The 51,524-nt window shown below is 70.7% G+C and carries 42 protein-coding genes, 1 tRNA gene, 1 pseudogene and 1 riboswitch; of the genes and pseudogenes, 27 read left to right on the top strand and 17 right to left on the bottom strand.

Going from position 1 to position 51,524, the window contains the following annotated elements:
- From HYE82_RS05685 to HYE82_RS05675, 3 genes and pseudogenes are all read left to right on the top strand, one after another.
- A partial coding sequence (locus HYE82_RS05685; protein ID WP_306439545.1) for a sugar transferase occupies nt 1–568 on the top strand: 568 nt, incomplete at its 5' end.
- Nucleotides 569–678: 110 nt separating this feature from the next.
- Nucleotides 679–2,880: pseudogene (locus HYE82_RS05680) on the top strand (heterodisulfide reductase-related iron-sulfur binding cluster); the annotation flags it as partial.
- Between the two features lie 807 nt (nt 2,881–3,687).
- Nucleotides 3,688–4,623 (top strand): Yip1 family protein, encoded by a 936-nt coding sequence (locus HYE82_RS05675; protein ID WP_309144210.1) that lies wholly within the window; start codon nt 3,688–3,690, stop codon nt 4,621–4,623.
- A gap of 257 nt (nt 4,624–4,880) precedes the next feature.
- Here the strand turns inward: HYE82_RS05675 and HYE82_RS05670 are convergent, their stop codons facing one another.
- A complete protein-coding gene (locus tag HYE82_RS05670; protein ID WP_179172805.1) occupies nt 4,881–5,378 on the bottom strand; it encodes a phosphoribosyltransferase in 498 nt (165 codons plus the stop codon).
- Entirely contained in the window at nt 5,375–5,962 is a 588-nt protein-coding gene (dcd, locus tag HYE82_RS05665) for a dCTP deaminase (protein ID WP_179172804.1), read from the bottom strand. Before dcd ends, HYE82_RS05670 begins: the two co-directional genes overlap by 4 nt.
- 469 nt (nt 5,963–6,431) lie before the next feature.
- On the opposite strand from dcd, the gene HYE82_RS05660 reads away from it, so the two are divergent.
- The 7 genes from HYE82_RS05660 to HYE82_RS05630 all read left to right on the top strand — a co-directional run bounded on the left by HYE82_RS05660 (nt 6,432) and on the right by HYE82_RS05630 (nt 13,255).
- Nucleotides 6,432–6,502: transfer RNA gene (locus tag HYE82_RS05660), tRNA-Gly, on the top strand.
- A 575-nt stretch (nt 6,503–7,077) separates the two neighbouring features.
- Nucleotides 7,078–8,136, top strand: a complete 1,059-nt coding sequence (locus HYE82_RS05655) for a helix-turn-helix domain-containing protein (RefSeq protein WP_309144209.1) — start codon at nt 7,078–7,080, stop codon at nt 8,134–8,136.
- Between the two features lie 320 nt (nt 8,137–8,456).
- The gene (locus HYE82_RS05650; protein WP_256986948.1) at nt 8,457–9,458 is read left to right on the top strand and encodes a GNAT family N-acetyltransferase; all 1,002 of its coding nucleotides are present in this window, start codon (nt 8,457–8,459) and stop codon (nt 9,456–9,458) included.
- A 38-nt stretch (nt 9,459–9,496) separates the two neighbouring features.
- Nucleotides 9,497–10,279 (top strand): VOC family protein, encoded by a 783-nt coding sequence (locus HYE82_RS05645; RefSeq protein ID WP_179172802.1) that lies wholly within the window; start codon nt 9,497–9,499, stop codon nt 10,277–10,279.
- Nucleotides 10,280–10,389: 110 nt separating this feature from the next.
- Nucleotides 10,390–11,616: a glycosyltransferase gene (locus HYE82_RS05640; protein WP_179172815.1), complete on the top strand. Its 1,227-nt coding sequence runs from the start codon at nt 10,390–10,392 to the stop codon at nt 11,614–11,616.
- Nucleotides 11,613–12,356: a cyclopropane-fatty-acyl-phospholipid synthase family protein gene (locus HYE82_RS05635; RefSeq protein WP_179172801.1), complete on the top strand. Its 744-nt coding sequence runs from the start codon at nt 11,613–11,615 to the stop codon at nt 12,354–12,356. Before HYE82_RS05640 ends, HYE82_RS05635 begins: the two co-directional genes overlap by 4 nt.
- 29 nt (nt 12,357–12,385) lie before the next feature.
- Nucleotides 12,386–13,255 carry an alpha/beta fold hydrolase gene (locus HYE82_RS05630; protein ID WP_179172814.1) on the top strand — a complete coding sequence of 290 codons (870 nt, stop codon included), beginning with the start codon at nt 12,386–12,388 and terminating at the stop codon, nt 13,253–13,255.
- A 667-nt stretch (nt 13,256–13,922) separates the two neighbouring features.
- On the opposite strand, the gene HYE82_RS05625 is transcribed toward HYE82_RS05630, so the two are convergent.
- Nucleotides 13,923–14,399: a cupin domain-containing protein gene (locus HYE82_RS05625; RefSeq protein ID WP_179172800.1), complete on the bottom strand. Its 477-nt coding sequence runs from the start codon at nt 14,397–14,399 to the stop codon at nt 13,923–13,925.
- Nucleotides 14,400–14,854: 455 nt separating this feature from the next.
- Nucleotides 14,855–15,049, top strand: a riboswitch (cobalamin riboswitch).
- A gap of 228 nt (nt 15,050–15,277) precedes the next feature.
- On the opposite strand from HYE82_RS05625, the gene HYE82_RS05620 reads away from it, so the two are divergent.
- From HYE82_RS05620 to HYE82_RS05585, 8 genes are all read left to right on the top strand, one after another.
- Nucleotides 15,278–16,513 carry an ABC transporter substrate-binding protein gene (locus HYE82_RS05620; protein ID WP_256986947.1) on the top strand — a complete coding sequence of 412 codons (1,236 nt, stop codon included), beginning with the start codon at nt 15,278–15,280 and terminating at the stop codon, nt 16,511–16,513.
- The gene (locus tag HYE82_RS05615; RefSeq protein WP_309144208.1) at nt 16,510–17,613 is read left to right on the top strand and encodes an iron ABC transporter permease; all 1,104 of its coding nucleotides are present in this window, start codon (nt 16,510–16,512) and stop codon (nt 17,611–17,613) included. The genes HYE82_RS05620 and HYE82_RS05615 overlap by 4 nt, the downstream gene beginning before the upstream one ends.
- Nucleotides 17,610–18,680, top strand: coding sequence for an ABC transporter ATP-binding protein (locus HYE82_RS05610; RefSeq protein ID WP_179172799.1), 1,071 nt, complete (start codon nt 17,610–17,612; stop codon nt 18,678–18,680). The genes HYE82_RS05615 and HYE82_RS05610 overlap by 4 nt, the downstream gene beginning before the upstream one ends.
- The gene (locus HYE82_RS05605) at nt 18,674–19,393 is read left to right on the top strand and encodes a (2Fe-2S)-binding protein (RefSeq protein WP_179172798.1); all 720 of its coding nucleotides are present in this window, start codon (nt 18,674–18,676) and stop codon (nt 19,391–19,393) included. The genes HYE82_RS05610 and HYE82_RS05605 overlap by 7 nt, the downstream gene beginning before the upstream one ends.
- Nucleotides 19,390–19,950: a hypothetical protein gene (locus HYE82_RS05600; protein ID WP_179172797.1), complete on the top strand. Its 561-nt coding sequence runs from the start codon at nt 19,390–19,392 to the stop codon at nt 19,948–19,950. Before HYE82_RS05605 ends, HYE82_RS05600 begins: the two co-directional genes overlap by 4 nt.
- A 571-nt stretch (nt 19,951–20,521) precedes the next feature.
- Complete coding sequence (locus HYE82_RS05595; RefSeq protein WP_179172796.1) at nt 20,522–22,063, top strand: sigma-70 family RNA polymerase sigma factor; 1,542 nt, start codon at nt 20,522–20,524, stop codon at nt 22,061–22,063.
- A 601-nt stretch (nt 22,064–22,664) separates the two neighbouring features.
- Nucleotides 22,665–25,040, top strand: a complete 2,376-nt coding sequence (locus HYE82_RS05590) for a non-reducing end alpha-L-arabinofuranosidase family hydrolase (RefSeq protein WP_179172795.1) — start codon at nt 22,665–22,667, stop codon at nt 25,038–25,040.
- A gap of 41 nt (nt 25,041–25,081) precedes the next feature.
- Complete coding sequence (locus tag HYE82_RS05585; protein ID WP_179172794.1) at nt 25,082–27,706, top strand: RICIN domain-containing protein; 2,625 nt, start codon at nt 25,082–25,084, stop codon at nt 27,704–27,706.
- A 493-nt stretch (nt 27,707–28,199) separates the two neighbouring features.
- On the opposite strand, the gene HYE82_RS05580 is transcribed toward HYE82_RS05585, so the two are convergent.
- Nucleotides 28,200–28,697 carry a DUF5994 family protein gene (locus HYE82_RS05580; protein ID WP_179172793.1) on the bottom strand — a complete coding sequence of 166 codons (498 nt, stop codon included), beginning with the start codon at nt 28,695–28,697 and terminating at the stop codon, nt 28,200–28,202.
- A 307-nt stretch (nt 28,698–29,004) separates the two neighbouring features.
- On the opposite strand from HYE82_RS05580, the gene HYE82_RS05575 reads away from it, so the two are divergent.
- The 6 genes from HYE82_RS05575 to HYE82_RS05550 all read left to right on the top strand — a co-directional run bounded on the left by HYE82_RS05575 (nt 29,005) and on the right by HYE82_RS05550 (nt 34,261).
- Nucleotides 29,005–29,640, top strand: a complete 636-nt coding sequence (locus HYE82_RS05575; RefSeq protein WP_179172792.1) for a DUF5994 family protein — start codon at nt 29,005–29,007, stop codon at nt 29,638–29,640.
- A gap of 661 nt (nt 29,641–30,301) precedes the next feature.
- Nucleotides 30,302–30,505 carry a cold-shock protein gene (locus HYE82_RS05570; protein ID WP_055611897.1) on the top strand — a complete coding sequence of 68 codons (204 nt, stop codon included), beginning with the start codon at nt 30,302–30,304 and terminating at the stop codon, nt 30,503–30,505.
- A 301-nt stretch (nt 30,506–30,806) separates the two neighbouring features.
- Nucleotides 30,807–32,276 (top strand): DEAD/DEAH box helicase, encoded by a 1,470-nt coding sequence (locus tag HYE82_RS05565; protein ID WP_179172791.1) that lies wholly within the window; start codon nt 30,807–30,809, stop codon nt 32,274–32,276.
- Nucleotides 32,277–32,322: 46 nt separating this feature from the next.
- Nucleotides 32,323–32,742 carry a CBS domain-containing protein gene (locus HYE82_RS05560; protein ID WP_179172790.1) on the top strand — a complete coding sequence of 140 codons (420 nt, stop codon included), beginning with the start codon at nt 32,323–32,325 and terminating at the stop codon, nt 32,740–32,742.
- 49 nt (nt 32,743–32,791) lie between these two features.
- Complete coding sequence (locus HYE82_RS05555) at nt 32,792–33,106, top strand: SCO5918 family protein (protein WP_179172789.1); 315 nt, start codon at nt 32,792–32,794, stop codon at nt 33,104–33,106.
- Between the two features lie 813 nt (nt 33,107–33,919).
- Entirely contained in the window at nt 33,920–34,261 is a 342-nt protein-coding gene (locus HYE82_RS05550; protein ID WP_179172788.1) for a MerR family transcriptional regulator, read from the top strand.
- An 82-nt stretch (nt 34,262–34,343) separates the two neighbouring features.
- Here HYE82_RS05550 and HYE82_RS38870 read toward each other — a convergent pair whose 3' ends face one another.
- Complete coding sequence (locus tag HYE82_RS38870) at nt 34,344–34,853, bottom strand: hypothetical protein (protein ID WP_306439544.1); 510 nt, start codon at nt 34,851–34,853, stop codon at nt 34,344–34,346.
- Nucleotides 34,854–34,903: 50 nt separating this feature from the next.
- Here HYE82_RS38870 and HYE82_RS05540 point away from each other — a divergent pair, with 50 nt between their 5' ends.
- Complete coding sequence (locus HYE82_RS05540; protein ID WP_179172787.1) at nt 34,904–35,206, top strand: hypothetical protein; 303 nt, start codon at nt 34,904–34,906, stop codon at nt 35,204–35,206.
- Entirely contained in the window at nt 35,203–35,907 is a 705-nt protein-coding gene (locus HYE82_RS05535) for a restriction endonuclease (RefSeq protein ID WP_309144207.1), read from the top strand. Before HYE82_RS05540 ends, HYE82_RS05535 begins: the two co-directional genes overlap by 4 nt.
- A gap of 189 nt (nt 35,908–36,096) precedes the next feature.
- Here HYE82_RS05535 and HYE82_RS05530 read toward each other — a convergent pair whose 3' ends face one another.
- Together HYE82_RS05530 and HYE82_RS05525 are read right to left on the bottom strand one after the other, a co-directional pair.
- The gene (locus tag HYE82_RS05530) at nt 36,097–36,564 is read right to left on the bottom strand and encodes an RNHCP domain-containing protein (RefSeq protein ID WP_179172786.1); all 468 of its coding nucleotides are present in this window, start codon (nt 36,562–36,564) and stop codon (nt 36,097–36,099) included.
- A gap of 26 nt (nt 36,565–36,590) precedes the next feature.
- Nucleotides 36,591–36,980 carry an RNHCP domain-containing protein gene (locus HYE82_RS05525; protein ID WP_179172785.1) on the bottom strand — a complete coding sequence of 130 codons (390 nt, stop codon included), beginning with the start codon at nt 36,978–36,980 and terminating at the stop codon, nt 36,591–36,593.
- A gap of 430 nt (nt 36,981–37,410) precedes the next feature.
- Here HYE82_RS05525 and HYE82_RS05520 point away from each other — a divergent pair, with 430 nt between their 5' ends.
- Nucleotides 37,411–37,821, top strand: a complete 411-nt coding sequence (locus tag HYE82_RS05520; protein WP_179172784.1) for a hypothetical protein — start codon at nt 37,411–37,413, stop codon at nt 37,819–37,821.
- 100 nt (nt 37,822–37,921) lie between these two features.
- Here HYE82_RS05520 and HYE82_RS05515 read toward each other — a convergent pair whose 3' ends face one another.
- The 10 genes from HYE82_RS05515 to HYE82_RS05470 form a co-directional block, all read right to left on the bottom strand.
- On the bottom strand, nt 37,922–38,440 hold the full coding sequence (locus tag HYE82_RS05515; RefSeq protein ID WP_179172783.1) for a hypothetical protein: 519 nt from the start codon (nt 38,438–38,440) through the stop codon (nt 37,922–37,924).
- Between the two features lie 252 nt (nt 38,441–38,692).
- Nucleotides 38,693–39,547, bottom strand: a complete 855-nt coding sequence (locus HYE82_RS05510; protein ID WP_179172782.1) for an immunity 49 family protein — start codon at nt 39,545–39,547, stop codon at nt 38,693–38,695.
- Nucleotides 39,548–39,945: 398 nt separating this feature from the next.
- Nucleotides 39,946–40,806: an immunity 49 family protein gene (locus tag HYE82_RS05505; protein ID WP_309144206.1), complete on the bottom strand. Its 861-nt coding sequence runs from the start codon at nt 40,804–40,806 to the stop codon at nt 39,946–39,948.
- Entirely contained in the window at nt 40,803–43,820 is a 3,018-nt protein-coding gene (locus tag HYE82_RS05500) for a hypothetical protein (RefSeq protein WP_179172781.1), read from the bottom strand. The genes HYE82_RS05505 and HYE82_RS05500 overlap by 4 nt, the downstream gene beginning before the upstream one ends.
- Nucleotides 43,817–44,242, bottom strand: a complete 426-nt coding sequence (locus tag HYE82_RS05495; RefSeq protein ID WP_179172780.1) for a DUF6507 family protein — start codon at nt 44,240–44,242, stop codon at nt 43,817–43,819. The genes HYE82_RS05500 and HYE82_RS05495 overlap by 4 nt, the downstream gene beginning before the upstream one ends.
- Before the next feature lie 34 nt (nt 44,243–44,276).
- Complete coding sequence (locus tag HYE82_RS05490) at nt 44,277–44,588, bottom strand: pore-forming ESAT-6 family protein (protein ID WP_179172779.1); 312 nt, start codon at nt 44,586–44,588, stop codon at nt 44,277–44,279.
- A 59-nt stretch (nt 44,589–44,647) separates the two neighbouring features.
- Nucleotides 44,648–44,980 carry a hypothetical protein gene (locus tag HYE82_RS05485; RefSeq protein ID WP_179172778.1) on the bottom strand — a complete coding sequence of 111 codons (333 nt, stop codon included), beginning with the start codon at nt 44,978–44,980 and terminating at the stop codon, nt 44,648–44,650.
- A 135-nt stretch (nt 44,981–45,115) separates the two neighbouring features.
- Complete coding sequence (locus tag HYE82_RS05480) at nt 45,116–46,534, bottom strand: DUF6177 family protein (protein ID WP_179172777.1); 1,419 nt, start codon at nt 46,532–46,534, stop codon at nt 45,116–45,118.
- A 47-nt stretch (nt 46,535–46,581) separates the two neighbouring features.
- A complete protein-coding gene (gene eccCa, locus HYE82_RS05475) occupies nt 46,582–50,556 on the bottom strand; it encodes a type VII secretion protein EccCa (protein ID WP_179172776.1) in 3,975 nt (1,324 codons plus the stop codon).
- Between the two features lie 3 nt (nt 50,557–50,559).
- A partial coding sequence (locus tag HYE82_RS05470) for a MinD/ParA family protein (RefSeq protein WP_256986946.1) occupies nt 50,560–51,524 on the bottom strand: 965 nt, incomplete at its 5' end.

Genomic DNA, 51,524 nt, shown 5'->3' with positions numbered 1-51,524 from the left:
GCTCCGGCTTCCCCGCCCGCCCCGGCTCCGGCTCCCGCTTCCGCGCCCGCCCCGGCTCCGGCTTCCGCGGCGACCCGCCTACCCGGCAAAGCGGGCGGTAGACCTCCTCGGGGCGGCCGTGCTCCTGTGCGTCTTCCTGCTGCCACTGCTGATCGCCGCCGCCCTGCTGTACGCGGCCCGTCGCGGCGGCCGGGTCCTCGCCCGCCGGCCGGCGGCCGGGCTGGGCGGCCGCCCGTTCCGCACCTGGCGGCTGTGCACGGACGGGGCCGGCCGGACCGGCCGGGCGGTGCGCCGCTGCACCCTGGACGCGATGCCGCAGCTGCTGAACGTGCTGCGGGGGCAGATGTCACTGGTCGGACCGCGCCCCGAAGCGCGCACCGACCGGCCGGACCGCCTGCTGGTTCGCCCCGGAATGACCGGTCTGTGGCAGGTGAGTGCGCGCTCCGACCTCCCCTGGGAGGAAATGGCCCTGCTGGACCGGCACTATGTGGAGAGCCATTGGCTGGGGATGGATCTCGCAATCCTGGCGCAGACCCCTCGGGCGGCCCGTAAACACAGGCATGCCTGAGCGACACAGATCACCGCACGCTCGTCTACATTGCGGGGCGGAGAATGGGTAACCTCAAGCCTTGACTCAATAAGTTACCGCTTAGTAAGTCCCGCCCGAGGAGCCCTCCCATGCAACTCGCCGCGATCATCGTGTCGCTGGTCCTGACCGTGGTCGGCGTCGCGCTGCTCGCCCGAGCCGTGGCGCAGATCTACCGGTTCGTGAAACTCGGACAGCCCGTGCCGGCCGGCAGCCGCACGGACGACCCGAAGGCCCGAACGATCACCCTCGTCCGGGAGTTCCTCGGGCACAGCCGGATGAACCGCTGGGGCATCGTCGGCTTCGCGCACTGGTTCGTCGCGATCGGCTTCCTGACGCTGCCCCCGACGCTGGCGCAGGCCTACGGCCAGCTCTTCCAGGCCGACTGGACCCTGCCGATCATCGGCGGGTTCCTGCCGTTCGAGCTGTACATCGAGTTCATCGGCCTGATGACCGTCCTCGGCATCGTCGTGCTGATGGCGATCCGCCTGATGTCGCTGCCGTCGCGGGCCGGCCGCAAGTCGCGCTTCGCGGGCTCCAAGGCCTGGCAGGCGTACTTCGTCGAGTACGTCATCCTCACCATCGGCCTGGCGATCCTGGCCCTGCGCGGCCTCGAGGGCGCGATCCACCACGTCGACTCGTACGAGCCGGCGTACTTCGTGTCGTACCCGCTGGTGCTGGCTTTCAAGGGCCTGTCGCTGCCGGCCCTGCAGAACGCCATCTACTTCACCGCGATGATCAAGATCGGCACCTCGCTGATCTGGATGATCACCGTCTCGCTGAACACCAACATGGGTGTCGCCTGGCACCGCTTCCTCGGCTTCCCGAACATCTGGTTCAAGCGCAACGCCGACGGCGCCAGCGCCCTGGGCGCGCTCCAGCCGATGACCTCGGGCGGCAAGGAGATCGACTTCGAGGACCCGGGCGAGGACGACGTCTTCGGCGTCTCCCAGGTCGAGCAGTTCTCCTGGAAGGGCATCCTCGACTTCTCGACCTGCACCGAGTGCGGCCGCTGCCAGTCGCAGTGCCCCGCCTGGAACACGGGCAAGCCGCTCTCCCCGAAGCTCCTGATCATGTCGCTGCGCGACCACGCGCACGCCAAGGCCCCGTACCTGCTGGCCGGCGGCGGCAAGACCATGGAGGGCGAGGAGAAGGCGTCCGCGGAGCAGCTCGCCGGTGTCCCGGCGGCCGCCCTGGCCGAGGCGGAGCGCCCGCTGATCGGCACGGTCGAGGAGAACGGCGTCATCGACCCGGACGTGCTGTGGTCCTGCACCACCTGCGGTGCGTGCGTGGAGCAGTGCCCGGTCGACATCGAGCACATCGACCACATCGTCGACATGCGCCGCTACCAGGTGATGATCGAGTCCGCGTTCCCGTCCGAGGCGGGCACGATGCTCAAGAACCTGGAGAAGAAGGGCAACCCCTGGGGTCTGGCCAAGAAGCAGCGCGTCGAGTGGACCAAGGAGGTCGACTTCGAGGTCCCGATCGTCGGCAAGGACGTCGAGGACCTCACCGAGGTCGACTACCTGTACTGGGTCGGCTGCGCCGGCGCCCTGGAGGACCGGGCCAAGAAGACCACCAAGGCCTTCGCCGAGCTGCTGCACATGGCGGGCGTCAAGTTCGCGATCATGGGCGGCGAGGAGAAGTGCACCGGTGACTCGCCGCGCCGCCTGGGCAACGAGCCGCTGTTCCAGCAGCTGGGCCAGGAGAACGTCGCGATGCTGAACATGGCGTTCGGCGAGGACGACGAGGACGAGACGACGAAGAAGCCGAAGTCGGCGAAGAAGATCGTCTCGACCTGCCCGCACTGCTTCAACACCATCGCCAACGAGTACCCGCAGCTCGGCGGCGACTACGAGGTCATCCACCACACCCAGCTGCTCCAGCACCTCATCGACGAGGGCAAGCTGGTCCCGGTGACCCCGGTCGACGGCCTGATCACGTACCACGACCCGTGCTACCTGGGCCGCCACAACAAGGTCTACACGCCGCCGCGCGAGATCATGTCCGCCGTCCCGGGCCTGCGCCAGCAGGAAATGCACCGCCACAAGGAGCGCGGCTTCTGCTGCGGCGCCGGCGGCGCGCGGATGTGGATGGAAGAGCGGATCGGCAAGCGCATCAACAACGAGCGCGTCGACGAGGCCCTGTCCCTCAACCCGGACATCGTCTCCACCGCCTGCCCGTTCTGCCTGGTCATGCTGACCGACTCGGTGAACGGCAAGAAGAACGAGGGCCAGGCCAAGGAGTCCGTCCAGGTCGTGGACGTGGCTCAGCTGCTGCTGGAGTCCGTGAAGGCGCCCGCCCCGACGGAGGAGGAGCTGGCCGCCGAGGCCGCCGCCGCTGCCGCGGAGGCCGAGGCCGAGGCGAAGGCCGCCGCCGCTGCCGCGGAGGCGAAGGCCAAGGCGGAGGCCGAGGCGAAGGCCAAGGCCGAGGCGGAAGCCAAGGCCGAGGCGGAAGCCAAGGCCGAGGCGGAAGCCAAGGCCGAGGCGGAAGCCAAGGCCGAGGCGGAAGCCAAGGCCGAGGCGGAAGCCAAGGCGAAGGCGGAGGCGGAAGCCGCGGTCAAGGCCAAGGCCGAGGCGGAAGCCGCCGCGGAGAAGGCCGGAGCCGAAGCGGATGCCGCAGCGGCCACGGCCAAGTCCGACGCCGAACAGGCCAAGGCCGAGGCCACCGAGGCGGAGGCGGAAGCGGCTGAGGCGAAGACCGAGGCTGCCGAAGCCAAGACGGAGGCTGCCGAGGCCAAGGCCGCTGGAGCCGAGGTCGAAGCCGCTGGAGTCGAGGTCGAAGCCAAGGCCGAGGCTGCCGAGGCCAAGGCCGAGGCGGAGCCCAAGGTCGAGACCGAGGACGAGCCCGCGGCCGACGACAAGGCGGCGGTCGAGGCCGAGGCCGAGAACGCCAAGTAGCGAGAAAGCGCAGCAGTCCGCTGCGCTCCACACCGGAACGGCCGGTCCCCGCCCAGGGGTCCGGCCGTTCCGCGTTTCCCGGGCGCCGGGGTGGGGGCAACCCCCCGGGGTCCCCTAAGGGATGTCACAGCTCAGCCGCAAAGGATGGCTATTCCGGCACCGCGCCCACCGGCGCCCGCCGGACCAGGTACGTTCGATCACGTGGCTGGATTCAGGATCGGACGCGGCCGGGACGACAACCGCGCGCCTCAACAACCCCCGCGGCAGCAGCCGTACGGTCAGCAGCAACCGCAGCAGGCGCCGTACGGCCAGCAGCCCTACCCTCCCCAGCAGCAGTGGCCGCAGCAGGCGGCCGGCGCGGGAGGCCATGGCGAGCCGGAGTACTTCGACCCGTACGGGCATCCGCAGCCGCCTCACCCGGCGCAGCCGCAGCAGCCCCCGTACGGCCACGGAGGCCACGGCGGCTCGTACGCGAACGACAACCCCGGGCACACGCAGGTGTTCGCCTTGGGGGAGGACCCGTACGGCCCGCCCGGGACCTACCAGGCGGGCGACGCCGGCGCCGGCAGCGGCGCGGGCCTGACCGCGCCGACCGGTCCGCGGCTGCCGTGGAAGGACCTGCTCAAGGGCATCGTGCTGCGGCCGGGGCCGACGTTCCTGCAGATGCGCGACTACCCCGTCTGGGGCCCGGCGCTGATCGTGACGTTCCTCTACGGCCTCCTGGCCGTCTTCGGCTTCGACGAGGCCCGCAAGGACGTCATGGACGCCACCCTCGCCAACGCCGTCCCCATCGTCCTGAGCGCCGGTGTGGCCTTCTTGATCTGCGGCCTGCTCCTCGGTGCCGTCACGCACACGCTGGCCCGCCAGATGGGCGGCGAGGGCTCCTGGCAGCCGACCGTGGGCCTGTCCATGCTCGTCATGTCCATCACGGACGCGCCGCGCCTGGTCTTCGCGGTGTTCCTGGGCGGCGACAACATGTTCGTGCAGGTGCTGGGCTGGGCCACGTGGGTGGCGGCCGGCGCCCTGTTCACCTCGCTGATCAGCAAGTCGCACGACCTGCCCTGGCCCAAGGCGCTGGGCGCGTCCGCGATCCAGCTGATCGCCCTCCTGTCGATCATCAAGCTGGGCACGCTGTAGCCCGCCGGAACACGACGCGGCACAGCACAGCAGACGAAGGGGCCCGGCGCGGTCTGCGCGCCGGGCCCCTTCGCCCTTCCCTGAACCGCTCCACAAGCCCGACGAAGCGGAGCCCGTCGGACCCGGGCGCCAGCTCCGGATCGGCTCCCCCGTTCCGGAGGCGGGCGGACATGCCGCCGCCGCGGGCCCGGTGGCGTACTGCCGGGCCCGCGGCGGCGGGAGCGGGTGGCGGGACCGGGAACCGGGCCCGCGGCGGATCAGGCGTCGAGGATCTGACCCTCGCGCTTGACGACGGGCGGCTCGACCGACCACGGGAACTCGATCCAGTCGTCCGTCCGCTTCCACACGTACTCGCACTTCACGAGGGAGTGCGACTTCTCGTAGATGACCGCGGAGCGGACGTCGGCGACGGTGCCGACGCAGAAGTCGTGGACGAGCTTCAGGGTCTTGCCGGTGTCGGCGACGTCGTCGGCGATCAGGACCTTCTTGTCGGAGAAGTCGATCGCGTCCGGGACCGGCGCCAGCATGACCGGCATCTCCAGCGTGGTGCCGACGCCGGTGTAGAACTCCACGTTCACGAGGTGGATGTTCTTGCAGTCCAGGGCGTACGCCAGCCCGCCCGCGACGAAGACGCCGCCGCGGGCGATGCTCAGGATGATGTCGGGCTCGTAGCCGTCCTCGGCGATGGTGGTCGCCAGCTCGCGGACGGCGCGGCCGAAGCCCTCGTAGTTCAGGGATTCGCGTACGTTGCTCATGCCTCGTGCCTCACCTGGGTGCGGTGAAAGTTCTGGAAGGAGCGCGACGCCGTCGGGCCGCGCTGGCCCTGGTACCGCGACCCGTACCGCTCGCTCCCGTACGGGAACTCGGCGGGCGAGCTGAGACGGAACATGCACAGCTGCCCGATCTTCATGCCGGGCCACAGCTTGATCGGGAGGGTGGCGAGGTTCGACAGCTCGAGGGTGACGTGGCCGGAGAAACCGGGGTCGATGAACCCGGCGGTCGAGTGCGTCACCAGGCCGAGGCGGCCCAGGCTGGACTTCCCCTCCAGCCGGGAGGCGATGTCGTCGGGCAGCGAGATGACCTCGTACGTCGATGCGAGCACGAACTCGCCCGGGTGCAGGATGAACGCCTCGTCGCCCTCCGGCTCGACCATCCGGGTCAGGTCCGGCTGCTCGATCGCGGGGTCGATGTGGGCGTAGCGGTGGTTCTCGAACACCCGGAAGTAGCGGTCGAGACGCACGTCGATGCTGGAGGGCTGCACCATCGACTCGTCGAACGGGTCGATGCGCACCCGTCCGCTGTCGATCTCGGCCCGGATGTCTTTGTCAGAGAGAAGCACGTCCCGAGGATACGCAGAGCGCGCGAGCCACCCCCAATCGAGAGCGGGCGCCCGCGCGCCCGGCCGCCTACCGCTTGGCCGCATCCCCCACGGGGACGGCGTGCCTCAGGCGCGCGCACCGCGGGCACCGCACCAGCCGACCCGGGCCGATCCGGCCGGGACCGAGGTGCTGCAGCGGAAACGAAGCGGTACTGAACACATGCCCTTCGGCACAACGGACGACGGTGTTCTCCATCGAGGCCCTTTCCCCAACCTGCCGTACTGCGACGAATCGCCACATTAGGGGATGTTCGGAACCTGCTCCAGCCGCCACTCCCGCGGCCCGCCGCACCGGTACGTTACGCCCCAACTCCCGCACGCACGACCGTCGATGCACCCCACAAACAACGATGACCCCGCGGACGATTCACCGGGGGTCGATCATGGGGTAGAGTGTGCAACGGTACCGCTCCAGCCACTGGAGCGGCCTGCGGATGTAGTTTAATGGTAGAACATGAGCTTCCCAAGCTTATAGCGCGGGTTCGATTCCCGTCATCCGCTCTTGAGAGAAGGCCCAGGTCAGCGACCTGGGCCTTCGTTGTTGTCCAGACCTCCCAAGCGTCTTGCACCGCCTTCGCGCCACCTGCCGCCTCACTCTGCTCACACGTCTCCTCGCGGGCCGTCTGCACTGGGCATGGTCGGGCTGGTGTCCACGGTGCCCACAGGGCCCGACCTCAGGGGGGCAGAGCCCGCCAGGCGCCACTCCTCTGTGCGGCAGCTCGGTGCGTGTCGAAGCCGGCAGGCATCGGGGCGTTCAGCGTTGATCTCCACAGCTTCCCCTGTCGCCCCGTCCAGCCATCCCCCTGGGGGCCGGTCGCCCTGGTGCTGTCGCTTCTGCACGGGGCAGAATCATCGACCCGAACGCCAATCTGCACCGACTGCCGGTGGGCAGCCGGGCCGAGGAGGCAGTGCTGTTGGCCGGAGCGACAGACGCCGCACCTCCCCATTCCGCCGACGACATCACCGGCTCCGCCAAGCGATCCCGCGACCGGAGGTCCGTACTCCTGCCCGGGCGCCCCGCGAACCCTCGCCGATAATCGATGCCACGCAGAAGGTGTGCAGCGTGGGGGGGCTGAGTGGGATCGTTGGATGTATCAGGTACGACTGCGCCCTGCAGAGACAGGTTCGAGTGGTTCCGCGAGACGGTCTCCAGTGACCTAATGCCGGTCAGTCTCAGCACCCAGCACCCGACGGACTTCCGTGCAAAGATCACGGAGCTGGACCTCGGCGCCGTGCGATTGTCGACCTTCGCTTTCTCACCGGTGCTGTCGCGCCGTACCTCGGCTCACGTCCGCAGGGGCGATCCCGAGCAATTCCAACTAGCGCTGGTCACCCGCGGCGCCTTCAGGGTTTCTCAGCTTGGCGGCGAGTCGGTGATCGACGGAGATCTGGTGTTGACTGACACGTCGCGTCCGATGGAGAACGAAGGAGTCGGCGCGGACGGGCTGGTTGAGGCGATCCTGCTGCAGATACCCCGGACCGTCCTGCCTCTACGGTCGGACAGAGTGGACCGCCTCCTCGGGCAGCGCATCCCCGTGAGGTCGGGAACAACGGCGGTCCTCGCCGAGTTTCTCGGCACGCTGCTCAGACACGGTCCACACTGCGGCAGCGAGGAGATCAACCACCTGGGCTCCATGACGCTCGACCTGGCCACCGCCTGCCTGGCCCAGCAATTGGGAGCGCTGGACGAGGCACCGGCAGAGGCCCGCGCCCAAATGATGCGGCAGCGCATCACCGCATTCATCGAGCACAACCTCGGCGATCCGGACCTGACGCCCCAGGCGATCGCCGACCGGCACAACATCTCCCTGCGCACTCTCTACAACCTGTTCCGCGAGGAGCCCTTCAGCGTGGCGGCAACCATCCGCAGAGCGCGGATCGAACGCTGTCGCGTCGACCTGACGTGCCGAGACCTGAGTCAGCCCGTTCAGGCCATTGCGGCACGGTGGGGGTTTTCCAGCGCGACAGCCTTTGGTCGCGCCTTCCGCGAAGCGCACGGCATGAGCCCCACCGAATACCGCACGAATGCCCTGCACACGCAGGTGCACGGAATGTCGAGCGTGCCTGCACGTCATGTAGACCGCCGCGCCTCGCGTGGCCCTACGTTGAAGATCGCTGGAGGCAACCACTCGTAGTGAGTGGCGCTGCTCCAGAGATCTCAGCCCGGGGGTTCAGCACACGCAGGGCGACGTCGTTCAAGCCGGATCAATCATGGGGGGGGCGATGCACCGTGTGCGTGGTGGCTTAGGACCTCGACGCTGTGCAGTCTCGTTCTGCAGAGGGCGCCGAGCGCTGCTGGCCGTCACCTTCACGGAGAAGATGCCGGAAACCGCCGCCCCTCGACGTGCTCACTGACGCAGGCGGCACCTGCTCGCCCGGGTCGACCGGTGTGCCAGCCATCGGCCCCCCATGTCTTCAGAGCAGTTCGATCACCTCGACTTCGGGAGTCGTCACCTTGTCCGAGCACATCCACCTCACTCCGCTCCACAACATCTCGGCCACCGACGCCGCCGCCTGGCACCGGGTCGTCGCCGCCTCGATGGCCCGCGACCTGCCCGGAGTACCGTCTCCCGGCCCGCAGCAGATCCACGCCGAACTCACCAAGCCCACCTTGGACAGCCACCGGCTGACCTGGCTGGCCACCCGAACGGACGGCGTCGCGGTCGGGGTCGCGGGCCTGCGGCTGTTCACCTCCCCGGGGAGGGATCACCTGGCCGAACTGGAACTCCACGTCGACCCGGCACACCGGCGCCTGGGCACCGGCTCCCTCCTGCTGTCGGCGGTCGTGGCGGCCTGCCGCGCCGAGGACCGGCGCAGCCTGATCGTCGAAGCGGCGGCCGACAGCCCGGGCGAAGCCTTCTGCGAAGAGCGGAACTTCCGCCGGGCACTGGCCCTGGACCATCTGATCCTGCACCTGGACCAGTTGGACGAGGCCGCCGTTCTCCAGGCCGCCGACGCCGAGCACCCGGGCTACCGGCTGACGGGCTGGACCGGCACGGTGCCCGACGACCTCGCCGCCGTCTTCGCCGCCGCCAAGAACGCGATGAACGACATGCCCGTCGGAGACCTGGACTTCGGCACCGTGGACTGGGACGCCGACCGTGTACGGGCCATGGCCCGGGTGATCGCCGACCGCGGCGACACCCTGCTCACCCTCGCCGCCGTCCACGACGGCGGCACCATGGCCGGCTACACCGAGATCCTGCTCCCCCAGGGCGCGCCGCCCCGGGCGCAGCAGTACGACACCGCCGTCGTGCCCGCGCACCGCGGCCATGGCCTCGGGCTGTGGCTCAAGGCCGCCATGGTGGGCCGACTGCGCGCCGAGCACCCCGGGGTCGTCGAGATCGAGACCGACAACGCTGAGGACAACGTCCACATGCTGGCCGTCAACCACCGGCTGGGGTTCCGCTCCTACCGGCGCACGCGCGAGTTCCAGCTCGACCTTCCCGCTGCCTGAGACCTTTCGATCCCTTCGATCCCTTCCGAGGAGCCACCGTGAACGTCTCAGCCTCCGCCCTCTCCCTGACTGTCGCCGATGTCGACGCCTCCCGTGACTTCCTCTGTACGCATCTTGGCTACCAGGTGGCCGTGGCCCAGGACGGCTTCGCCTCCCTGACCCGCGAGGGCGCCGCCGTCGACATCGTCCTGCTCCGCAAGGGGACCGACGTCCTACCTCCCGAGCAGCGGGACCGCGAGGCGGGCGGGCTGATCGTCGCGCTCACCGTCACCGACCTCGCGGCCGAGGAGGCCCGGCTGCGCGCGGCGGGCGCCCCCATCACCATGCCGCTGCGCGAAGAGCCCTGGGGCGAGCGCCTGTTCCAGATGACCGACCCCAACGGGGTCGTCGTCCAGCTCGTCGAATGGGCCGTCCCCGACCTCGGCACGGACGGGACCGAAAGCGCCGCCGTGCAGGTGGTCACTCCCTCGGCCGACGACGTCACCGTCTCCCCGAACGCCACCATGACGGGCCTCGCGGCCCCCAGTCGCGGCAGTGCCGAACTCAGCACCTGGACAGTCGAGATGGAAGCCGGCGCGACCGGTCCCGAGCACTCCGTCAGCCGTGAACAGGTCTGGACGGTCACCGCGGGCGCCCTGGAGGTGGCCTGCGACGGCCGCACCGAAAAGGTCTCGGCCGGCCAGACCCTGATCCTGCCGCCGGACCTCGTCCGCCGGATCCACGCCCCGGAACGGGCCGAGGCCCACGTCTCGATGCGCTCCGACGGGGTCGCCTCCGTTCCCGGCACCGAGGGCACCCGCGAACTGCCCTGGGCACGGTAACCGCGGCTGCCGCCCGCACGAGCTTGTCCTGAGGGGCTTCCGGCAACGCCCGGACTCTCCCGCACCATCGCCGGCCGCGGCCGGAATCCACAGAAACGAGAATGACGAAAATGCGTGTGCTGATCATGGCTTACGGGTCACGCGGCGACATCATGCCGCCGGCCGCACTCGCGGCACAGCTGCGGAAGCTCGGCGCGGAAGTGCGGGTGTGCGCGCCTCCGGACGAGGAGTTCGCGCAACTGCTGGCCGGTGTCGGCGTGGAGCACGTGCCGTTCGGCCGATCGGTGCGGCCGCTGGTGACCGGGGCGCCGCCGTCCCCCGGATTCGCGACCGAGTTCGCGGCCGAGCTGGTCGCGGAGCACTTCGGCACCGTCGCCGCGGCTGCCGAGGGCTGTGACGTACTGGTGGCTACCGGTCTGATGCCGGCCGGTGCCCGGTCGGTGGCTGAGAAGCTGGGCATCCGCTACGTGTACGGCTGCTTCCACCCGTTTGAGTTGCCTTCGACGAACTACCTTCCGTCGCCGCGACCGGGCCCGCCGGTCCCGGCCGACGTGACCGACAACCGTGCCCTGTGGGACGTGGACGTCCAGAAGGTGAACGCGCTGTACCTGGCACCGCTCAACACCCACCGGGAGGCGATCGGCCTGCCGCCGCTGGACAACGTCCGCGACCACGTCTTCGGCGACCGCCCCTGGCTGGCGGCGGACCCGGTCCTGGGGCCGTGGCAGGAACTGACGGATCTCGACCTCCTGCAGACCGGGGCGTGGATCCTGCCCGACGAGCGCCCGCTGCCAGCCGACCTGGAAGCATTCCTGGACGCCGGTACACCCCCGGTGTACGTCGGCTTCGGCAGCATGCCGATGCGCACGGCGACGGACGTCGCCCGTACGACGGTCGAGGCGGTCCGCGCGCAGGGCCGGCGCGTACTCGTCTCCCGCGGCTGGGCAGACCTTGGCCTGGTGGACGATGCGGACGACTGCTTCGCCGTCGGTGACGTCAACCACCAGGCGCTGTTCCGCAGGGTGGCCACCGTCGTGCACCACGGCGGCGCGGGCACGACGACGACCGCCGCCCGGGCCGGTGCGCCCCAGGTCGTGGTGCCCCAGTTCGTGGACCAGCCGCACTGGGCCGCCCGCGTGGCGGAACTGGGCATCGGAGCGTCCCACAACGGGCCAAACCCGACCTTCGCGTCCCTGTCGGCCGCCCTCGGGACGGCGCTGACCCCCGAGACGGAAGCACGGGCGAAGGCCGTCGCCGAAACGATCCGCACCGATGGCGCAGAGGTGGCTGCGAAGCTGCTCCTCGACACGGCGCACGCTGAGCCGGTGGGCCGGTGAACCGCGAACGGATCTCCGGCATTGCGCATGCCGACCACCCGATAAAGTCCCCGCTCGGCGACGACTCGGTCAGTCGGCTGCTCGAACGCGGCCTCCCGCGAGGCGACGAGCGCGTGCTCGACCTCGGCTGCGGCACGGCGGAATGGCTCCTGCGCGCCTTGGCGTCCCGCCCCCACCTGCGCGCCGAGGGTGTCGACGTCTCCGAAGTCGCCCTGACGCAGGCCCGCCAGGCAGCGAGCAAGCTCGGTGTCGACGACCGCCTGGTCCTCCACCACCAGGAGGCCGCCGGCTTCGTCTCCGCGCAGCCGTTCGACCTGGTGATCAGCGTCGGTGCCACGCACGCCTTCGACGGCCTTCTCCCCACCCTCGCGGCGGCCCGCAGGCACCTGGCCCCCGGCGGCCGCGTCCTGATCGGCGAGTCGTTCTGGGACCGTACTCCTTCGCCGGAGGCGGTCGAGATGTTCGGTGACCTCCACGACCTGGCGACCACGGTGGACCACGTCGTCGCCGACGGATGGGCCCCGGTCCACGGCCATGTCAGCACCCGCGATGAGCTGGACGCCTACGAGTGGGCCTGCTGGGGCTCGCTGGCCTCATGGGCTCTTGACCACCCTGCCGATCCTGCCGCCGTACAGGTGCTGGAGACGGCCACCGCCCAGCGTTCGCAATGGCTGCACGGGTACCGGGACAGCTTCGGATTCCTCTGCCTGGTCCTGCGCCGGTCCCCCGCGACGACCTGAAAGTGAGTACCCGGAAAGTGAGCACACAGATGCACCCGACGTTCGTACTGGTCCACGGAGCCTTCGCGAACTCCTTCTCCTTCGCGCCCCTCCAGGCGGAACTCGGCCTCCTCGGACACCGGTCGGTCGCCGTCGACCTGCCCGGCCACGGCTTCCAGGCGACCTTCACCCGGGCCTACCAGTCGCCTCAGGACCCGGAGGGGCTCGCCACGGTGCCCGGCTCGATCAAGGGAGTCACGCTCGCCGACAACGCCGCGCACCTGATAGAGATCCTCGAACGGGCCAAGCAGAACGGCCCCGTGATCGTCGTCGCCCACAGCCGCGGCGGCATCACGGTCACGGCCGCAGCCAACGCCCGCCCGGATCTGATCGACCACCTCGTCTACGTCTCGGCCTGGGCCCCGGTCAACCTCGACGTCAACGACTACTACGCCGAGCCGGAGATGGCCACGGTCGACCCCGCAGCCTTCGCCTCAGCACTGGCCGGAGACCCTGCCGACCTCGGTCTGCTCCGGGTCAACTTCCGCACCGCGAACCCGGACGCGCTCACGGCGTTCAAGACGGCCTTCCTCGCCGACGGCACCGAGGAGGAGTTCCTCACCTTCCTGAACACCTTCCAGCCCGACGAGAACCTGGACGCCGGCAGCTCCGCCGACCGGGCCCAGGCCGCGACCTGGGGCCGCATCCCCAGGACCTACATCCGCCTGGCCGACGACACGAGCCTGCCCCTCGCCCTACAGGACCGCCTGATCCGCGAGGGCAACGAGCTGACGCCGGACAACCCGTACGACGTCCGCACCCTGGAGGGCAGCCACCTGAAGTGGCTGGTCGACCCGGCTCCGGCGGCCCGCGTCCTGGGCGACCTCGCCCCGCTCCCGGTCTCGTCCGCTCAGGCGTGACGGGACAGGCGTGAGGTAGTGGGGCACGGCGGACGTAGCGTCCGTGCGGGAGCGCCCACGATCGCCCCGATTCTGCAATCGCACGCCACTGACGGGTGACGGCCTTCGCCAAGGCCGTCACCCGGTCTTCTTGCCGGGCGTTGCCCACTCAGCCGACGCTTGCGCCCGCAACGCCCGGTTGTGGGCGCTGCGGTCGAACCTTGAGAACACCCGGTGACGCCGGGCCGAGGAGCCCCTCTCCTCGGTTTATGCCGCGCACGTGCCCCAGCCGTGCCCTTCAAGGCTCTCGGCCACCGGACGCCGATCCGCCTCGAATCCCGAGACGGATTCCGAATGACCTGCACCACGCGCCACAGGCGTGCGGCCCGGCCGGCTGCCGGACCGCACCCCTGAGCATCACCTCCGCCGTACCGCTCCGGCGGGAGCCGCGAGCGGGGGAACGATCCTGTGGACGATGGCGGTCGCGCTGGTGCCCGACCCGCAGTCCGCCGACCGCGAGCCGACCGCGGACAGTGGCGTCGATGTCACCGGCGAGCTTGCGCTGGTGCTCCTTGGTGGAGTGCCGGTAGATCGGCTGCGCACGCTCGGACGACCACCGGGAGGGAAGATCGTGATCGTCTCGGCTCGCCGGGGGACCGGAACCACTGTCGCGATGAGCCCTCGCCGGTCAGGCGTGCTCGTCCGATGGCTGCCGGGCAGGCTGGACCGACCAGCTCGGCGGCTCGTCGCCGCCTGAGTCCTCGTCGCGCTCCGCGTCGGCGCCTGTCGCATGGATCTTGCCCGACGCGTGGTGGACCGGCGCGTACACGGCGTAGAGCTGCAGGGTCTCGTCACCGATGTTGGTGACGTTGTGCCAAGTGCCGGCGGGTACGAAGACGGCCCAACCGTCCTCGACCTCCCGGTCGAAATCGAGTCGATCCTTCGCGCGGCCCATCTGGACGCGGCCCCGGCCTGCGTCGAGTCGTAGGAATTGGTCAGTCTCCGGGTGCGCCTCCAAGCCGATGTCCTCACCCACCGGGATCGACATGAGGGTCAGCTGAAGGTACTTCCCGGACCAGGCGACCGCGCGATAGTCCGTGTTCTCGAGCGTCGCCTTCTCGAGGTCGAAGCTTTGGGGGTCCGGCCCGATGTCCTTGATGGTCATGCTTCTCTCCCGGTCAACGAAGGCGGTACGCGGTACACGGCCGCGGCCCCCGCCACGTTCCGCCGTGCGTCCGGTCGTGCAGTCGACCGGGTTCGTACAGTCGACGACAACAGTCGTGCCGGCCACGGCGCCGACGCGACATCTCCGTGATCGAGTGCCCAGCGGCGCACTCCGGCACGATCCGCGACCGCTGAGCATGACCCTGGGCCGTTGTCACGACGACGCACGCAGCCCTCCAGCGCAGCCCGCTGGGCATCGGCTACCGACAACCGCGGAATCTTCGGACCAGCACGACTCATGCCGACCTAACGCCAGAGCTCGGACTCAGGTCACTCGTCGGGCTTGGTCGGATTCCGCAGCAGTCGACGCGCTCGGGGCGGGCCGGCGAGCGTGCCGACCGCACATCGCTCAGGGCGCCAACTGCTGTGGCTGGTCGCACAGGTGTGGGTCTGGCGTTGCCGTGGCCGGTTCTGCGATGCTTCCGTCCGACAAGCGACGGCGGAACGAGGAAGCCGGTGAGATTCCGGCACGGTACCGCCACTGTGTAGGGGGAGCGACTCCGCCCATGGCCACCGCCCCATCCGGGGGCGGGAAGGCCGGAGAAGCTGTGATCCCGAGTCAGGAGACTCACGCCGTCGCACCTCGATGTACGGGGCGGATTTCCCCAGGAGAGGCGGTGGCACCCGTGTGCCTGCGTATGCGTGGCGGCAGCTCTGCACTGCCCTTGGCCCGTCGGGGCCGACCTGCCCGGGCTGACGCACGGGCCCGTTCCCCCAGGTTCTGACGGCCTCCCCCCTCAGCGGCTTCCTTCCCGTACGCCGCATCACGCGCACCGGCATGCCGGTGCGCACTACCCACGCACGTCACCAGGAGTCACCTTGTCCGTACGATCCGCCATGCCCGGCCGCCGTCAGGCCGCCGCGGCGGCCTTTCTCACCGTCGCCTTGGCTCTCACCGCGTGCGGCGGCGGCTCCGGCTCGCCCGCCGACGCCAAGCCCGGGGCCGCCGGGGAAGGCTGCATCAAAGACTTCGACCCGGCCACGGACTACTTCCCGGTCAAGTCGACGGTGAAGCACGCCAAGAACTTCACGCTCCGGTACGAGAAGAGCTATCAGGTCCTCACCGTCAACGAGCCGTTCCCCAACGGGAAGCCCGAGTCGTACGTGCTGGTCAAGTGCGGTGCGCCGAAGCCGGAGCTGACCGGTGAACTGGCGTCCGCGCAGCAGGTCACCGTTCCCGTCAAGAGCCTGTACTCCGCCTCCACCACCCATCTTCCACTGCTGACCGAGACCGGCACCCTGGACGTCCTGACGGGTGTCGCGAGCACCACCAACATCTCCTCCGCCCAGGTGATCGAGCGTGTGAAGGCAGGAAAGGTCACCGAGTACGCCAAGGACCGGACCCTCAACGCCGAGACGGTCATCGGCGCCAGGCCGGACGTGCTGATGACCCAGGGCACCGACGATCCGCAGTACCCGAAGCTGCGCCAGGCCGGCATCGCCGTGGTCGCCAACGCCGAATGGCTGGAGCCGAGCCCGCTCGGCCGCGCCGAGTGGGTCAAGGCAATGGCCGCGCTCACCGGAGCGGAGAAGCGCGCCGGCGAGGTCTTCGACACCATCGAGGGCGATTACCGGAAGGTCGCCGAGAAGGGCGCGCAGGCGGTCAAGGCGGGCAAGCCCGTCGAGGTGCTGCCCGGCACGATGTACCAGGGCACCTGGTACATGCCCGCCGGCGGCAGCTACGCCGCCCAGCTGATCAAGGACGCGGGCGGCACCTACCCCTGGGCCGGTGAGGCGGGCACCGGCAACCTCCAGCTGAACTTCGAGGCCGTGTACGCCAAGGGTGGCGAAGCCCCGGTCTGGATCGCCGACCAGAAGTGGAAGTCCACCGCCGACGCGGTGAAGGCCGACAGCCGGTACGGGCAGCTGAAGGCCCTCACCGGCGGTGCGGTGTGGACGAACACCAAGGCGCTCGGCCCCGGCGGCGGCAACGACTACTTCGAGCGCGGTGTGCTGCGCCCGGACCTGGTCCTCGCCGACCTCTTCGCGCTGATCCACCCGGACCAGGCGAAGGACCACACCTTCACCTTCTACACGCAGGTTCCCAAGGCGTGACGACGGACCTGGCCACCGCGCCGTCCCCCGTCCCGGACGCCCCGCGGGCGGTACGGCCCCGGCGGCGGCGCCTCGCCGTCGTCCTCGCCCTGGCGGCCGGTACCGCCGCGCTGTTCGTCCTCACCGTCGCGACCGGCTCCCACCGGGTGCCGGTCGCGGAGGTGGCGCGGATCCTGCTCGGCGGCACCGCCGACGACCCGAGATGGACCGTGATCGTCGAGCAGGTCCGGCTGCCGCGCGCGCTGACCGCCGCAGCCGTCGGCGCCGCCCTCGCCGTGGCCGGCGTACAGATGCAGACCCTGTTCCGCAACGCGCTGGCCGACCCGTTCTCCCTCGGGGTGAGCTCGGGCGCCAGCATGGGCGTCGCCGCCGTGGTGGTCGGCACCGGCGGGGTGGCCGGCAGCTTCACCGGAAACCTGGCCGGGCTGGGGCGCGTGGGCGTCGTCCTGGCCGCCTCGCTCGGCGCCGCCGCCGTGCTGGCCCTCGTCCTCCTCCTCTCGCGGTGGGTGCAGTCGGCCGTCACCCTGCTCGTCATCGGCGTCATGATCGGCTCCGCGGCCACCGCGGTGGTCGGCGTGATGCTCGTCTACGCCCGCCCCGAGCGCGCCCAGCAGTTCGTCATGTGGGGCTTGGGCAGCTTCAGCGCCACGACCTGGCCCGACCTCCACGTCATGCTGCCCGTCATCGGCGCGGGCCTGCTGACCGCGCTGCTGACCGCCAAACGCCTCAACGCCCTGCTGCTCGGCGAGGACTACGCCCGCACCATGGGCCTGAACGTGCGGCGCAGCCGCGATCTGGCGCTGCTGGGCACCTCGCTGCTGGCGGGCGCGGCAACCGCGTTCTGCGGCCCGGTCGCCTTCCTGGGCCTGGCCGTCCCGCACCTGACGCGGGTGGCGCTGGGGACCTCGGACCACCGGGCGCTCATCCCCGCGTCGATGCTCGCCGGCGCCTTCCTCGCGCTGGCGTGCGCGCTGCTGAGCCAGCCGCCCGGCACGGACTCGGTGCTGCCGCTCAACGCCATCACCTCGCTCTTCGGCGCCCCCGTCGTCATCGCGTTCCTGATCCGCAGCCGCCGCGGCGTACAAGGAGTGGCCTCATGACCGACACGCTGACCGAACCCGTCACGGACACGTCCGGCGGGCCGGACCGTCCCGGCGGCCTGGCCACCGAGGGGCTCTCCGTCGGCTACCGCGCCCGCCCGCTGCGCGGACGCGGGGCAGGCCGGGCCGTGCTGTCGGGGCTCGATCTCCGGGCGCGGGCCGGAGAACTGACCGTACTGCTCGGCCCCAACGGCGCGGGCAAGTCCACGCTGCTGCGCACCCTGTGCGGGCTCCTGCCGCCGCTCGACGGCCGGATACGCATCGGCGGGGCCGACCTGGCGCACCAGCCGCCCGCCGCTCTCGCCCGGCGGCTGGCGGTCGTCCTGACCGACCGGGTGGACCCCGGGCTGCTGTCCGTACGGGAACTGGCCGGGCTCGGCCGCCACCCGCACACCGGGTTCACCGGCCGTCTCACGGCCGCGGACCACGCGGCAGTCGAGTGGTCACTGAAGGCCGTGGGCGCGGAGCATCTGGCGGGCCGGCCTGCCGCCGAGCTCTCCGACGGCGAACGCCAGCGCGTCCTGACCGCACGCGCCCTCGCCCAGGAACCCGAGGTCGTCCTCCTCGACGAGCCGACCGCCTTCCTCGACGTCCCCTCACGCGTGGCCCTCACCGTGCTGCTGCGCGACCTCGCCCGGGACAAGGGCCTGACCGTCGTGGTCAGCACCCACGACCTGGAGCTGGCCCTGCGCGTGGCCGACGCCGTCTGGCTCGTCGACCGCGGCTCACGCGTCCACGCGGGAGCACCCGAAGACCTGATCCGCAGCGGAGCCGTCGCCTCCGCCTTCGACGCCGACCACCTCGCCTTCGACCCGGCCTCCGGCACCTTCGGACTGCGCCGCACCGCCCGCGCCGGCGTGGCAGTGGAGGCACCGCCGGACGTGCTCCCGCTCCTCGAGCGCGCCCTCGCCCGGGAAGGACTGGCCGTCGCGGACCCGGGCGACCCGGCCGCCACCACACGGGTGGGCTGTGACGGAGCGGACCGGTTCACCCTCACCGGACCGGACGGGCGGGTCGTCCACACGCACGGCTTCCACGAGCTGACACGGACGGTACGGACATGGTGAGCGCGGTCATCACGCCCGACACCCTGGCCCGGATCTCCGCGATCGGCCCCTACTTCGCGGTGGCCACCGGCCCCCGCCCCGAGGCCGACGGCTTCCGGCCGCTGACCGACCTGTACGCCGACCCGGGCGTGCTGGAGGAATGCGTACGGACCGTCTCCGGGCGGCTGGGCACCGGCCAGCCGAGGGTGGCCGCGTCCACCCTGCACCTGGGCACTGCCTCCCGGCTCTGGTCGATCGCCCTGGCCTGCGCCGCGCTCACGGGCCGCGTGCCCGATCTGGGCCCGGCCCGGCTGTGGTGGCGCCTGCCCGCCGCCGGGCCGCTCGACCTGTGGCTGCCCGACCTGCGGGAGGTGGGCCGGGAACCGCTCCCGGCCCTGCACCACACCGTGGGCGTACAGAACCTGGGCCCTTGGGCCGACGCCGTACGGCGCGTGTCCGGCGTCTCCCCGCACACCCTGCGCGGCAACGCGGCCTCGGCACTCATCGGCGCCCACCGCGTCCTGCTCGCCGGGGAGCCGCACACCCCGTACCCCGTGGTGCCCCTCGTCCGCGGACTGCTGGACCGGCCGCCGCTGGCGGGTGCCGGCACGTACCGCGTCGCCCCCGCCTCACCGCTCGCCTTCCGGCGCCGCAGCTGCTGCCTGTACTACCGCGTGCCGGGCGCGGGCACCTGCGGCGACTGCGTCCTCAACCCCAAGGAGAAGACCTCATGACCACCACCGAGCCGACCGTGATCGAAACCCCCGGCGGCGGCACCCAGCACGTCTGGCCGCTCCCGGCCGACGAGGCCACCCTCCTCGACCTCGTCACCACCGTCTTCACCGACCACTGGCAGCACATCCACTTCGGGCCCATCATCGAAGGCGCCGCCTGGGAGGTCGGCGCCCCGGGCGCCCCCACCGCCATCACCATGAACGACGGATACGCCACCGTCGACTTCGGCGCCTGGCACTTCCACCTGTGCATCGGCGAGCACACCGCCTCCGGCCCCGAACTCGGCCGGATCCGCCGCTGCTCCCGTGCCGAGCTCTACCGCAGCCTCGGCGCCGACGGGGCCCCCGTCAGCTGGGGAGCCCGCCTGTTCAACGGCCGCGACGAGCAGATGATGACCATTCTGCTGCCCAACCCGTTCCTCACCGACCGCCAGGAGATCCTCGACGCCCCCGACTTCACCCGCCTCACCGCCTGGGACACCCTCCGCGACCGCTTCCTCGGCCTCTCGCCCGACCCCCTCGACCGCACCGGCAAGGGGTTCCACCACAGCGGCTGACGTACGGACGGCTCCCGCTTGCGACCGCAACAGCACTGACTCGCGCGCCGGACCGGGCGGCAGGACGGCGCCGCTGCGCAGCTCCGGACGGACCTGTCCGGCCGAAACCGTCGCCCGCGCCCCCACCGTGCCCTTACGGGCGGGGAACAGCGGTCAACACGGGTACGGGCAGACCCTCTCGACAGGTCGCCCGGTGGGACGTTTTCGCAGGTCACGGGTCATGAGAATGCGCTCCGCACCGTAGATTCCCAAGCCTATGGCGCGGGTTCGATTCCCGTCATCGGCGCTTCTGCGAAGCCCCAGGTCAGCGGCCTGGGGCTTCTGGTTGTCCAGACCTATTGACCCGCGTGCCATTCGCATGCGCTCACTGCGCTCGCCCGCGCGATCAGGCGTACCGGCGCCGGAAGCGGGACACGCGCACGCCGCTCGGCGACGGGGCGGCGGTGCGGGGCCCCCGGGTTCGGCAGGGCCGTCGGCCAAGGCACTGGCTTTGGCCGCATACCTCCGCGGACGCTAGGGTCTGTCGCCGTACTCGGCGGATGACTCCACTGAGGCAGGTGGGAGGGGGCTCATGGATGCGGACCACGCGCGGCTCGTTGTCGCGGCGCAGGCCGGTGACGACCGGGCGCGCGAAGAGCTGATCGCCGCCTACCTGCCGTTGATCTACAACATCGTCCGGCGAGCGCTGAGCGGACATGCCGACGTCGACGACGTCGTCCAGGAAACCCTGCTGCGCGTGGTGCGCGACCTGCCGGCCTTGCGCGCCCCGGAGAGCTTCCGCTCCTGGCTGGTGTCGATCACGCTGCGCCAGATCAATACCCACTGGCACCGGCAACGCGCGTTCGCCGACCGGACCACGGTCATCGACGAGGCACTCCAGATACCGGACGTCGGCGCCGAACCCGAGGACGCGACGATCGTGCGTCTGCACGTGTCGGACGAGCGCCGTCAGATTGCCGAAGCCGGCCGGTGGCTCGACCCGGACCATCGGGTGCTGCTGTCACTGTGGTGGCAGGAACGCGCCGGATTGCTAAGCCGTGACGACATCGCCGCTGCGACGGGGCTCACCGGCCCCCACGTCCGAGTACGCCTGCAACGCATGCGCGAGCAGCTGGAGCTGAGCCGGACGATCGTCGCCGCGCTGGAGGCACACCCGCGTTGTCCGCAGTTGGACGAGACCGTCGTCGGCTGGGACGGTCTTCGTACATCGGTGTGGCGGAAGCGGATCGCGCGGCACACCCGCGACTGCCGGGTCTGCACGGCGACGACGACACAACGGGTCCCTGCTGAGCTGCTGCTCCTCAGCCTCGCGCCTCTGGCCGTCCCGGCCGGACTCATCGCCGCGCTGGTCTCCAAGGGCCTGCTGTCGGGTTCGGCCGCGAGCGCCGCCGGGCTGGCCACGGCACCCGTGGCCGTCGGCACGGCGACGGGTGGAGGCAGTCTGCACGGCGCGCTGGTCGGCAAGCTCCACGCGGTGACCGCTCATCAGCTGGTGGGCCTCGCCGCCGGCGCGGTGCTCATCGCCGGGACCGCCACCTACGCGTCCTGGCCGGAACCGGCGCAGCGGGCGCCCGGCGTCGCCGCCGCTCCCGCGGTCGCTGACCCCACGCCGATTCCGTCGAGCAGCGCCCCGTCGGCCGGACCGTCCCCGGCGAGTCCGTCCGCTGTCGCAGGCACTGTTCCGCTGGGCGCACAATCACTGGAGTCCGTGGACGAACCCGCCCTGTACCTGGGGTATGCCGGCGACTTCGCGACGCTCGGCCGGGTCTCCGCGTCCAGCAGCGCGCAGACACGGCAGCGGGTCACGTTCACGGTGGTCCGGGGGCTGGCCGACGCACGGTGCGTCACCTTCCGCGCGGTTGACGGCCGCTATCTGCGCCATCGTGACCTGCGGCTGCGGCTGAGCACCGACGACGGCAGCGAACTGTTCCGGAAGGACGCCACCTTCTGTCCGCGTCCCGGGGCGGTCGCAGGATCGGTGACCCTGCACGCGCACAACTATCCCGGATCGGTCATCCGCCACCGCGACGGCGGCATCTGGCTCGACGGCTCCGACGGCACACGGGCGTTCGCAGACCAGGCATCCTTCATCGTGCGCAAGGCCTGGTCTTGAGAACCGCTCCTTGAGCATTTCGGACCGACTCGCACAGTGACAGCCGGTGATCCTGCGCCACGACCTTGACGGCGCCGTTCTCGGCCCGGCAGGGAGCCGAGTGCTGCGCCGAATCCGGTGTCGATCCACATGCGTCGACGGCCGCCTCGCCGTGACCGGTCCGAACGGTGATCACGGCAACCGCCACCGGTGCCGCTCCGGAACCTCCACTGATGACCAGGGCGGCCGCCCTTGCCCAGGGACGACCAGAGCGGGGGGCTTGGCGTAACGCTTTTCGCCTGCGAGATGCATCACTGGGCAATCGTCGGGGCGGCGCGACTTTTCTGTTACGCGACCACGGGTTCGCAAGCCTCCACTTCGTGGGGTGTCCTTCCCGCCGCTCGCGCTGCGTGCCGGCGTGGGAGGTCCCCACTTCCCCGTCGGCGCATCCCCTGAAGAAAGCACCTCGCATGAAGCGACACACCCACGAACCCGGGGCGACCGGTACGCAGGAACGGCGCCATGTCCTGCACCGCACCCACCCCGCGGCGGATCAGACCGTACCGGCCGGTGCACGCCCGCTCACGGCGCCCGAGGCGACCCGCGACCCCCGAGGAGAATCATGAAGGGCCTGCACCGGCGCGGTCGGCGTCGCCGGACACTGACGATCGGACTGTCGGCCGCGGCGCTGCTGGCCGGTGTCGTGACGCTTCTCCCCAGCTCTGCCGGAGCGGCGAACCTGGGTACGCAGGCGGCGCCCTCGGGCAGGTACTTCGGCACGGCCGTGGCCGCCGGCAGGCTCGGCGACCAGAAGTACACCGCGATCTCGGACCGGGAGTTCAACATGATCACCCCGGAGAACGAGATGAAGTGGGACGCGGTCGAACCGTCCCGCGGCACATTCACCTTCGGCCCCGCCGACCGGATCGTCAACCATGCCACGGCACACGGCCAGCGCCTGCGCGGCCACACCGCGGTCTGGCACTCGCAGCTTCCGTCCTGGGTCGGCTCCATCCGCGACGCGAACACGCTGCGCAGCGTGATGAACAACCACATCACCACCTTGATGACCCGCTACAAAGGCAAGATCTACGCCTGGGACGTGGTCAACGAGGCGTTCGCCGACGGCTCCACCCAGCACCGCAGCTCGGTGTTCCAGAACGTGCTGGGCAACGGCTTCATCGAGGAAGCGTTCCGCACCGCCCGGGCGGCCGACTCCTCGGCCAAGCTCTGCTACAACGACTACAACATCGAGAACTGGTCGGACGCCAAGACCCAGGGCGTCTACAGCATGGTCAAGGACTTCAAGTCCCGCGGCGTGCCGATCGACTGCGTCGGGTTCCAGAGCCACTTCGGCACCGGCGGCCCTCCGTCCGGCTTCCAGACCACCTTGTCCAACTTCGCCGCCCTCGGCGTTGACGTCCAGATCACCGAGTTGGACATCGCCCAGGCGTCGCCCACCCACTACGCCAACACGGTCAAGGCGTGCCTGTCCGTGGCCCGGTGTACCGGCATCACGGTATGGGGCATCCGCGACAGCGACTCCTGGCGCAGCGGCGAGAACCCTCTGCTGTTCGACAGCAACGGCAACCCCAAGGCCGCCCACACCGCCGTCGTGAACGCCCTCAAGGCCGCCCCCGCCACCGCCGGCGGGACCGGTACGGGGGAGATCAAGGGCGTCGCTTCCGGTCGCTGCATCGACATCAACGGTTCCACCACCGTCAACGGAACCCAGGCGCAATTGTGGGACTGCCACGGGCAACCCAACCAGCGCTGGACCTACACCTCCGGCAAGCAGCTGATGATCTACGGCAAGAAGTGCCTGGAGGCCAAGGGCAAGGGCACCGGCAACGGCACCGCGGTGGTCATCGGGGACTGCAACGGCGGCGCCAGCCAGCAGTGGAACATCAACACCGACGGCACGATCGCCGGCGTCCAGTCCGGGCGGTGCCTCGACGCCGTCGGCGCGGCCACCGCCAACCGCACCAAGATCCAGCTGCACTCCTGCTGGTCCGGCGGCAACCAGAAGTGGACCGGCCTGTCCGGGACGTCGACCCCGACAACGCCCGCACCGACGGGCGGCACGTGTGCTCTTCCGTCGACGTACCGGTGGACGTCGTCGGGTGCGCTGGCGCAGCCGGCGAACGGGTGGGGCTCGCTGAAGGACTTCACCAGCGTGACGTACAACGGCAAGCACCTGGTCTACGGGTCGAACTTCTCGGGATCGTCGTACGGCTCGATGATGTTCGCTCCCTTCACGGACTGGTCGGACATGGCATCGGCCGGCCAGACCGGGATGAGCCAGGCCGCGGTGGCTCCCACGCTGTTCTACTTCGCGCCCAAGAAGATCTGGGTGCTGGCGTACCAGTGGGGTCCGTGGCCCTTCATCTACCGCACGTCGAGCGACCCGACCAACCCCGGCGGCTGGTCCGCGCCGCAGCCGCTCTTCACCGGAAGCATCCCCCGCACCGATTCCCCCACCGGCCCGATCGACCAGACCCTGATCGCTGACGACCAGAACATGCACCTGTTCTTCGCCGGCGACAACGGCAAGATCTACCGGGCGAGCATGCCGATCGGGAATTTCCCGGGCAACTTCGGCTCCTCGTACACGACGGTCATGAGCGACACGCCCGACAAGCTGTTCGAAGCGCCGCAGGTCTACAAGGTCAAGGGCCAGAACCAGTACCTCATGATCGTCGAGGCAAGGGGTGCGAACCAGGCCCGCTACTTCCGCTCGTTCACGGCCTCCAGCCTGAGCGGTGCCTGGACCCCGCAGGCCGGCAGCGAAAGCAGCCCCTTCGCGGGCAAGGCCAACAGCGGTGCCACCTGGACCAACGACATCAGCCACGGTGACCTGGTCCGCGACAACCCCGACCAGACCATGACCGTCGACCCCTGCAACCTGCGGTTCCTCTACCAGGGCAAGTCCCCCACGGCGGGCGGCCCCTACGACCGACTGCCGTACCGGCCGGGTCTCCTCACCCTGCAGCGCTGACCTGCCCGATCCACGGTGATATGCAAGGAGAACAACTCCCCATGAAGAACCCCACGAACGGCGTCCGCCGCGGGCGTCACCGCCGTCGCTGGACCGGGACCGGACTGCTGCTCGGTGTGCCCGCCGTCCTCGTGCCGTATCTCCTGTTCGTGCAGGATGACTCGCAGGCCGCGACGGTCGACGGCAATGCCTACTACCGGCTGGTCTCCGTACGCAGCGGCAAGGCGCTGGACGTCAACGCCTTCTCCACCGCCGACGGCACCCGCATCCAGCAGTGGACCGACCAGAACACCGCCAACCAGCAGTGGAAGCTGCGACCCACCGGGGACGGCTACTACGAGCTGGTGAACCGCAACAGCGGCAAAGTGCTGGGCATTGCAGGGGATTCGACAGCTCAGGCGGCCACCGCCGAGCAGCAGACCGACAGCTCCTCCACCTCCCAGGAATGGCGGATCGACGACGTGAGCGGTTCCGACGCCGTCGTCTTCACCTCCCGCAGGAGCGGCCAGGTCCTGGACGTGTCCGGTGGGTCCACCGCCGACGGCGCGGCAGTCATCCAGTACCGCGGTCATGGCAGCACCAACCAGCAGTGGAAGCTGGTGAAGACGGCCGAGACCCAGGCACCCGGATCCGGACCGTATGCGTGGCGAAACGCCCAGGTGGTGGGCGGCGGTTACGTCACCGGGCTGGTGTTCAACCCGCGGGAGAAGGGCCTGCTGTACGCGCGTACCGACATGGGCGGCGCCTACCGCTGGGACACCGGAGCCGAGCAGTGGACACCGCTGACCGACTGGCTCGGCGAGAAGGACTGGAACCTGCTGGGCGTCGATGCGCTGGCCACCGATCCGGTCGACGCCAACCGGCTCTACCTCGCCACCGGCACCTACACCAACAACTGGGCCGGCAACGGCGCGATCCTGCGCTCCAAGGACCGCGGCCGCACCTTCCAGCGCACCGACCTGCCCTTCAAGCTGGGCGGCAACGAGGACGGCCGCGGGGCGGGCGAACGGCTGGCGATCAACCCCGCCGACAACGGCACCCTGCTGCTGGGCACCCGCAAGAACGGCCTGTGGCGCAGCACCGACCACGGCGTGACATGGAGCCAGGTCTCCTCGTTCCCCGTCAAGGACGGGGCGAGCAGCGGCGCGGGCATCTCCTTCGTGACGTACGGCCCGGCCGGCAGCAGGACGGTCTACGTCGGCGTCGCCGACAGGTCCACCTCCCTCTACCGCTCCACCGACGGCGGCAGCACCTGGCAGGCCGTCTCCGGGCAGCCCACCGGTCAGATGCCGCAGCACGGCGTGCTCTCCGGTGACGGCTCGCTCTACCTGACGTACACCAACGCCCTCGGGCCCAACGGCGTGACGGCGGGTTCGGTGTGGAAGCACACGCCGGCCGGCGGGGCGTGGAAGAACATCTCCCCGTCCCAGGGCAACTACGGGTTCTCCGGTCTGGCCGTCGACCCGCAGAAGCCCTCCACGGTGATGGTCACCACCCTCGGCCGCTGGTGGCCGGAGGACGAGATCTACCGGACCACCGACGGTGGCACGACCTGGAAGGCGCTGGCCGACAAGTCGGTGCGGGACGCCTCCGCCGCTCCTTACGTGGGTACCGGCACCGGGCACTGGATGACCGCCCTGGCCATCGATCCCTTCGACGCCGGGCACGTGCTGTACGGCACCGGCAGCGGCATCCTGCGCAGCAAGGACGCCAACGCCTCCGACAGCGGCGGAACCAGCCACTGGAGCGTGGGGGCCCGCGGGCTGGAGGAGACCGCGCTGCTGGACGCGATCGCCCCGCCCGGGGGCGCCCAGGTCGTCACCGCCATGGGCGACCTGGGCGGTTTCCGCCACGACTCCCTGACCCAAGTGCCTGACGGGCGACTGAAGAACCCGATGATGACCAACAGCACATCCATCGACTTCGCCCAGTCCAACCCCTCGATGATGGTCCGCGTCGGCCGTGGCGGCGCGCAGGACGGCGCCTACTCCACCGACGGCGGCCGCAGCTGGAACGGCTTCGCGTCAGAACCGGTGGGCGGCGCCGACAGCGGCCGGGTAGCGCTCTCCGCCGACGGCTCGGCCATCGTCTGGACGCAGGCCGGCCAGGCCCCGTACCGCTCGACCGACAAGGGGGCGAGCTGGTCGAAGGTCAGCGGCCTCGGCACTGACGCCGCCGTCGTCGCCGACCGCTCCTCGGCCAAGACCTTCTACTCACTGGCCGGCGGCACGCTCTACGCCAGCACCGACGGCGGCGCGACCTTCACCGCCCGCGCCGCCAACCTGCCCGAGGGCCGGCTCAAGGCCGTCCCCGGCATCGCCGGCGACCTGTGGATCGCCGGCAGCGCCAAGGGGCTGCTGCACTCCACCGACGGCGGCCGCACCTTCACCACGCTCAAAGCGGTGCAGTCCGCCTCCGCCCTCGGCTTCGGCAAGGCGGCGCCCGGCGCCTCCTACCAGGCCCTGTACCTGATCGGCACCGTCAAGGACGTCACGGGCGTCTTCCGCTCCACCGACAAGGGCGCCACCTGGCTCCGCGTCAACGACGACGCCCATCAGTGGGGCAGCATCGGCGGCGTCGGCGTCATCACCGGCGACCCCGACACCTTCGGCCGCGTGTACGTCGGCACCAACGGACGCGGCCTCCAGTACGGCGACCCGTCCTGACCCCAAGGCGGGAGCGGGGCCGCAGGCACACGACGGCCTGCGGCCCCTCCGTGGCCGAGGGACCTCGCTTCGTCCACTGCGGAGGAGACGCACCTCCACCACACCGGGCAACGCCACCCCCTTTTCGGACGACGCGCGCATAGTCTCACCCGTGAAGGCCCCTGCGCGGCGCCCGAACTCTGCCCGAAGCTCAGCCCGCCGAGCGGGCTGGGGCGGGCTGGGTCGGCTCCACCTACGGGCCCGTGCCCCATCCGTGCCCCATCCGTGCCCCATCCGTGCCCCATCCGTGCCCCAAAGAGCGGTCACCAGCGGTCAATACAGGTGCAGCCGGACCCTCAGAGCGGCCGCTCCAGCAGGACGAAACACCAGGCCAGAGGCCACATGGGCGGCCTGAGCGGCGTTGATTCCCAAGACGGGCTCCAGTTCGCCGATCCGGAGGCCGCGGGTCCACCACGTCCTGGGGACGCCGTTCGCGGATGCCCGCCGGCTGGATTCACGTCGGCTCCCCTCGCCCGGGTTCGGCAGCGGGCAGCGGGGCGACGAGTATCTCTGCCGCCGAGGTGACGTTGTCCGCGCGGACCGCGCGGGCCATGGCGGTGCGGGCGGCGTCGGGTGCGGTGCCGGGCGGCACCACCAGGAGGGCGAAGTGGTCCTTGTCGCCGCGGGTGATGAGGACCGTGTCGTCTCCGACGGGGTCGGAGACGAGGTGGACGATGCGGTCGTCGATGACCAGGCGGGTCGGCAGGCCGTTCCAGGCGGAGGCGTCCAGAGCAACACGGGTGATGGGCCCGAGGTGCTCGGTCAGCACGCTGACGAGCGCGGGGAGTTCGCCCGCGACATCGCGTGAGCGCGGCCACCATGCGCCGTCGAGGACCCCTTCCCGGGATCCGGTGGTCTCCAGCCTCAGCAGGGCCGTACCCGGCCGGACCGCCGAGTGGATGGCGTCCGGCAGGACCATGGGGGGCGTGTATGGGGTGTCGGCGTCAGCCATCTTGGTCCGCCCGTCTCCTGAATGCGGCCGCTCCCACCCCGAACCGGCTCCGGAGCCACGCGGGCACCGGCCACCGAACGCGGCCTTGCCGTCCTTTCACGGTACTCCCGTCGCCAGGACGCCGCCCGGCACGGCACACCCCTCCCAGGCTGCGGAAATGCCTGGTCGCGGCGGGTCAGAGTCGGTCGGACGGGCGTAGACTGAAAGGACCGGAGGCACTTCGCACACCGGCGTCCACGTGGGTGGCGTTTCCGGCGAACACGAGAATCCGGGCCGCCGACGGGCGCCCCGGGGGCAGGTCCTCACCATGACCACCACCACCGACCGGACCGCGGCCCACGACCTCGCCACAGACTTCCCGGCACGCCTTTCGCTCACTCCGAAGACCACCCTCGCCGGCCAGCTGGACGGGGCCTGGTGGCCCCGTTCCCGGGACCTGACCGTCGAACTCCCGCCGCTCGCGGCCGCACTCGACGAGGTCTGGGGGCGGATCACCCGGGTCACCGTGAACCCCACCCGCTGGCCCGTCATCCCGCACAAAGTGCCCGTCGCCGGGCACACCGTCCAGGTGGGCTGGTTCACCGAGCAGCACCCCGACAAGCTCATCCTGCGCTCCCTCACCGTCGGGCGCTGGGACCTGCTGGTGATCCCGCCCGAGACGGAGCCCGCCTCCGCGGCCCGCCTCATGACCGCCGCCTCGCTCCCGGGCAGCACCCTGACCGCCGGCACCCTGATGGCCAACGAAGCAGCCATCAGCGCGCTCCCGGGCAGCACCCTGACCGCCGGCACCCTGATGGCCAACGAAGCAGCCATCAGCCGCGACGTGATCGAGGCCCGGAACCAGGAGAACGCCTGGGAGACCGAGGGCGGGGCCTGCACGTCGCCCTTCGGGCACCCCAGCGGTCGGATGGCCCTCCCGGTGCCCGGGAACACCTGGCGGTGACGGAGCACGGAGACCATCGTCCTCATCGCGGCGATCATTCTCGCGACGGTTATCGGGGCGCGTCTGATCTGCCTGCTCAACGCCCAGCACGACGCACGCATCGCCGCCCACCCCTTCAGCGACCCGCTGCCGGGCGTCGGGCGGCGTCGCCGCAAGCCCCGGCATCGGGCGCACGCGGACCCTGGCCGTTGAGCCGGACCCGCATCTGTTACCGGAGGCGCGGCAACTGACCGGAGGCGGCGGGCGACGTCCGGCAGCGTCCCCCCTGAGCGGCGTCGTCGCCGATGCCGAGGGCCGCGCCGACCGGCGCACCCCGATGCACGAAAGGACGCGGCCATGGCCACGCTCCGCGAACGGGAACACTGGACTCGGGAGGATTCAATATCTGTTCTTGCCGCCACAGACTCCGATGAACGCCACAGGGAGAATTTCTACTCCATCGCACACAATGGAAAAATCCAGCGCACACAAACCTCCCCAGCGTGCTACTGTCGATCCCAGTTGCAGTTTTGGTACCCAAAAATTTCAAGCGTCTTCGACCGACACACCCGTCGCACCGAAGCGCTTCATGTTTTCCGGTCATTTTCCGGCAGGGCATCATCGCGGCGACACGGTGTTCGCACAGTGCGGACACCGGCGTACTGCCCCAAAGGAGAAAAACATGGCTGCTGGTACCGTGAAGTGGTTCAACGCGGAAAAGGGCTTCGGCTTCATCGAGCAGGACGGCGGCGGCGCTGACGTGTTCGCCCACTACTCGAACATCGCCGCTCAGGGCTTCCGCGAGCTGCAGGAAGGCCAGAAGGTCACCTTCGACATCGCGCAGGGTCAGAAGGGCCCCACGGCCGAGAACATCGTTCCCGCCTGACACTGACGCGCGTTTCGTAGCTGGGGCCCGCATCCTTCGGGGTGCGGGCCCCAGCTGCACGCATTTCCCACAGCCCCGCCCGCAGGGACGCACAGTACGGGATGGCAGCCTCCCCGGCTCCTCATCCCGTCGGCTTTTCTGAATCAACCCTTGCGGCGCCGCCATTCCAGCCCTGCGCCCGCACAAGAATTCTACGGGCCGGAGCAGCTCCCGCATTCCATTCGGCCCGTTCTCGTGATTCCCTGCCCTGCTCTCCATCGCGGGAACACCCTGATACGTGCCGCACCAGGGAAGGTTCTGAATGAACCGCACGCCCACGAACGACCGTTCCTCTCGCACCCGCAGTCGCAGCCGCTCGGGCTGGACGGCCCCGAGCCGCTCCGGCGGTCCGAGCCGCACCGGAGGCCACGGCCGCCGCCCCGACGCCGTCCAAGGCGAGTTCGCCCTGCCGAAGACGATCACGCCCGCGCTGCCCGCCGCCGACGCCTTCGCCGACCTCGACATGCCGGCCGGGCTGCTGGCCACCCTGGGCGCGCAGGGCGTGACCGTGCCCTTCCCCATCCAGGGCGCCACCCTGCCCAACACCCTCGCAGGCCGTGACGTGCTCGGCCGCGGCCGCACCGGCTCCGGAAAGACCCTGGCCTTCGGCCTCGCCCTGCTGGCCCGTACCGCCGGACAGCGCGCCGAGCCGCGCCACCCGCTCGCCCTCGTCCTTGTCCCCACCCGCGAGCTGGCCCAGCAGGTGACCGACTCCCTCACCCCGTACGCCCGCGCCGTGCACCTGCGCCTGACCACGCTCGTCGGCGGCATGCCGATCGGCAGGCAGGCCGGAGCGCTGCGCGGAGGCGCGGAGGTCGTCGTGGCCACGCCCGGACGGTTGAAGGACCTCATCGACCGGGGCGACTGCCTTCTGGACCAAGTCGGCATCACCGTCCTCGACGAAGCCGATCAGATGGCCGACATGGGCTTCATGCCCCAGGTCACCGCACTTCTGGACCAGGTGCGGCCCGATGGGCAGAGGATGCTCTTCTCCGCCACCCTCGACCGCAACGTCGACCGGCTGGTCCGCCGCTATCTGACCGACCCGGTCGTGCACTCGGTGGACCCCTCGGCCGGTGCGGTGACGACGATGGAACATCACGTGCTCCACGTCCACGCCGCCGACAAGCACCGGACGACCACGGAGATCGCGGCACGCGACGGCCGGGTGATGATGTTCCTGGACACCAAGCACGCCGTCGACCGACTGACCCGGGACCTGTTGAACAGCGGTGTACGGGCCGCCGCCCTGCACGGCGGGAAGTCGCAGCCGCAGCGCACCCGGACCCTCACACAGTTCAAGACCGGCCACGTGACCGTACTGGTCGCGACGAACGTGGCGGCGCGCGGCATCCACGTCGACAACCTCGACCTCGTCGTGAACGTCGACCCGCCCACCGACCCCAAGGACTACCTCCACCGGGGCGGCCGTACCGCCCGCGCCGGAGAGGCAGGCAGCGTCGTCACCCTCGTCACCCCCGACCAGCGCCGCGGCATGACCCGCCTGATGGCGGCCACGGGCATCACCCCGCAGACCACCCGGGTCCGCTCCGGCGAAGAGGCACTGAACCGCATCACCGGCGCCCAGGCACCCACCGGCGTCCCCGTCGTCGTCACCCCACCGGTCGTCGACCGCGCGAGGCGCAGCACGTCAGCCCGCAGCAGGCGGCGGCCTGCTCCGACGGACCGGCGCGTGACGGCGCGGCAGTCCGGGTTCGACTCGGCGGCCTGAGAACCACATCAGCAGGAAACCGGCACATCTCTGCAGGAGGCACCTTGTGACGCTCGTCCGGATGCAGCCCCGCCCGTCGAACGCCGGCTCGAACCGCTCGCAGCGCTCGCACCGGACGGTGCACGACGCGATGGAGGCGGCCGGGCCGCAGGTCTGTGACGACATGACGGTCGAAGTGGCCCTTGCCGTCATGGCCGGCGCCCGCGCCGGCCGTCTGCTCGTCAGCGACGAGCACGGCCTGTGCACGGGGCTGATCACCCAGGCCCTGCTCACCGCGATCCGCGACAGCGCGGCCTACACCGACCGGGCCCGACTGCGCGATGTCCTGGGCGAGCGCGGCCCGGTCACCTCGCCCTCGACCACGATGGCCGAAGCCGAACGGGCCATGCGCCACCGCAGGCTCGACGCCCTGCCCGTCGTCGATGAAGAGGGCAGCGCTGTGGGCATCCTCGCCTTTGCGCGCTGAACCGCCTCGCCGCGACACGACCGGTCCCTTCTCCTTCCTGTGAGGCCCCATGCGCTGTGTCATCGCCCGATTCCCGTTCGACCTGACCAAGAGCGGTGTCCTTGAGTCGATGAAGGGCGTCAAGCCCGAGCAGGTCGTCGGCGCGTCAGTGACCATCGGCCGCTGCACCTACCCCGTCAAGCAGGTCGGCCAGGTCATCACCGGCCAGGACCGACGCGACTTCAGCACCGGTGAGGTGCTTCGGGCCATGACCCGACTCGGGTTCACGTGCCGTACGGCCCCTCCCGCCGCCGAGCCAACGGGGCTGCTCAGCCCGCTCCCGCAGGCTTCCGCGGTACTCGGTGTCCAGGTGAACACCGACTGACACGACCGGCGCGAGCCGGCGCGCGCCCGCGCTCGAATCGAGGAAGGGCCCATCGGCATCCGCCGGTCGGGCCCTTCCTCGTGCCCATCGGCCTGCCGGACGGGAGCCCGTCCCGCACGCACCACGCCTCACGTCCGACCGGGCCGCGGCCCCCGCGGGCGCTGCTCCACGGATACCAGGCCGGCCCCGAAGGCCCAGCTCCCTTCCACGGACACGAAAATCTATTGCGGCCAGGGTGGATTTTCCGCAGCGCCGGGGTTATCGTTTCTCTCGTAGCCCAGACAGTCCGTAGGGCCCGGCAGAGACGAACTGCCGGGCGGCAGTACCAGCAGTCGCAATCCGCAGGACGGTGCGGTGGTGGAGTTCCGGAGCCAGGTTGGATGCAGGACGGCGCCGGGGCTGATCGCCGGACCGGGTGGCTCGCAGGGACGGGAGCTGCCGCGACCCGCTCTTGCGGTCAGCAGTGCACAGCAGTGAAGTCGGAGAGCAGCACCCGTGTGAAGGCGTCGGCTGCGGGCGCGCGCACCGGGAGTACACCCGTAGTTGATCACCGAGGGAAGAAACGGAGGAACCGAGCGCCATCAGGATCGCCCGGGCCGAACGACCGAGCCCGGGTACCGCAGGACATCGACAGTGAGGTGGTCTCCGGTCAAGCAACCGCGATCCCCGCACTCCCGGCAGCGTCTCGGCCGGGTCGGCGGAAACACAGGGTCGGCGCGTTATCAGGGCCGACAGATGGTGTAGTAGTTCCTTCGGGGCCCTGGTGCCGTACGGCACCAGGGCCCCTCAATGCGTTTCGTGAGAGAGGTGCAGATGACAGCACACAACTCGTTCGACGATCGTCTCGACGACGACGACTACCCCGCGTACACGATGGGCCGGGCCGCCGCCATCCTCGGCACCACCCAGGGCTTCCTCCGCGCGATCGGCGAAGCCCGCCTGATCACGCCGCTCCGCTCCGAGGGCGGACACCGCCGCTACTCCCGCTACCAGCTGCGCATCGCCGCCCGGGCCCGGGAGCTCGTCGACCAGGGCACCCCCATCGAGGCCGCCTGCCGCATCATCATCCTCGAGGACCAGCTCGAGGAGGCCCAGCGCATCAACGCCGAGTACCGCCGCGCAGCCGAAACGCCCGCGCAACCGCCCGCGGACTGAACGGGGGCGCCGTCCCCGTTCACCACCGTCCGGGCGGGAGCATGAACCATTCGCGTGGCGTCGTCGGCGCGGGCCGCGCGGGTCATGGCGGTTGGCGCGGCGTCGGGTGCGGTGCCGGGTGGCACCAGCAAGACGGCGAGGTGGCCCTTGCCATCGCGGGTGAGGAGGACGATGTCGTCTCACCTTTCTCGGCGTCTCGCACCATCTGCGCACCATCTGCGCCCGCATCACCTCGTGAAAGGTCCGAGGTGGTCAAGAGGTCTGCGAAGCGCGGCAGGCCGGCTTTCGCGAGTCGGGCGAGGCGGAGCACGGCGGTCGCCGATTCCGGTCCCCGCTGGCGCACCAGGATGCCGGTGCCCATGGTCGCCGCCATCGCGAGCAGGCTGATCACTTCCGTTCGCGCGTCGATGCCGGGATCGGCCAGGCCGGAGGCCTGGGCCTGTTCGAGCGGGCCGGCAACCGCGTTCTCGGCGGCGTCGGGATCGCCTGCCGGCCACGTGATCCATGCCCGCCAAGGGGGCGCGGCACGGACAGCCGGAGATCGCGAATGGTGATCGCGGGGTGACGCATTGTCAGTGCCGGGTGCTTTCATGGGCCGGTTACGCAGGGAGGCGTAGCGCGACTGACGAGGGGGACGCAGCAGTGCCCGTGATCGAGGAGTACGTGAAGGCGGACGGCACCGTGGTCGGGAGGCATACCCGCCTCCCCGCGGGTGCGCGCCGGGAGACGGCGATCCTGGGGGTGGTCGTCGCCGGAGTGTTCGTCTTCGGCAGCGGCACCACGACGACTGCCACCGGCGCGCAGCAGGGGCAGGAGCGGTTACCTCGGCCCCGGGCGACCACGGTGTACCCGATCAAGTGGCCGGGGTGGGACAAGCCGGCCGTGCGGCCGACGCCGACGGTCTCGTACCCGATCTTCCTCCCCGGCTCGGGGAGCGGGCGGTGAGCCGCCGTCCGGCCCGACGCCGCACGGGCGCAGGGCGCCGTCCACGGCGGCGCAAGGGCCCGGTGCCGGTCGACCTGTGGATGCTCGCGCTGGCCGCGGCGATGGCCTTGAGTCTGGTGCTGGCGGTGCTGTCGTGGCTGGCCGCGCATCCCTGGGTCGTCGCTCTCCTCCTCCTGGCAGCGGCTGGTGCAGGCGCTGTGTGGCTGCACCGGCGCCACGAGGCCGCGCGGTGGGACCAGGTCCGGGCTCAGGGGCTTCGGTACGCGGTCGAGCAGCTCGACGGCCTCCACCACCGCCAGTTCGAGTTCGCCGTACGCGACCTGATGCGCCGCGACGGATGCGACGACGCGCAGCAGGTCGGCGGGCGCGGCGACAACGGGGCGGACGTGAAGGCGACCGACCCCTTCGGCCGGCTCTGGGTGATCCAGTGCAAGCACCGCAAGGCCGGCTGGTCGGGCTCCGCCGTCGGCACCCCCGACCTCCAGGTCCTCAACGGCACCGGCCGCCAGATACACGGCGGAGACGTCCTCGTCATGCTCACCAACGGCCGCTTCTCCGCACCGGCCCTCGACTTCGCCAAGTCCCAGCGCCTGCACCTGGTCGACCGCAAGCTCCTCGCCCAATGGGCGGGCGGCTCCCGCCCGTTGTGGGAGCTCCTTCGTGCCGTCCCGCCGCCCCGAAAGCCCACATCGCTGTCCTGACCTCCGGGAACGGCCCAGCTGTCCCCTGGACCGCAGCTGGCGGGAAGGCGTCTGCGGGGGTGGTGCAGCACGCTGCACCACCCCCCGGCGTGGAAACTTCGCTGCGGCCCGTGGGTTCAGTCCAGGCCAAGGGTTTCAAGGTGAGCGAGGGAGGCCTTCCCATAGGCGTTCGATCGCGGTCACGTCTTCTCACTCTTCCCGTTGCGGTGGACGTCGTCGGTTGGGCGCGCGCCCGGGGCACAGGGTGAGCAGGGCGCGGGCGGCGGCCTCGGGGTCGGCGAGGGGTCTGAGGGCGAGGCGGACCAGGGCGAGCGGGTTGTCGTCACCGGCGATGCGGTTGGCGCTGAGCTCGCCGCAGGAGGCGCACTGGTGGATGATCAGCCACTCGCCGTCCGGGCGGACGGACATGCCCAGCGCCTCCATCCGGCCGCGGCAGTCGGCGTCGCGGTCGCCGGGGATCTTCCGGTCGACGTGCAGGCTGGCCAGGCAGTTGGGGCAGTGGTTGCGGTGCGCGGTGCCGGGTGCGTCCAGGGAGACATCGAGCCGGCAGGACGTGCACCGGAAGTCGTTGGCCCGGTGCCCGCCCTGGGTGTGCAGGACGTCCTTGTGCCGCTGCGGGCGCCGCCGCCCGCGGCCGCTGTTTGTGGTGCGTGACATGGCGGTGCTCCTTCTGCTGTCGGGCGTCAGAGGGTTCCGAACGCTTCGAGCGGGAAGGGGGGTTGGGCCAGCGGGCGGACTGCCATGCGCATCAGGACGAGCTGGTTGTCGTCGGCGCAGACCGGGTTCGAGGTGAGCTCGTCGCAGCGCACGCAGCGGTGGATCACCATCCAGTCACCGGTGCGGAGCACGGCGACGGCGATCGGGGACATCCGGCCCTCGCAGTCGCTCGGACCGCCCTCGACGTGGTCGAGGACGTGCCGGGAATGCATGCAGGACGGGCAGTGGTTGCGCGGTGCGCCGTCGGCGGCGTACGCGGACACGGTCAGGCCGCACCAGGCGCAGGCGAAGGTGTCGAGGCGGAGAGTGTTGGCGGTGTGATCGGTGTGATCGGTGTGATCGGTGTGGCTGGACACCCGGGGTGCTCCTTGCTGGGAAGTCGGTCATGACAGCAAGAGCAGGCCGAGTGGCCTCGTCAGAGAGCCCGGAAGCGCCATGCGGCGGCGAACGGGCAGGTCAGGGCACCGGAGGACACGTCCGGCAGCGGCCCGGAGAAATGGGCGGCGCAAGGCGGCGGACGGTTACGCGGTACGGCGAGGCGCACTCGGCGCGGGCCGGGTCATCAAACACCCTTTTCCAGGGCACAAGGGCCCAGAACGAAACAGAACGACGCCATCAGGCTAGCGGGGCGCCCTCCGGGGGCGTCAACGCATTATCCGGCGTGCTGCCGGCCGACGACGAGCCGCTCTGCGCCACAGGCCCCGGTCGGCGACCTGCGTCCTCGCAGTCGTCCCCTCCGGGCGGCCGTCACGGGCGGCCGTCACATGTGCGCTCTAGACTCCGGGCATGGCTGACCTGTATGCCCTTGACCTGGCCCTTGACCTACGGGAGTCCGTACCGGACCCGGTGCTCGCCGTCCTGCGCCGACACCTCGGCGAAGGAGAGCCTACGTCGGACGACGGGTTCGACATGTACCCCCTGCTCGCGGAGCGCGGGCCGGCGTACCGCATCGGCGGTGTGTGCGTGGCCGAGCTGGCCCGGACGGAGACCGGGTGGTCACTGACGGCACGGCAGGAGGTCCACGCAGAACTCATGCCGGACGTGGACGCCCTGGTGGAGCTCCTCGCCGCGCATTCCGACACGGTGGGGGTCATCGGCCAGCTCCGCTGGTACGAGGACTACGTCCTGGAGCTGCTGATCAACGAGTCGGGCACGGTGACCCGCCTGTCGCTCACCCCGGAGCCGACCCTGCCCTGACGCGGTCGGGCGCCTCGTTCGGGGAGGCACTGCCCATGCGGCGCCGCCAGCTCGACCGGCACCGCGGCGTGCACGCCGGCGAACGCCGACCCGCGGGCGGCTAGGGCAGCGCGCTGCTGACGCCGTCCACGATCATCATCCACATGGGCTGGCCGCCGGTGCCGAAGGCCGACGCCAGGGCGTAGCCGATCGACGCGTCCAGCGGCCGGACCTCGACGTCCTCCCGCCACTCCGCGAGGACCAGCTCGTCGCCGTCGGAGGAGAAGTCACCGATGTGCACGCCGTCGCGGGTCAGCCGGCTGCTGGGGATCGAGTCCGGGACCAGGCGGTAGCCCACTCCCTCGAACTCCACGTCCACCCGGTACGAACGCCTGCTCAGGCCGCCCTTGGCCGGCTTCAGCTCCGCTTCCCGGCCGTCGATCCGCAGGGTGAGGAAGGCGGGGTCGCGGGTGCCGATGGCGATCTGCGCGTCCGCTTCCGACTCGGGGTCCCGCTCCAGGACCACACGGGGGATCCCCTCACCGTCGACCTCAAGGCGGTCCTGGCCGTCCTGGTGGACGGTGATCCCGCCGAAACGGGTGTCCTCGATCGAGGTCGGGTTCCGGTCTGACTCGTTCATGCTCGGGTCCTTCGGGGCGGGTGGGACTGGTGGTGCATCGCCGGGGGTCCGGCGGCCGGGCAGGAGGCGGATGCTGCCCGCGTCCTTCCCGTAGAAGCGCTGGATCAGAGAGAACACTGTGGTCTTTTCCGATCCGCAAGAACCGACGATCGCGGTGCCGCGGTATCACGTGGGGAATTCTCTCAGCCAGCCGTGCGTGAGCAGGTACTGCGCCCGGCAGACCGGGCGGCGTCCACGCGGAGTCGCCGCTGATCAGGTCGGAAACTCGGCGATCCAGTCGCGGGTGAGCAGGTGGTGCGGGAGGTATCCGGATTCGACTTCGATCGCCATGCCGCCGTCGTACGCGTGACAGGCGAGAGCGAGGGGGGCCAGGGCGAGGTGCCCGTCGGGCTTCTCCGCGCGGTCTTCGTCGACGGTCCAGTACGCCTTGTGGAGTTCGAGGGACCGGGCGAGGAACTCGTTGAAGCCGGCAGGGTTGTTGGTGATCAGCAGGTAGAAGAGGTTGATGGGCGGCGCGAGAACGGCCTGCAGCAGGCTGCGCGGCGTGAACGACGCGACGTCGGGATGCGAGGTCTCGACGGCGAGGGTGAGCTTCTCCACCAGATCGGGGCCCTGCAGCCAGTAGGTCTGCAGGGCGTCCACCCAGTGCCGGGCGTAGGCGTCGTAGCCGTCGGCCGCGATACGGTCGAGCGGGACCTGGGCCAGCTGGGTCAGCCGCTCCCGGTCACGGCAGACCATGGCGAGCCAGAACGTGGTCAGCCACATCCCGAGGTCTGCGAAGCTCGCCGGACCGCCGGCCGGGAGCGTCCGCACCTCGCGGTTGATACGGCACTCCACCGTGCCCTCGTCGGCAGTCACGGTGGCGAACACGGCCGAGCCCAACTGGAGCGCGTTGACGACCGCCTCCCGCGTCTCCAACCTCTCCGCACTCGGGTCGACGGTGCATCGCGCACCAAGGTGCAGAAGGGCGTCATTGAAGACCACGTGCACCCAATCCGGATACTGCGCCAGCCTGTCGATGTCCTGGTAGAGGGACTTTCCGAGGTGCTCGGCCCATTCCTCTTCCGTGACACCGGCGGTGAAGTGCCGACTCACGATGACGGTCACCGAAGACTCCTCCTGCTCAGGTCGACTGCTCGTCCCGTTCAACGGTGAAGTAGCGGTCTATCGTGGCAGCCTTCAGCCAAGCCAGCCGCCGAGCTTGTGGTGGGGGCTCCTACCGGCCGGCGCCGGCCTGGGCCTGCGCAATCATGCCGGCCGCTGCCATCTCCGCTACCGGGGACCTCGGCGACCAGCTCCTCCAGGCGGCCCAGGGACTTGCTCCGGAGGCGGCTCAGATCTCCGGACCCCAGACGACCACGAAGATCCTGTGGCCGGTTCGGTGCTTCCACGTTGCCGTCACACGACGCAAACAGCTCCACCCTGCCGACCTCTCCGGAGCCGATACCGACTTTGACGACGCGGTGGCTTCGGCCGTGCTGTGGACAGGGAAGCCTGCCGCGGTATCACGTGGGAAATTCCCCCAGCCAGCCGTGCGTGAGCAGGTACTTGGGGAGGAACGGCGATTCCACGTCGATCGGGAACTTCCCGTCGTGGGCCATGCACGCCATGGCGAGCGGGCCCAGGGGAAGGGCACCGTCGATGTCGGTCGCCCGCTCGTCGTCCAGGGTCCAGTACGCCTTGTGCAGCTTCAGGGCCTCCACCAGCGCCGGCCCGAACTCCTGCTCGTGCTTGCGCACGACGTGGTAGAAGAGGTTGAGCGGCGGATACATCACACCCTCCAGCGCATCGCGCGGAGTGTTCCGCGCGACCTCGGGATCCGAGGACTCGAACGCAGCCATGAGCTTGTCCACCAGCCCGGGCCGCCGGAGCCAATAGGTCTGCTGGACATCGATCCAGTGGAAGACGAAGTCGTCGTACGCGCCCTCCGCCGAGCGCAGTCGCTCCAACGGGACCTCACACAGCTGCATCATCCGCTTCTGCTCACGGCAGATGACGGCCAGCCAGAAGGCGCTCAGCCAGTTCCCCGCATGGGCGAACGGCTGCAGACCGATCACCGGCAGCGACCGCATCCTGCCGTTGATGAAGCACTCGACGGTGCCCTCGTCCGCGCCGGTCACGGCGAACAGCGCCGAGCCGACCTGCATCGCCGTCACCGCGGCTTTCCAGGATTGCAGCCGGTCCGCCGACGGGTCCGCGACGGAGTGTGCCTGCAGCGCGACGAGAGCGGCACCGTAGGCCAAATCGATCATGTCCGGCGACTCTTCGAGGTCGTCGACGAAACCGGCCACCTGCTCGCTCAGCCCATCGGCGAACTCTTCGGCATCAGAGCGGGGCACAAGATGGCGGTCAACGGTTTCGGTCACGGAAGAGTTCTCCTAGTGGTGTCGAAGGTTCGGTACTGCAAGCCAGTGTAGCTTCCGGTATTTATCTCGCCCTTGACAACGATGTATTCGAGCCTTCCGTTCTTGCGCGCCCTCCACAACTTTTCCACGAGCTCTTTTTCGCCGCGCTTGTTCATCTCTTGGAAAATATCGAAGAGGTATTCCTTGCTTCCTTGCGGGACTGATGGCCCCTTGACACCGGGCACTCTGGGAGGAGGGGGGTCGAGGTCACGCTTGCCGAGGCGGGTTTTGATGCTGCTCTTGCCCTCCATGATGACCGCTCGCCCGTCGGGGTGCAGCCACACCTGGTCGAATTGGTCTGCGCCACTTGCCGGGCCGAGGAGTTCCTGCTTGACGAAGCCGGGGCGGTGCTCGGCCATGAAGTGGTACTCGGCCGCCGCCTCGCCGAATTTCGCGGCGGCGTCACCCATCGCCGTGTGGGCCACCGTGTACGCAGCCTCGGCCTCCGGGCTACCGGTCGAATTCTTCCACTTCGTTACGACCTGATCGTGATCTATGGCGGCTTGGCGTCTGTGCGCGAACCCATCGAGGATGTTGAGCCGCGCCGGATCGGAGACGTCCTCCCGGCCCAGGGGTTGGTAGGCGTCTTCGATGTAATGGGGCTCAGGAGGTTCGGGGGTGCTCTTGGCCGGGGTCCACGGGGCGTCGGGCGCCAACTTGGTGAGTTGGGGCGGGGCGTACCCACTCTCGTCCTTGTTGGAAAGACGCAAGCGGTGGCCGTCCTTGTCGTAGTACCGCTTGCGGTATCCGGGCTCTTCATTGGCCCGGTATACCTGGATCTGCTCGATCTGCTCCTTGGTCAGGCGGCCACGCGGGCCGTAGGGGTTGTCGCCGTCCAGCATGAAGCTGGGCCGCTCCACCGGCTTCCGCGGACTGGTCGGGCCACCCGTTGCAGCATCGCCGGTCGCGCTCGAACCCGATGGAGCCGCGGCTGCGTCATGCCCCGTGCGGGCCGCGTCGTCGCCGGGATTGTGGGTGCCGCCCGCTCCCGGAGCATCCGGGTGGGATCCGCCGGTGGACGCGCTGTCGGTACGGCCCGTGCCGCCGGCCGGGGAGTCGGGGTGGCCGCTGCCGCCGGTGGACGGGTTGTCCGTACGCGGGCCGGGGGTGGTCGGGGTGTCCGTACGGCCGCCGGTGGACGGGGTGTCCGCGCTGTTGCGGGGCATGTTGTCCGGGGCGTGGCCGCCCGGGGTGGTGTCCGGGCGGGGTCCGGGGGTGTGGTCACCGACGGTGCGGACCGGGTCGGACATGTCGGAGCTCAGGCGGAACATGTCGTCCCCGCGGCCGCCGACGCCGGCGCCGACGAGGACGCGCTCCTCCGCCTTGACCGTGGCCGGCGAGTCCGCCTTCGGGGCGTCGGCCTTGGGAGCGTTCGCACCGGAGTCGGGCCTGCCCGACGGGGTGTTGCCGTCCGCGTCAGGCCTGCCCGAGGGGCTCGCAGCCGCGCCAGCCGTACCCGGCGAGCCGTTGCCGTCCGCGTCAGGCCTGCCCGAGGGGCTCGCGCCCACGTCAGCCCTGCCCGAGGCGGTGTTCGCGTCGGCCTTCGGCGCGTCTGCGATGTCGCCCGGGGCCTGGTCGGCCCGCTGGAGGACGTTGCCCTTCGCGTCGTAGATGGCCCCCTTGGGGTCCATGAACTGCGGCGCGCCGTCCGTGGGCAGTTTCACCGTGCCCGGGGGGAACGTGGTCGTGCCTTCGGGGAGTTTGACGGTGTCGTTGGGGAGCTTGATCGCGCCTTCGGGGACGGCCGCGCCCGAGGGGAGGTGGATCGTTCCGTCGGGCAGCATCTTCGCACCGTCCGGCAGGGCCACCGCGCCGTCGATGTTGATGCTCGGGATCTCGCCCTTGCCCATGCCGCGCAGGGCGGCCATCACATCGCCGATCTTCGAGAACCCGGCACCCGCGCCCTTGAAGATGTACGTCATCGGGTCGACGGCCCGGCCCGCCTTGCCTGCGAAGGACAGGGCCTTGGCGACGGCGCCCGCCTTGCCCGCGCCGGACACCGCGCCGCCCGCGCCGCCCGTGAAGACCGTGGTGAGGACGTTGAAGGTGACCGCGCCGGCCGCGCGGGACGGGTTCGAGCCCCACTGGTCCCATGCCAGAAGCGCCTTGCCCGTCTCCTTCATCGCCGTACGGGAATCCCGCAGCCAGGAAGGGAGCTTGTCCGCCGGGGCGGCGAGGAACAGCGGGCCCACGCCCGGTATCGCGGTGATCGCCAGGCCCGTCGCGAGCTTGGCCAGGCCGGTCCACGACTGCTTGAACGTGTCCCAGCCCTGCAGGCCGACCAGGCCGCCCAGGCCCTTGAGGGTGCCCCACACGCCGTCCACGACGACGCCCTTGCCGAAGTCCCAGGCGTGCTCCCACACCTGCCACGCCGGAACCGACTCCTCGACCGCGTCGCCCCACGGCAGGGACTTCGCCTGCTTCAGCGCCTCCCCGTCATAGCCGTACATGTCCGCGGCGTTGGAGCCGTCGTTCACCCGCAGCGGCTTGCCGCCGACCAGCGCGACGATCTTCGCGTGAGCGGTCCGCTCCACGGCCTGGAATTCGGCCCATACTTCGGCGATCTTGTTGCGGCGTTCGAGGTTCTCGTCGATCAGATCGCCGTCCTCACGCCACTTCTCGTCGTCCGCCACCTTCAGAAGGAACGTTCCTGCTTCCTTCTTCAGGTTCTCCAGCTTCTTCTTCAGCGGCTCGACGTCCCGCGCGTACGCGCGCAGTGCGCCCGCGATCGTGCCCATGTCCGTGCTCAGCTTCAGGCCGAGGTCGGAGACCGGCTTCGTCGTCGCGAACAGCTGGTCGGCTTCGGGCGCCCGGTAGAAGGCCTGGAGGCCGCCGAAGCTGGAGTGGACGTCGCCGGCCTTCGTCGACACGGCGGTACCGCCGGAGGAGATCGCCTTGATCTGGATGTCGAGCTCCACCAGATTGCCGGTGAAGACCGGCACCTCCACCGGGTCGACGGGATCCTTGTCGCTCACCTGCCCCCGCCCGGCTTCTGGCGGAGGACCTCCAGGTTGACGGACCTGGCCGCGTCCTGGGCCTGCTTGGCCGACTCCAGGTCGCCTTCGAGGTACTCGTTCGTCGCCTTCACCGCGCCGAGGATGCAGGCCTCGATCCGCTCGGCCATCGACTTGAGTTCCTTCTCACGGCCCTTCAGGTATTCACCGAGGGCGGCGGCCACCGGGCCCATGGCGCCCTTCATCGTGGGCGCGTGGCCGGGGGCCGGGTTGGGTATGGCCGTCTTGGAGACGGAGCCCGGTACGGCCGTTCCCGCGGCCTCACCCGCCTTCGACATGGCGGTGACCAGCGTGTTCAGCGCCTTCTCCAGATCGCCGGCGTGGCCGCCGACGGTCTTCAACTGCCCTTGCACGCCCTGCGGCTTGATGTCCCACGCCGTCATCGGTGTCCCCCGTCCCCCGTGTCCGCCCCCGCCGTCAGCCGATGTTGTCGACCGCGGCCTTCGCGCGCGTCTGCGTCTGGCGCGCCGTCACGTCGTTCTTCGCCAGCGTCTCGTTCAGCAGCCGGATGATGCTCTTCACTTCCTCCGAGACCTTCTTCCAGCGCTGCTCCTTGGCGTGGTACTCCGCCGACACGCCTTCCGCCTCGAAGTCCGACATCACCTTGGCCACCTGCCCGTCGCGCGCCGCGATCACCGTCTCCAGCTGGCCGATCACCACCTTGATGTTGCCCTGCGCCTCCGTGGACGCACCCGAATCGTACGAACGACGGTCCTGGCCAGCAGCCACTACAACCACACTCCCCGTTGAGATCGAAAACCCTGCAACAGCCGCCCTCGCGGCCCCCGTCAGCGGCCGCGGAAGCGCGCCGCGTCGAAGTTCGCCGACGCCATCTGCGTCCTCGCGTTGTCGCCCTGCTCCTGGTCACCCGAGGAGAACGCCTTCTCCATCCCGGCCTGACCGCCCAGGATCGCCGCCAGCGACGCGTTCAGCTCCTTCGCGATGTCGTCGGCCCGACGCTTGAAGTCGTCGAACGCCACCTTGCCCTGGCCGTTGAACTTCCCCTCCAACGGCTGCGCCGCCTGCACCAGCAGCCGGATCAACGTCCCCAGGTCCGTACTCGAACCCTGCGACCCCTTCATCAGGGTCGTCAGGGCCGTGGACCCCATGTCGAACTTCATCGCCCACACTCCCCCGCACACGCGTTCAAACGATCGGTTTCAGTCGAATGTATGTCTACTTCTATCAAGACGCATCGCATCTGCAATGTCCAACACAGCGGTTGTGACTGACGTATGACAATCCACCAGCTGCACTCACGCGCCCTTCAGGTGGCGCACCAGGCGTTCGAAGTCCGCCCAGCCCGACAGGTCCGACGGGTCCCCCGGCAGCGGGTAGTAGTAGGCCGGGCGGGCCTTCGGGCCCAGTCTGACGGGGGGCTGTGACAGCGGGGTGTTGCGTGCGCGGTCGTCCGGCATCGCCCGGACCTCCTCCGCGCCCAGGACGAAGGCCAGCGGCACCCCCGGGCCCTCGAAGCGCGGAGGGACCAGGAGGTCGCGGCGGGCTTTGCGGAGCTGTACGAGCATCGACTGGAGCCGGTGGCGGGTGGCGAGCACCTCGGCGGTCCGCCGGAGGGCGTCCAGGGGCACGTCCTCGTCGGGCCCGTAGCCGAACGCCAGCGTCACGTCCTCCTCGACGCCCGCCTTCGTACGGGTGACCTTCACCGTGGCGATGCCGGGCCGGTCCGGGCTGCCGACCACCACGAACCACGTCGGCTCGGGCGCCCGCGCGTACGCCACGTCCGTGAGACGCCCCGGCGACCAGGGCAGGTTGGCCGGCTCGGCGGTGCCCCAGCCCCCCGGGGGCCCGCCGGTCAGCTCGCGCCACACCGTCTCCACGGACCCGCCGAGGACCAGCCGGTCGTCCGCGGGGTGGATCGTGCGGTAGGTGACGGCGAGCTGCCGCTCCCCCGTCTCCGCCGCCTGCCGGTACGAGGCCGCCACCGGGGTGCGCGGGTCGTCCTCGGTGGCGTCCGCGGGGACGACGGTGGCGAACATGCCCTCCTGCCAGCGCAGCACCGCGCCGCTGAGGCCGTCGTAGTAGCCGTCCTGCTGGTCCTGCACCACCCACCGCGAGGGCCATCCCGGCATCACGGACATCACCGCCGGGGACAGCTTCGTCCCGGGCGGGGTGACGATCTGCAGGCCCCGCTCGGCCGCGGCGCAGGCCCGGAATGCGTCGGCGAGCCAGGCCGTCATGGCGACGACCGGCCGGTCCATGATGACCACGGCGACGTTGCCGGTCAGCACGTCGACGGCGGGCTGCGCCGCGGCCGGCGTCGGCGCGACCCCGACCCCGTCGGACGCCACCACGGCCAGCGAGCGCGCCGCCTCCGGCGGCCAGGCGGTGCCGCCCGACAGCGAGGCGAGGCGCGCCGCGAACGTCCCCGCGAGCCGCTCGGCCTCGGGCACGCCGGTGGTGGCGCGGGCCTCGGTCCACCAGAACGGCACCGGCGGCGGCGTCGCCCCGAGCAGCCGCTCGGCCTCGCCTTCGACCTGCACCAGCAGCGGAGCCTCGACCGAGACCAGCGGCCGGCCCTGCGCGTCGCAGAGCTGCACGACCGCCCCCTCGCCCGCGGTGTCCACCAGCTTGTCGGGCCCTCCGGAGAGCAGGCCCGCGAGCACGGCCCACGGGTCCGGCATCCGCGGGGTGAGGGCTATGACGTCCTTGGTCATGGCGTTCGTACGGTCCTTCGCAGGTCGTTACTCGGGCGTGTACTGCGTCACTCGGACGTGTACACGGTCTGGATCAGGCGGTTCGGCTGGCCCCTGCGGACGAGCACGCCGCGCCCCGGCGGCTGGAAGCCTGCGTACACGCCGGGGAACAGCTGGCCCTCGCCGCGGTCGCCGGTCATCACCAGCGCCGAGGCCCCCGACTCGCGCAGGCCCTGCACCAGCGGCTCGTACAGGCCGCGGGAGGCGCCGGCGACGCGCCGGGTCAGGACGAAGTGCAGGCCGATGTCGACCGCCGACGGGATGTACGGGACGAACGGGGCGAGCGGTGCCTGCCCGGCCGTGGTGAGGACGTCGTAGTCGTCGACGAGGACCACGATCCGCGGGCCGCCGCCCCAGCTGCCCGGCTCCAGGTCCTCCAGCGGGGCGCTGTCGTCGGGCAGGCGTCGCTCCAGCTCGCCCGCGATGCCCGCGGCCAGCCCGGCGCACATCTTGGCGTTGTAGGCGTAGCCGCCGTTGAACTCCTCCGGGACCACGCCGCGCAGGCTGCGCCGCGGGTCCATGATCGCGAAGACGAGTTCCTCCTCGCCGTACCGCTCGATGAGGCCGCCGGCGATGGTCTTCAGGAGGTTCGTCTTGCCGCATTCGCTGTCGCCCATGACCAGCAGGTGCTGGTCGTGGTGGAACAGGTCGAGCAGGACGGGGGCCAGGGCCGTCTGGTCCAGTCCGATCGGCACCCGCTGCGGCTCGGCGACCGGCCCCGGCAGGACGTCCGGCTCCAGCAGGTGCGGCAGGACCCGCACCGGCTGGGCGGTCTCCCCGCTCCAGGTGGCGCGCACGGTCCGGGCGGTGCGCTCCAGTACGGCGCCCAGCTCGGAGGTGTCGGCCTGCCCGTCGGTGCGGGGCAGGGCGACCTGCGCGAACAGCTTGCCGTCGGTCAGGACCCGGCCGGGCTCGTCGGCCGCGAGGGTCTCCGAGAGCTTGCGCTCGATGCTGGACTCGCTCGGGTCGTTGAGCCGCAGCTCCACACGGGTGCCGAAGTTGGACTGGGTGGCGATGCGGACGTCGTTCCAGCGGAGCATGCCCGCGACGACGTGGATGCCGTAGCCGCCGCCGCGCTTGAGGATGTCGACGACGGCGTCGTCGAGTTCCTCGAAGTCGTCGCGGAGCGCGCCGAAGCCGTCGACGACGAGGACGATCTCGGCGGAGGCCAGTTCGGGCAGTCGGCCCGCCGCGTGCAGGGTGCGCAGCTGCTCGACGGAGTCGATGGTGTGGTCGCGGAAGACGTCCTCGCGGACCGCGAGCATGTTCCGCACCTCTTCGACGGTGCGGGCGGCGCGCTCGCGGTCGGCGCGGCCGGCGATCCCGCCGACGTGCGGCAGGCCGGCCAGGGCCTGGAGGCCGCCGCCGACCAGGTCGAGGCCGTAGACGCCGACCTCCTGCGGGGTGTGGGTGAGCGCGAGGGAGAGGACGAGGGTGCGCAGCAGGGTGGTCTTGCCGGATTGGGGGCCGCCGATGACGGCGGCGTGGCCGCCCGCGACGGTGAGGTCCAGGTACCACTCGCCCTGCCACTGCTTCGCCGGGTCGTCGAGCAGGCCGAGCGGCACCACGAGCGGGCCGCGCCGCTTGGCGAGCTGCATGCCGCGCGGGCCGACGCCGAGCGGGCCGGCGACGGCGTCGAGGGGGAGCGCGGAGGGCAGCGGCGGCAGCCAGATCCGGCGGACGGGGGCGGCGGCGTGCTCCAGCTGGCCGACGATGACGCCCAGTTCGGTGGGGCCGCTCTCGCGGCGCCGGCCGCTCGGCTCCTGCGCGGACCGGTTCTCGGGCTCGGCGAGGGTGTTGAAGGCCTCGTACTCCAGGGCGAGCGGCCCGGTGTCCTCGTCCTCGTCGTGGCGGACGGGGCCCCGGTAGGCGCCGGAGACGTAGCTCGCCTTGAAGCGCTCGTAGTGGCTGGTGTCGACCTTGAGGTAGCCGAAGCCGGGCAGCGGCGGCAGGTGGAAGGCGTCCGAGGTGTCGAGGACGGTACGGGACTCGTCGGCGGAGAAGGTGCGCAGGCCCAGCCGGTAGGACAGGTAGGTGTCCAGGCCCCTGAGCTTGCCGCCCTCGATGCGCTGGCTGGACAGCAGCAGGTGCACGCCGATGGAGCGGCCGATGCGGCCGATCGACAGGAACAGGTCGATGAAGTCGGGCTTGGCGGTGAGGAGCTCGCCGAACTCGTCGATGACGACGAACAGGTGCGGCAGCGGCTCCAGGTCGGGCCGGCGGTCGGCGCGCAGGGCGGCGTAGTCGCCGATGTCGGCGACGTTGCCGGCGTCCTTGAGGACCTGCTGTCGGCGCTTGACCTCGCCGGCGAGGGAGGCGTGGACGCGTTCGACGAGGCCGGCCTGGTTCTCCAGGTTGGTGATGACGCCGGCGACGTGCGGCAGGTCCGCGAACGGTGCGAAGGTGGCACCGCCCTTGTAGTCGACGAGGACCAGGGCGAGGTCCTCCGGCGGGTGGGTCGCCACCAGCGCGAGGACGAGGGTGCGCAGCAGCTCGGACTTTCCGGAGCCGGTGGCGCCGACGCACAGGCCGTGCGGGCCCATGCCGAGCTCGGAGGACTCCTTCAGGTCGAGCAGGACCGGCTCGCGGGAGTCGCTGATGCCGATCGGCACGCGCAGGAAGGCGCGCTCGCCCCGCGGCGCCCACAGGGCGGGGAGGTCGAGGCGGGCCACGTCATCGATGCCGAGCAGGTCGGCGAAGTCGACGGGCCCGGACAGCGGGGCGTCGGCGAGGGACTCGGCGGACAGCCGGAGCGGGGCGAGCATCCGGGCCAGGCCCTCCGCGGACGGGATGCCGACCTCGTCGACGGTGCCGTGGGCGCTGACCGGTTCGGTCTGGCGCAGGTCCTCGATGAGGATCTGCGGCCCGTCGACGGTGATGCGAACGCCGACGTGGCCGGGCTCCTGGATCCGCTGTTCGAGCAGGTGGAGGACGGTGATGCCCATGTCCCGCAGGCCGACCGCCTCGTCGGGGCGGGGCAGTTCGACGGCGTCCTCGCCGTGCCCGTCGGCGACGACGAGCAGCCGGGAGTTCATGGTCAGCGCGTCCGTGCCGGCCAGGCCGCGGCGCACCTCGGCCGCGTAGGAGGCGCGGCGGTTCAGCTCGGGCGCGAGGAGGCGGGCGAGCTGGGCGGTGGAGGGGGCGATCCGGCGGGCGGGGACGGGCCCGTCGTGCTGCCCGGAGTCGAGCAGGTGGGGCATCCACTTGGCCCAGTCCCAGTCGGCGATCCGGTCGCCGGGCACGGCGAGGGCGACGGCGACGTCGTCGGGGGCGTGGAGGGCGGCGGTCTGCACGAGCAGGGCACGGGCGACGCGCAGGCAGTCCTCGCGGGGCCCGATGACGCTGATGTTGCCGACGCGGTCCAGGGGGACGGTCAGCGGGAGCTCGGTGCCGGTGCGGAAGCGGGCGGTGAGCGCGGAGGCCTCGTTGAGCATGAACTGGTCGGGCGGGGTCAGTACGGAGGACCCCTGCTGGCCGATCTTCAGGTCGCGTACGGGCATCTCGCCGGTGCCGACGCGCACCTGGAGGAAGTCGCCGTCGGCGCGGCGCCGCTCCCACAGCCGGGCCGGGTCGCGCAGGACGTCGTACAGGGCCTGCGGCGCCGGGTTGAGCACGTCGGCGTGCTCGCGCCGCTCCCGCTCCTCGCCGGCGAGCTCCTCGCGGAGGTCCTCCAGGTAGGCGAGGTACGCCTCGCGCTGGGTGCGGCGGGCGCGCTGGGCCTTGCCGCGCTGCGAGAAGGCCATGACGAGGGAGCCGGCGACCGTGACGCAGAGGATCATTGCGCCGAGCGCGGCGAACTGGCTGTTGCGGACCACGGTCATCATCACGACCGAGGACATGACGCCGGCCACGGGCAGCAGCGACATGGCAATGTTGCCCGCCTTCCCCTCGGGAAGGTTCGGCGGGGCCTCGATGGTCCGGGCCTCGGTGGCGGCCGGGGGCTTGACGGTCCGGGCCGGGCGGTGGATCAGTCGGGTACTCATGCGTCAGTGGCGCTTCTGGGAGAGCTGGAAGACGTCCGCGGCGAGCCGGGTGGCGATCGTCCGGGTCGACTCGGCCAGCAGTTCGGTACGGATGACGCCGCCGCTCGCCAGATGGCGGTCGTACGGCAGGACGTGGACGGTCGCCCCGGTCGAGCCGAGCGTTCGGGCGGCCTCGTCGAGGTCGATCCCGGAGTGCGGGGACTGCTCGGTGATGACGACGACCGTGCCGGCGATCAGGTGCGGGGGCAGGCCCTGCATCCACTGGAGGACCGCGTAGGTGCTGGCGATGCCGTCGAGGGCGGCGGGGGTGGCCAGGACGCGGGCCTGGGAGGCGGACAGCGCGACGCGCGCCACCTCCGCGGGAAGGGTCTCGCAGTCGACGACGGTCACACCGAAGTAGCGGCGCAGCGCCACCATGGCCCGCTCGTAGGACCGGAGGTCCAGCATGGCGCCGATCCGGCCCTGGCTGCCGGGCAGCAGCCAGGCGTTGTCGCGGAGCTGGACGAGGTAGCCGGTGACGTCGAGAAGGGACATCTGCGGTTCGACGATGTCGGCGAACTCGCCGGTGGTCCAGCGCAGGCTCTCGGCACCGAGCCGGATGGGGAGGGAGCCGAGGGCGGGGTCGGCCTCGACGAAGAGGACGGGGTCCTGGCGGTAGTGGGCGTACGTGGTGCCGAGGAGGGCGGCGACGGTGGACTTGCCGGCGCCGCCCCGGATGGACGTGACGGCGATCTGGCGGCCGGTCGTCACGGGCTGCTGGAGCAGTTCGGCGGTGCGGGTGGCGTCCGCGACCTCGCGGGAGGCGGATGAGGAAACGGTTCGCCAGAGGGTGCGGGCAGCGCGGGTCGCGAACGGCTCGCCCCGGCGGGCCCCCTTGTAGGCGCCGACCAGGCTCTTGTCCACCACGGGCCGCGCATCGGGCGTCCGGGTGGCACCGCCCTGGCGGGGGGCCGCGCCCCGAGCCGGGT

Source organism: Streptomyces sp. BR123 (assembly GCF_013401435.1).
Lineage (GTDB): Bacteria > Actinomycetota > Actinomycetes > Streptomycetales > Streptomycetaceae > Streptomyces.
The sequence above is the reverse complement of the archived record's forward strand: the minus strand, read 5'-3'. Positions and strand labels throughout refer to the sequence as shown.

Excerpts from the sequence above, each read along its gene's own strand:
- HYE82_RS05670 (WP_179172805.1), bottom strand. The coding sequence starts at position 5,378 with ATGAGCAACGTACGCGAATCCCTGAACTACGAGGGCTTCGGCCGCGCC.
- HYE82_RS05640 (WP_179172815.1), top strand. The coding sequence starts at position 10,390 with ATGCGTGTGCTGATCATGGCTTACGGGTCACGCGGCGACATCATGCCG.
- HYE82_RS05630 (WP_179172814.1), top strand. The coding sequence starts at position 12,386 with ATGCACCCGACGTTCGTACTGGTCCACGGAGCCTTCGCGAACTCCTTC.
- HYE82_RS05625 (WP_179172800.1), bottom strand. The coding sequence starts at position 14,399 with ATGACCATCAAGGACATCGGGCCGGACCCCCAAAGCTTCGACCTCGAG.
- HYE82_RS05610 (WP_179172799.1), top strand. The coding sequence starts at position 17,610 with ATGACCGACACGCTGACCGAACCCGTCACGGACACGTCCGGCGGGCCG.
- HYE82_RS05605 (WP_179172798.1), top strand. The coding sequence starts at position 18,674 with ATGGTGAGCGCGGTCATCACGCCCGACACCCTGGCCCGGATCTCCGCG.
- HYE82_RS05600 (WP_179172797.1), top strand. The coding sequence starts at position 19,390 with ATGACCACCACCGAGCCGACCGTGATCGAAACCCCCGGCGGCGGCACC.
- HYE82_RS05595 (WP_179172796.1), top strand. The coding sequence starts at position 20,522 with ATGGATGCGGACCACGCGCGGCTCGTTGTCGCGGCGCAGGCCGGTGAC.
- HYE82_RS05590 (WP_179172795.1), top strand. The coding sequence starts at position 22,665 with ATGAAGGGCCTGCACCGGCGCGGTCGGCGTCGCCGGACACTGACGATC.
- HYE82_RS05585 (WP_179172794.1), top strand. The coding sequence starts at position 25,082 with ATGAAGAACCCCACGAACGGCGTCCGCCGCGGGCGTCACCGCCGTCGC.
- HYE82_RS05580 (WP_179172793.1), bottom strand. The coding sequence starts at position 28,697 with ATGGCTGACGCCGACACCCCATACACGCCCCCCATGGTCCTGCCGGAC.
- HYE82_RS05575 (WP_179172792.1), top strand. The coding sequence starts at position 29,005 with ATGACCACCACCACCGACCGGACCGCGGCCCACGACCTCGCCACAGAC.
- HYE82_RS05570 (WP_055611897.1), top strand. The coding sequence starts at position 30,302 with ATGGCTGCTGGTACCGTGAAGTGGTTCAACGCGGAAAAGGGCTTCGGC.
- HYE82_RS05565 (WP_179172791.1), top strand. The coding sequence starts at position 30,807 with ATGAACCGCACGCCCACGAACGACCGTTCCTCTCGCACCCGCAGTCGC.
- HYE82_RS05555 (WP_179172789.1), top strand. The coding sequence starts at position 32,792 with ATGCGCTGTGTCATCGCCCGATTCCCGTTCGACCTGACCAAGAGCGGT.
- HYE82_RS05550 (WP_179172788.1), top strand. The coding sequence starts at position 33,920 with ATGACAGCACACAACTCGTTCGACGATCGTCTCGACGACGACGACTAC.
- HYE82_RS38870 (WP_306439544.1), bottom strand. The coding sequence starts at position 34,853 with ATGAAAGCACCCGGCACTGACAATGCGTCACCCCGCGATCACCATTCG.
- HYE82_RS05530 (WP_179172786.1), bottom strand. The coding sequence starts at position 36,564 with ATGTCACGCACCACAAACAGCGGCCGCGGGCGGCGGCGCCCGCAGCGG.
- HYE82_RS05520 (WP_179172784.1), top strand. The coding sequence starts at position 37,411 with ATGGCTGACCTGTATGCCCTTGACCTGGCCCTTGACCTACGGGAGTCC.
- HYE82_RS05515 (WP_179172783.1), bottom strand. The coding sequence starts at position 38,440 with ATGAACGAGTCAGACCGGAACCCGACCTCGATCGAGGACACCCGTTTC.
- HYE82_RS05495 (WP_179172780.1), bottom strand. The coding sequence starts at position 44,242 with ATGACGGCGTGGGACATCAAGCCGCAGGGCGTGCAAGGGCAGTTGAAG.
- HYE82_RS05485 (WP_179172778.1), bottom strand. The coding sequence starts at position 44,980 with ATGAAGTTCGACATGGGGTCCACGGCCCTGACGACCCTGATGAAGGGG.
- HYE82_RS05480 (WP_179172777.1), bottom strand. The coding sequence starts at position 46,534 with ATGACCAAGGACGTCATAGCCCTCACCCCGCGGATGCCGGACCCGTGG.
- eccCa (WP_179172776.1), bottom strand. The coding sequence starts at position 50,556 with ATGAGTACCCGACTGATCCACCGCCCGGCCCGGACCGTCAAGCCCCCG.